Origin of the sequence: Streptomyces sp. NPDC050433 (assembly GCF_044458565.1) — a bacterium.
In the GTDB taxonomy this organism is placed as follows: Bacteria; Actinomycetota; Actinomycetes; order Streptomycetales; family Streptomycetaceae; genus Streptomyces.
Window position 1 is genome coordinate 1 of record NZ_JBITIB010000017.1, and the last position, 56,140, is coordinate 56,140.

The window sequence follows — 56,140 nt, forward strand, 5'->3', positions numbered from 1 at the left end:
TCCACCACCCGACGCAGATGCTCCGGAGTCGTACCGCAACACCCCCCCACCAACGACAACCCGTACTCACGGACAAACTGCTCCTGCGCGTCCGCCAGTCCCTCGGCATCGAGCGGGAAGTGCGCCCCGTCCCTGGTGAGCACCGGCAACCCGGCGTTCGGCATGCACAGCAGCGGAATACGGGAGTGCTGGGCCAGATAGCGCAGATGCTCGCTCATCTCCGCCGGGCCGGTCGAGCAGTTCAGACCGATCATGTCGATGCCCAGCGGCTCCAGCGCCGTCAGCGCCGCACCGATCTCCGACCCCAGCAGCATCGTCCCCGTCGTCTCGAACGCCAGCGAGCACACCAGGGGAAGGTCTGCCCCCAGAGCATCCATCGCGCGTCGCGCCCCGAGGATCGCGGCCTTGGTCTGGAGCAGGTCCTGCGTCGTCTCCACCATCAGCGCGTCCGCACCGCCGGCGATCAGCCCCTCGGCATTGCGCTGGAAGCCGTCGCGCAGCTGGACATACGGGGCGTGGCCGAGGGTCGGCAGTTTCGTGCCCGGTCCCATCGAGCCCAGCACCCAGCGCTCCTGCCCGGTGGAGGCGGTGAATCTGTCGGCGACCTCACGGGCGATACGCGCTCCCGCCTCCGACAGCTCGTAGGCACGCTCGGAGATGTCGTACTCCCCGAGCGCGGCGTGATTCGCACCGAAGGTGTTGGTCTCCACGCAGTCGACCCCGACCGCGAAGTACTCCTCATGCACCGAACGCACAATGTCCGGACGCGTCACATTCAGGATCTCGTTGCAGCCCTCCAGGTCCTGGAAGTCCGCCATCGTCGGATCCTGCGCCTGGAGCATCGTGCCCATCGCCCCGTCCGCCACCACCACACGGGTGGCCAGCGCCTCACGCAGCCCTCTCATGCCGTCAGCTCCCTTATATGCGGCAGCAGTTGGGCGACGCACTCGATGCCGTACGCCGTCCGGATCCGGTCGATCAGCGGCTCCCGGTACAGCCGGTACTCCTGGGTGCCCACGTAGTCGAGCACCGTCGCCGCTATCGCGCAGCCGAGCTGCGCCGCGCGTTCCTCCGGCAGGCCCCAGGCGGTGCCCGCCAGAAAGCCGGCACGGAATCCGTCACCCACGCCGGTGGGATCCACGACGCCGGGAACCCCGACCGCCGGCACGTGCACCGGCTCCCGTCCGTGGCGCATGATCCGGGTCCCGTCGGCGCCGTGTGTGGTGACCCAGCAGCCGACGCGCCCCAGCACCTCGGCCTCCGTGAGCCCGGACCGCTCACGGAGCAGGGCCGCCTCGTACTCGTTGGTGAACAGCCATCGGGCGCCGTTCACCAGCTCAAGGACTTCCCCCTTCCCCAGCCGTGCCAGCTGTTGCGAGGGGTCGGCGGCGAACGGGATGCGGAGCCGCGCGCAGATCCGGGTGTGCCGGATCATCGCCTCGGGATCGTCCGGGGAGATGAGGACCAGCCCCAGCCGCCCGACCCGTTTGATCACCGCGCCGAGGTCGATCTCGCGTGCCTCGGCCATGGCACCGGCGTAGAAGGTGGCGATCTGGTTCTGTGCCCGGTCGGTGGTGCAGACGAATCTCGCCGTGTGCAGCTCGTCGCTGATCCGTACGGAGTCGGTGTCGACTCCGTGCTGCTTCAGCCACACGCGGTACGGCTCGAAGTCGCCGCCCGCCGCGCCGACGAGGACCGGCCGCAGTCCGAGCAGCCCGAGCCCGAATGAGATGTTCGCCGCCACTCCCCCGCGGCGGATCTCCAGCCGGTCCGCGAGGAACGACAGGGAAACCCGGTCCAGCCGGTCGGCCAGCAGTTGGTCGGTGAACCTTCCGGGGAAGGTCATCAGATGGTCGGTGGCGATGGAGCCCGTGACGGCGATCCGCATCTCAGTCCTCCACGGCCTGGCGCAACACGGCCTGGCGCAGCGCGTCGGCGCGGTCGGTGCACTCCCAGGTGAAGTCCGGGAGTTCGCGGCCGAAGTGGCCGTACGCGGAGGTCTGGGCGTAGACCGGGCGCAGCAGGTCGAGATCGTGGATGAGCGCGGCGGGCCGCAGGTCGAAGACCTCGCCGATCGCGGTCTGGATCCGGTCGACCGGTACGGTCTCGGTGCCGTACGTCTCCACGAAGAGGCCCACCGGCTCGGCCTTGCCGATCGCGTAGGCGACCTGCACCTCGCAGCGCCGGGCGAGCCCGGCCGCGAGGACGTTCTTGGCGACCCAGCGCATGGCGTACGCGGCCGAGCGGTCCACCTTCGAGGGGTCCTTGCCGGAGAAGGCGCCGCCACCGTGCCGGGCCATTCCGCCGTACGTGTCGATGATGATCTTGCGGCCGGTCAGGCCGGCGTCGCCCATCGGGCCGCCGATCTCGAACCGGCCGGTGGGGTTGACGAGCAGCCGGTAGCCGTCGCTCTCCAGAGAGACGCCCTGTTCGGCCAGCGCCTTGAGCACCGGCTCGACGACGTCAGCACGGATGTCGGGGGCCAGCAGTCCGTCCAGGCTGATGTCGGCGGCGTGCTGGGTGGAGACCACGACGGTGTCGAGCCGCACCGGCCGGTCCCCGTCGTACTCGATGGTGACCTGTGTCTTGCCGTCCGGACGGAGGTACGGCAGGGTGCCGTCCTTGCGTACGTCGGTCAGCCGGCGCGCGAGCAGGTGGGCCAGGTGGATGGGCAGCGGCATCAGCTCGGGCGTGTCGTCGCAGGCGTAGCCGAACATCAAGCCCTGGTCGCCCGCGCCCTGCCGGTCGAGTTCGTCGCCCTCCTTGCCGGAGGTGTCGACCCCCTGGGCGATGTCGGGCGACTGGGCGCCGATGGAGAGGGACACACCGCAGGACGCGCCGTCGAAGCCCTTGGCCGAGGAGTCGTAGCCGATGTCGAGTACCGCCTCACGTACGAGCGCGGCGATGGGTACGTAGGCTTCCGTCGTCACCTCCCCCGCTATATGCACCTGTCCGGTGGTGATCAGCGTCTCGACCGCCACCCTGGCCGTGGGGTCCTGGTCGAGCAGGGCGTCGAGGATCGTGTCGCTGATCCGGTCCGCGATCTTGTCGGGGTGTCCCTCGGTGACGGATTCGGAGGTGAAAAGCCGTCGGCCGCCCATCTCAACTCACCTCCGTCGTACAGAAGAAGTTGCTCTCTATGGCGGCGAGGGTCCGGACGGCGTCGACCTCCAGCGTCTCCATCTCGATCGAGCGTCCGCTCTGCTCCTCCAGGAGGAAGACGAACTCGACGAACGAGAGGGAGTCGATGAGGCGGTTCTCGATCAGGTCGAGGGTGGGGGCGATGTCCTCGCGGTCCGGGTGGCGCTTGAGGATCCAGTCCTTGACCTGCTGAAGTCCTTCGTTCATGGCGGTTCTCCTTGTCGTACGTGCGGTGAGTGCGGTGAGTGACTGGGGCCGTGAATCGGGCGGTGAATCCGGTTCGGGCTCGGGGCCGAAGGGGTCGCCCAGGATCGGGGCGGCGACGGCGACGGCGTAGTCGACGTCGTGACTGATGCTCACGGTGATCTGGGTGATGCCGGACTCGGCGGCCATGTCGGCCGCAGCGCGGTTGAGTTGAACGACGGGCCAGCCGCCGTCCGCACGCCGCATGACGATGTCCAGCCAGGGCAGGACGCGGTTGCGGACCCGGAGGGTCTTGAAGGCCGCCTCCTTGGCCGCGATGCGTCCGCAGAGGCTCAGGACGTCGAGTCCGGTGGACGTGGTGCAGTCGGCCAGTTCGCCGGGGGTCAGCATCCGGGCGAAGAATCGCTCACCGTGGGCGTCCAGCAGCCGCCGTACCCGGATGACGGACACGATGTCCATGCCGAGATTCGCCCAGCCCAGGCCGCCCGTGGCGGCGGTGGGGCGGGCCGGCACGTCAGGTCACCGGCCCGACCCGCGCGAGTCGTGCCGCGGCGGAGCGTACGGCTTCGGTGGCTGTCGCCCAGTCGCCGTGCCGCAGGGTGAGGGCGGAGAGCCAGCGCTCAAGACCGAACGCCACACAGCTGGTGAAGGCGGGTCCGCCGGTCTCCGCGAGGCTGATGGAGCAACGGTCGCCGAAGAAGTTCCGATGGGTGTTGACGGAGGCGATCGCCAAGTCCTCGTAGAGGAACTCGTATTTGACCGGTGACAGGCGCTGCAGCAGTGCCTTCGATCCGTCCTTGTCGAAGAAGGGGTCGGTGGCGGCCTCCTTGCGCAGCGGCAGGTCGACGGCCTCGGCGAAGGCGGTGATGCGGTCGGTGAACGTACAGAGGTGGTCATCGGCGTGTCGCTGGCTGCCGATGGCGACGATCTCCCGCATACGGAAGGCGAGTTGGCGTCGCAGACTCTCGTACCGCTCCTCCTTGCGGAAACACCAGCCCACCACGGTCACCAGGGTGTCATCGGTGAGTTGCCGGCCCTCGTGGTCGAGGTACACCCCGTAACAGGAGGCGGACGGCAGGCCGAGGGCGGCGGGCTGGAGCGCGCCGCAGGGGAAGCAGCCGGACTCGGCGCAGAAGGACTCCTGGTCGCGGCGTCCGAGATCGAGCGGGGCAGCGAGTACCGCCTGGTGGGGGAAGTTGTCGTAGTAGTCGAGGCGGGCGAGGTCGGCGGCGGGAAGCAACGGCGGCATGGTCTTCGCGTGGGCGCCGGCGGCGAGGCCCCATCCCTCGAAGGTGTCGTCGAGGAGGCGCAGCAGGGCCGTTCCCTCGGGGCCGAGTGAGGGCAGGCCGTGCGGTTCGCCGGGCGATCCGGATGAATTCGGCGAGCTGATCGAGCCGCTTGAGCCGCGCTCCGCGGTCAGGGAGGTACGGGTCATGGTGGTGTCACCTCTCGGTTCAGACGACCGGCAGGGTGTCGTCGGCGAAGATCCCGGTCTTCAGGAAGAAGGCGAGCGGCTTGCGGATGGCCTTGCGCTCGTGGGCGCGCCGACGTTCGTCGGCGATGAGGGCGGACCGGAAGGCGAGCGGGTCGGTGATGCCTGCGTCGCGGTAGACGTGCGGGTTGTAGAGGGAGTTGACGCTGAAGACGACGTAGCGCTTGAGGTACGCCTCCACCTCGGCGAGCCGCTCGGGGCTGACGACTTCGCGCATGCGGGTGTGCAGCAGCGTGACGAGTTCGCGGCCGAAGGCGATGTGCCGGGACTCGTCCTGGTGGTGGATGCGGTTGACGCCGCGGATGGTGTCGCAGAGTGTGGCGTCCCGCGCCATGCGGCTGTTGTAGTGGTCGACCAGTTCCTCGAAGAACAGCACCCGGGCGAAGACCAGGAAGTTCTCGACCTCGGGCTCCCAGACGGAGTCGGCGGACCGGGGGGCGGCGGATCCGTAGATCTTGCCGCCGTAGCGGCGGCAGAACTCGGCGAAGAACCACATGTGTTCGTTCTCCTCGCCGATGAAGTGGTGGAAGAAGTCCGAAGGGATCTCGAAGCCCGGTGTGTGGATGCGGCCCACCACCTCGATCAGCAGCTCGCGGATGCCGTGCACATTGAGGCTGTAGAAGTTGATCGACTCCCACTTGGAGAGCTTGTGCAGTGTGGGTTCGTCGAGCTGATCGAAGAGGGGGGTGCCGTACGGGGTGAGCAGTTCGGGGGTCATCCAGAGGCGGTCCTGGTCGAGCCGGTCCGGCCACCGGAACTGCTGGTAGGGGTTGTAGTAGTCCTCGATGGACTTCTCACTCAGCCGCTCAAGGACTTCCATGAAGCGGTCGGTGACGGGCAGGGCTGTGGCGGCCATGGTCTGTCGCTCCTGATTCGTCGGTCGTATGCGTCCGAGCGGGCGGCGGGTTCCGGCGGCCCCTGTCGGTGGTGACGCATCGTCAGGGCCGTACCTCGTACACGGCGTTGACCGCCGTCTCGGTGGCCCTGCGCCAGCGGGTGAACCCGGCCTCACGCGCGATGGCGCGGAAGGCGGACTCGCCGGAGTGGTTGCCGAGGGCGTGCGGTCCGCGCTGGGCGACGGCGACCGGCAGGCACATGACGGCGGAGAGCGCCATGAACATCCGCGCGGCGGGGGTGCCGGTGTCGATGTCGGCGGGTGACACATTCGACTCGACGAGCATCCAGGTGCCGTCCGGATCGAGGGACTTGTGCACGTGCTCCGCTGCGGCCACCGGGTCGCCCATGTCGTGCAGGCAGTTGAAGAAGGTGACCAGGTCGTAGCCGGCGCCGGGGTAGCCGTCGGCGGGCGCCGTCTCGAAGACGACGCGGTCGGACAGCCCGGCGTCGTCGGCGAGTTGGCGGGCGATGGCGATGGCCTCTTCGGAGTAGTCGAAGCCGTACACCGTGGTGCGGGGGTACGCCTGGGCGAGCAGAAGTGTGGTGTGGCCGACTCCGCAGCCGACGTCCGCGACCCGCCCGCCGGTGGCGAGCTTCTCCGTTACGCCGTGCAGCGCCGGCAGCCAGTCCGGCAACAGCCGGTGCTGATAGGTGGGTTCGAAGAAACTGCCCATGCCGGTGTCGAGCGCGGCGTCGTGCTCGGCCCAGCCGACGCCGTCGCCTGTTCGGTAGGCGTCGACGAGCAGGTCCTCGGTGGCGTACAGGGCCTTGAGGGCGGTGAAGAATCCGGCGGCGTACGTGACCGCGTGGGGGTCGGCGAGCACCGGCGCGTGCTCCGGGGGCAGGGTGTACGTCCCGGCGGACGGATGCCGCTCGACGTACTCCACGCTGAGCTGGGCGTGCAGCCACTCCTCGGCGTACCGCTCGGTGATCCCGGTCAGTTCGGCGAGCCGGGCAGGGGTGAGCGGGCCGTGCTCGGCGAGGGCCCGGTAGAGGCCGAGGCGCTCACCGAGGGCCACGGTCAGGCCCCGGACGGCCGCGGCGGCGTCACCGATGACGCGCTGGTGGAAGTCGGCGGTGGTGGCGGTGGTGCCGGGCACGCTCATGCGGCGTTCTCCTCGCCGGTCGGCAGGTGGCAGGTGAAGAGGAAGGAGCGGGGTACGCCGGGCACCTCGCGGGCCGGTACGGGATACGGCCAGCGGCCGAAGTCCGCACCGTCCTCGCCCGGTTGCCTGACCTCGTCCACGGCCCAGCCGCACTCGGTGAGGAGCCGTTCAGGCGTCTCGGTGCCGAAGAGCCAGGGGTTGCCGTCCTCCGCGAGTGCTTTCATGAACGGGCGGGACAGCGGATTGCGCAGGGCCGCCCGGCTGATGACATCACCGAGCAGGACGGAGCCGGCGGCGCTGTGCGCGGACAGGGTGGCCAGCAGGGCACGTACGGCCCCTTCGGGGAGGAAGAACAGCAGCCCTTCGACGACCCACAGGGTGGGTTCCTCGGCGCGCCAGCCGGCCGCCTTGAGCCGCCCGGTCCACTCCCGCGTCAGGTCGACGGCGACGGTGCGCCGTTCGCGTCCCTCCGGCGCCGGCTCGTCGGCGAGCATGGCCGCCTTGGCCTCCAGCAGTGCGGGGCGGTCGAGTTCGTACACCGTGACGCCGTCCGGCCAGGGCAGCCGGTAGAAGCGGGTGTCCATGCCGGCCGCGAGGAAGACGACCTGCCGGATTCCGCCGTCGCCGACCGCGCGTGCGACGGCGCGGTCCAGGTAGGTGGTGCGGATCGCGAGGAAAGGCACGGTGCCGGCGCCCGCGTAGCGTTCGAGCAGGTCGAAGCCGACGGTGTCGGCGACGGTGCGCGCGTACGGATCGGCGAACAGCCCGTCGTCGCGCTCGGTCTCCAGGGCTCGCGCTGCGGCGGTCCACTGGGCGGTGCGGGATACGGCCTCCACGGAAGGCCCCCTTCACTTGGTCGGGATGGAGCGGACGGCCGTGTTCAGCTCTTCCTGCCGCAAGCGACCGGGTCCTCAGCCGCGGATATCGACGCGGACGCCGACACGGGGGTTCGGGCGGAGGGATCGGCGGGGCGCCGCCGGAAGATGCTGTGCAGGATCATGCTGAACACGACCGTCCCGTCGGGTGCCACCAGCTCGCAGCGCGGCTGGACGATGCCGGTGGCGGGGCTCATGAGCGAGGGGCGCGAGCCGAGGATCTCGATCCGGGCGGTGAGTACGTCACCGGGGCGAACGGGTCGGTGGTAGCGGATTTCGTCGATACCGGGCGAGCCGGCGCAGGCGCTGTAGGTGAGCAGTCCGTCGACGTAGCGCCGCATGAAGAGCGAGGCGGTGTGGAAGCCGCTGGCGATCAGACCGCCGAAGGCGGAGCGCTCGGCCAGCGCCGGGTCGATGTGGAACGGCTGCGGGTCGTAGCGCCTGGCGAACTCCAGCACCTCCTCCTCGGTGACGGTGACTGAGCCCAGTTCATGGATGTCACCCGTGCGGAAGTCCTCGAAGTAGCGCATGCCACGCCCCCCTTGAGCCGAAGAGTCAGCTTTCCTATCACTCCCCAATCTACGAATGGCTCGTTTATTTTGTCAATCCAAATCTAGCGCGGAGTCAGATTGCTCGCAGCGCCTGCTCGATGTCCTCCCACAGGTCGTCGGCGTGCTCGATGCCGACGGACATCCGCACCGTGCCCGCGCCGATCCCGGCCGCGGCCAGGGCGCTCTCGCCCAACTCACGGTGCGAGGTGGAGGCCGGGTGGGCGACCAGGGTCTCCACGCCGCCCAGGGAGAGTGCCAGCCGGGCCAGCCGCACCTTCTCGATGAAGGCCCGCCCCGCCGCCCGGCCGCCGTCGAGCTCGAAGGAGAGCAGCCCGCCACCGCCGGTCAGCAGCTTCCGGGCCACATCGTGAGCGGGATGCGAGGTGAGCCACGGCCAGCGCACGGCGGCGACGGCGGGATGACCGGCGAGCCGGTTCGCGAGAACTTCGGCGTTGGCACAGTGCTGCCGCATGCGTAACGGCAGGGTCGGCAGTCCGCGCAGCGTCAGCCACGCGGCGAACGGGTCGGCGCTGGCGCCGAGTTCGACGGTGCGCGGCCAGACCCGGTCCCGCAGACCGGAGTCCGCGAAGACGGCGGCGCCCCCGAGCACGTCCGAATGCCCGGCCAGATACTTGGTGGTGGAGTGCACGACGACGTCCGCGCCGTGCTCGACGGGCCGGCAGAGCACGGGCGAGGCCAGCGAGTTGTCCACGACGCTCAGCACATCGCGCTGCCGCGCCGCCACGAGGAGGGCCGGGAGGTCGGGCACCTGCCCGGTGGGGTTGGCGATGGTCTCCAGATGCAGGAGACGGGTCGTCGGCCGCACAAGAGTCTCGAACTCCCGCACGTCGTCGCCTTGCAGATAGTCGACCTCGATGCCGAACCGCTCAGCCAGGTCGGCGAGTACGGCGAACGTCCCGCCGTACAGGCAGCGTTGGGCCAGCACATGGTCGCCGGGCTTCAGCAGGGCGAGCAGCACCCCGCTGATGGCCCCCATCCCGGAGGCGAAGGCGATCGCGGAAGCGGCGCCCTCCAGCCCGGCGAGGGTGTGCTCCAGGGCGCGAACGGTGGGGTTGCCGCGCCTGGTGTAGACGTAGCGCCCGTCAGGCCCGGCCATGGCGTCGGCGAGCGCGTCGGCGGACTCGAAGGCGAAGGCCGAGGACTGCACTATGGGCACGCTCAGTGGCCAACTGCCCGTTTCCATGGGGTCGTTCACAACGTGTACGGCGCGCGTCCGGATGTCCATCGGCGAGTCTCCTGGGGGTGGGCGGGGCATCACGGCCATCGGTGGCCGAATGGACGCCCAAAGTACCCCCATGGGGTATAGCACGGAAGGAGTGCGGCTCAGATCTGTTCGCCGGGCCGTCACGGACTGTCGCCCTGCCAGTCCCACCGCCGCGCGTCACCGGCACGCGGCCCGTACCCGGCGCGCCCGCCCGGCCCGTACGCCCCGATCTCCGTGACGAGCATCGCGCCGGTGCCCAGCTCCTCATCCGTCCAGCCGGTCACGTCCAGCAGCAGCCCGTCCAACGGCCCCGCGCACAGCTCCCGGTACGCGCGCCCCTGCCGGGGCCCCGGATCCGGGTCGTCGTGGTCGGCGCCGTACACCCGCCGCCGCATCAGTTCGTCCATCAGGGCAGCATCCCAGCCACCACTGACAGTGGATGTCGCCTCAGGGGTTCATGGTGGCTTCCATGAACGTGACCGAGCGGGGGTCGCGCGGGTCCGCGGTAAGGTCTTCGCCGCCGAAGACCGGGAACCGTCCGCCCCGCGTACCGGCGCGCGGCGCCGACGTCGGATTCGAGGAACGCCCCGGCGAGAGCGGGCACTCCGGGATACAGCGCGGGATCACATACGTCGGCATCCGCCGGCAGCGCGATCGAGAAAAACGCTCTACGCTCATGGAGCGTGACAGGATGTGATCACGGCTGTCATGGCCGGTTTTGGCCAGGATCATGGAGTCGCCAGCAATGGCCCGAACCGCTCGAACGCGTGGCGGAGCGAAAGGAAGAGGTGTGCGGTGAGTCGTGCGCTGATCGTTGTCGATGTGCAGAAGGACTTCTGCGAGGGTGGCAGCGTCCCGGTGAAGGGTGGTGCGGACCGGGCCGCCGCCATCGCCGATCTCGTACGGGCCTCGGCGGGCGGCACGTACACGCGGATCGTCGCGACGCGGGATCACCACTACGATCCCGGCGATCACTTCTCGGACCGTCCGGACTACCAGAACTCCTTCCCCGTGCACTGCGTGGCCGGCAGCGAGGGAAGCGAGTTCCACCCCGACTTCGCGTCCACCGCGGCCTCGGAGGCGGTGGACGAGGTCTTCTTCAAAGGCGCCCACTCCGCCTCGAAGAGCGGTTTCGAAGGCGCGACCGAGGACGGTACGCCGCTGGCCGACTGGCTCCGCACCAGGAACATCACCGATGTCGACGTCGTCGGTATCGCGACCGACCACTGTGTGAAGGCCACCGCCCTGGACGCCGTCGCGGCGGGCTTCGCCGCACACGTGCTGCTCGACTACACCGCGGGCGTCGCCCCCGACACCACCACCCAGGCACTCACCGAGATGCGGCAGGCAGGCGTCGCGCTCACGGGGCAACCCGTCCTCCGCGACTGAGACGGGAGCAACGGCCGGTCGTTCGCCGTCAGCGTGAACGGTTGTCGCCGGCAGTCGTGGCGGGGAATGTGACGCCATGACCCTTTCCATCGCGCACCTCAGCGATCCGCACATCACGACCGGCATGCTGGCGGGTGGGCCGGCAGCGGGGCTGAGCCGGGCACTCGGCCGCGTTCTCGCGCTCGATCGGCGGCCGGACTGCGTGGTGATCACCGGAGACCTGGTCGACCAGGGGCGGCCGGACGGATACACCGCTCTGCGGGAGCTGATCGAAGGCTTCCCACTGCCGCTGCACCTGGTGGTGGGCAATCACGACGATCCCGCCCCGCTGTTGGACGTGTTCGGCGGCACCGGCCTCCTCGGCGGTGCGCGCCAGTCGCACTATGCGGTCGACCACCCGGAATTCACCATCGTTGTCCTGGACTCGCAGGTGCCCGGCGCCCCCGGCGGCCACCTCGGGGCGGACCAACTGAACTGGCTCGACGAAGTCCTCGCACGCAGGCCCGACGTCCCGGCGCTGGTCTGCCTGCACCATCCACCGATACCGATCGGCATCCCCTTCCTGGACGGGATGCGGCTGTCGGACGGCGAGGCGCTGGCCGAGGTGATCGCCCGTCACGCCAACGTCGCCCGCGTCCTGGCGGGCCACGTGCACCGCCCTGTCACCGCCCCTTTCGCGAACAGCACGCTCACCGCCGCTCCCAGCACCTATCTCCAGAGCGGCCTGGCCCTGGTCGAAGGCGTTCCCAACTATCTCCCGGAGCCCACGTCCTTCCTGCTCCACGCTCTCGCCGACGCCACGTGGGTCACCCACACCGTCCCCGTCAGCCACGCCGCCGCGGCGATCGCCCGCTTCTAAGCCGTGTCTGACAAATCCCGCCTGGCGCGCCTGCACTACCCGACGGGCCAGTCTCCGCGCCCCGCCAGATCCAGCACCAGAGCGGCGATGTTCCACGCATCGTCGTCGCCCCGGTGGTGCCGGCCCTCCAGCGGGAGGCCGGCCACCTTCAGGGCCCCGGCCATTCCGGGGCGCCGCCGCAGGCCGTAGGAGGTGGTGAAGGAGACCTTCGCGTTGGTGTGACGGTGGCCGAAGGGGTACTCCGTGCCCGTCTCCCGGCACTGGCGGGTGAACTGGTTACGGTCGTAGTCGCCCCAACTGGCCCACGGCAGCGGGCCCGTTCGGTGCTGGGCGGCCAGTGTGCGGCACGCCTCGGCGAACGGCAGACCCCCGTCCACCTCGCCCTGCGTCAGCCCGGTCAGCTCCGTACAGAACGGGCTCACCTTCGACCGGTCGGGGCGTACCAACAGCCGGTGTTTGGCGAGGCGTTGCCCGGCGCGCAGGTCGACCACGGTGAGTCCGATCTCGATGATCTCGCTCACCTGGCCGGGCGGCGGCTGTCCCTCCCAGCATGTCGCTTCGACGTCGACCACGTTCAGCAGGTACTCGCCCTCGTCCATGAGGAGTGAGCGTAGAAACCGCCGGGCGCCAGGTCACCCGGTTTTCCCGCGACACGGCTGTGCGTCAGCCCCCGCTCTGGTCCCGGCGGCGACGGGCGACGAGGACCGCACCCGTGCCCACAGCCACCGCGGCGGCGGCACCGATCGCGATCGGCAGCGTGGAGGAGGAGCCGGTGGCCGCCAGGTCGCCGTTGGTCGTCGGCTCGTTGCCACCGGTCGACGAGGAGCCGCCGGTCGAGCCTGTCGTCGACTCGCCCGACGAGCCGGTCGACCCACCGCCGGTCACGTCCAGCGTGATGTCGGCCTTGTCGTTGGACTTGTCCGGGTCGAACGGGCGCGCGTCGGTGCTCAGCTTCACGGAGCCCTTGGCGTCCGGTACGTGCTTGTCGATCTTCAGCTTGATCGTGTAGGTCTCGCCGCCGTCCTCGTCGACCCAGCGCTGACTTGTGCCGCAGGCCAACGCCTTGCCCTTGGCCTCGCAGAACCCGTCGGGCTTGACGACCGACGTTCCGGCGGGAGGTGTGATCAGGACCTCGACGAGCGGGTCACCCTCCCTGGGCAGCACCCAGGCCGGGCCCGCGTTGGCGAACGTGGCCTTCAGCGTCACCGTGTCGCCGACCTCGCCCTTCAGGGCGGCTCCCGTCACCTGGTAGTCGGCCGTGTTGACCGAGGTGACCGGCACCTCGACGATGTCCTTCGTGTCGCCCCCGGCCGTACCCTCGACCAGCTTCACCGCCGGTGCGGTCCCGGCCACCGGCTGCGTCGCGGATTCGTCCAGCTCCGGGTCGGTCTCCCAGAGAGTGATGCGCAGGTCGTCGTTGAGCGCGCTGGGCAGCGCCTTGATCGCCAGCCGCTTCTCGGGCGCGTACGTGACGCCGGGCTCCACCGCCTGGTCGAACTCGCACACCACATTGGACTTGGCGGTCATCTCGTCGTAGGAGGGGACCTGGTGGGTCTGGCAGTTGGAGGGGATGTCCCCGTAGCCGAGCCCACGGGTGACGGAGTAGACGACCCAGACCGTGTCGACGGCCTTGGTGCCCTTGTTCATCACGGTGACCGACTGATCGAGGCTGCTGCCCGGCTTCACGCCGTCGATCGGGGCGATGTCCCCCAGAACCAGAAGGGGTTCGGTGTCATCGGCGAAGGCGGTGGGAGCCGCGCACAACGCGACCAGGCCGGCGGCGCTCAGCGCGGCGACGGCGGATGCGGCTGCGGCTGCGGCTGCGGTACGGGAGTTACGGCGGTTACGCGGGGGGTTAGGCATCGAAAGAACCTCTGCATGGCGGTGGCAAACGGACGGTGTCCTCCGGGAGAACAACGTTTCGCCCAATAAGACACCTGTCGATGCCGAACGGTTGCACGTGGCCGCTCCGGCCCGAGCCGGCCGACTGCTGGCCCCTGGCCCGTACCGACGGCTTCTGCGACGCTGAAGGATGCGCGAATGCTGGCTGTGCGGTGATCCGGTGGACGCCGGGCAGGTGTACCGCGTCGAGTTGGAGGGAGGCCGCGGTCCTCGGGCCGTGGACATCCCGAGTTGCGCGGACTGCGTGCGGCGTGGCCGGAGATCGCGGCACTGCTGGACGAGGGTTGGTGGCTGAAGGACTACCGGCCCGACCACGGGCAGGGGCCCGGCGGTCCCTGACCAACGCGTCAGGCCGGCGCCGCGTAGACGATGAGGTTGTTCACCGGGTGCCCCTGGGCGTCGAATTCGCCGTCACAGGTGATCAACCGCAGGGTGGGGTCGTCCGTGTCGCCGTAGACCCTGGCGGTGGGAAAGGAGTTCTTGCTGACGCTCTCGGTGCCTGTGACGGTGAAGCGTGCCGACTCACCCCGGCTGTTGCCGACCGTGATGTCCGCGCCCTTGGTGAGCTTCTTGAGGTCGTGGAAGACCGCCTTGCCGAACCGGGTGTCGTTGTGGCCGATGATGACGGCGGCGCCCGTCTCACCGGGGACGGCGCCGCCGGTGTACCAGCCCGCGGTCATGCCTCTCTCGGCCGGTGGCACCTCGACGGTGCCGTCCGCGTTGAGGCCGAGTTCCATCAGGGGACTCTTCACGCCGATCGAGGGGATGGAGACCTCGGCGGGAGCCGCGGGCTGTCCAACTGCCTTCGAATGACGGGGTGCAGGGGTACTCGCCCCGGTGGCGGAGGCCGGGGCGGTCATGTCCGGCGCGGACGAGCAGCCGGTGAGCGCGATGAGCACGGCCGGTACGACGAGAGTGAGGCGAGCAGGGGGCACAGCGGGGCTCCTGAACAGGGCCGAGGGGCCTGTGGTTCGACCGGGCGGGACGGGCGGGTGACGGCTGTGGCGCCGCCCGGCGAGGGGCGGCGCCACGCTCACGCCGGGTCAGATGTCGCCGCGCGCCGCGGAGCGGCGACGCAGCACGACCGTGCCGGCGCCCGCGAGCAGCAGCGCTCCGGCGGCCGACCCGACGAGGGCGGTCGTTCCGGAGCCCTCGGCCGGGGCCGGGGCCTCGCCGGCGGCGACGCCGCCCCGCGGGGCGTTCTTGACGGCTGCGGCCTTCTTCGCGGCGTCCTCCTTCGTCCTCGCGTCGGCCGCGGCGTCCTTCGCCGACTCGGCCCTCTTCTTCTCCGTGGCCTTGTCGACAGCCTTCTTCTCGGCCACCGACGGGGACGGCTTCGGCGTCCCGACGGAGGCGACGGCCGCGGAGACCGGGAGGAGTATCGCTCCCGCCGCGACGGCAGGCAGGACGACGAGGCGCAGGCGGTGGCTGTGAAGGTGGGTCATGTACGGCTCCAGTTCCAGCCCGACTTCGGAAATACCTGGATGCCGAATCGCATCAGGTTCCGGGCAGGCCTCCAGGCTCGCGGCCACTTGTGAAGAAGCTGTCAGAGCGTCATGTCGATCGCATCAGGGCCGGACGGTGCGGCCGGCAACCGCAACGTGAAGACCGCCCCCTGCCCCTCGGTGCTCGCCACGCTCGCCGTCCCGCCCTGCGCCTCGGCGAGCTTGAGCACGATCGCCAGGCCGAGGCCGCTGCCACCGGTGCTCCGGTTGCGGGACTTCTCCGCCCGCCAGAAGCGGTCGAACACATGCGGAAGGTCGTCCGCCGGTATACCCGCGCCGGTGTCGGCGACCTCCAGAGCCACCGCGTCACCGTCGCCGGTCAGGTACGAACGCAAGGTCACCCGGCCCCCGGAGGGGGTGTGACGTACCGCGTTGGAGACGAGATTGCTGACCGCCTGACGCAGCCGGACCGGATCCGCGTGCAGCGACGGTCCAGGTCCGCCGGGCTTCTCCGCGCGGACCGTGAGTGTGACGCCGGCGGTCTCGGCCGGCCCCTGGTACGCCGCGGCGACCTGGCCGAGCAGATCGTCGGCGTGCACCGGCTCCGGCCGCAGACGCAGTGCGCCCGCGTCGGCCGCCCCCAGGTCCCGCAGGTCGTCGATGATGTGCTGGAGCTGGACCGCTTCCTCAAGGAGCGAGGAGACGAACGCCGGGTCGGGATCGGCCAGGCCGTCCTGTGCCGCCTCCAGCCACCCCCGGATGTTGCTCAGCGGCGTACGCAGTTCGTGGGCGACATCGCTGACCATCACCTTGCGCTGGTCCTCAAGCCGGGCACGGTGTACGGCCATGTCGTTGAAGGCCGCGGCGAGCCGTCCGATCTCGTTGTCCGGGCCGACCGGAACCGGCGCCGTGTCCAGGCCCTCGCGCATCCGCTGTGCGGCGCCGGTGAGCGCGTGCAGGGGCCGTACGAGCCGGGCTCCGGCGATCACCGAGACGCCCACGGTGAGAGCCAGGACGAGGGCCGTGACCCCGACGATACGTGCGGTGTTCGCCGGTGAGAGATCGAGGCCGGGCACGCCGACGGCGCGGGTGCCGTCGATGAACAGCAGTGCGGGTGCGGCGACATGGTCGGTGAGCTGCTCGCGGCGGGCGCTGCCGACGCAGGACGCGATGGCCCGGTCGTACGCGCTGTCGTGGGGTCCCACCACTCGGGCCCGGGGCGCGGCGGCGGCAGCCGCGGCGGTTTTCCTCTCGGTGTCCGTCAACTCGGCCGCCGTCTTGCTGGTGCCGGCGTCGGTCGCAGGACGCTTGACCCGGTCGTACCCCCGGTCCCAGGACAGGTCCAGATTCAGTGTCACGCCCGCCCGGCCCTGGCGTTTGAGACAGGCGTCGGCCAGATCGTCGAGTTCGTCGAGGGCCTTCTTCTCCGTCGGGGTGGGGCCCGACTCGGTTGTCAGGCACTTGAGTTCCAGGTCGCGGTCGGTGTTGTTGCTCACGAAGTCGACACCCGGCCGCCCGGTCGGGCTCTCGACGACATCCGCGGCGATGCCCACGCTGTTCAGGCACTGGACGTCTCTGGCGATGACCTGCCGCAGCTCGGTACGTTCCTTCGCGGGCAGCCGGAAGGGGCCCACGGCCCGTGGATCGACCCGGTCAGCACCGGCCGGCATGGCGTCGGGCACCAGCACGGTGTCGACGGACAGCGGATCGACAACGGCCGACGCCTGAGCCGGCAGCGGCTCGGGGGACGGAGTACCGGCGGAGTGGTCGGCGGCGTCGTCGGCGGAGTCGTCGGCCGAGTCGAAGAGGGGCCGCCGGTTCTCGGTGGTCAGCACGATCCGGCGATCGGATGTCCGGGCCAGCTCGCGCACGGTGTCCTCGACGCCTTCCCAACTGGAGTGGGTGGCCGCGTACCCGAGCAGGGTGTCGTAGATCTTCGCGTCGGAGACGAGGTCCTGGCCCTGCTCCTGACGGATCGCTCCGGAGGTCGTCTGCACCGCGAGCCAGGCCGTGGCGGCGACCGCGCACGACGCCACGAGCACCGACACGGTCAGCAGCCTGCCGAGCAGACTCCTGCGCAGCGGCAGCCGCGGCGTCTCCCGCTGTCGTCCTCGCCACAGCCGCTCAGGCCGACGCACGGCGTGCCTTCTTCTCGGGGTCCGTCAGTTTGTAGCCGACGCCGAACACGGTCAGCAGCCGGGCCGGGCGCCGTGGGTCGTCCTCGATCTTCTTGCGCAGATGCATGACGTGCACATCGACCGTGCGGTTACTGATGTACTTGTCGAAGCCGTGCAGTTCCTCCAGCAGCCGCTGCCTGCTGAAGACCCGGTCGGGCTCCATGGCCATCGCGGTGAGAATCCGGAACTCGCCGGGGGTGCACACGATCGCTGTCCCGCCGACCGTCACCTCGTGCCGCGCGGGATCGACCCTGAGCGTGCCCACCTCCAGCACCTCGTCCTCGACTGCGGCGGGCGCGGAGGCCGAAGTGGCGGCGCCGGGCCGCCGGTTGCGGCGCAGCAGTGTACGGACGCGGGCCGTCAACTCCCGCGGACTGAACGGTTTCGTCATGTAGTCGTCCGCGCCCAGATCCAGCCCGAGCAGCAGATCGTCCTCCGTGCTGCGGGCGGTCAGCATGAGCACCAGCACCTCCCGGCGCTCGGCGCGCAGGATCCGCACGACGTCGAGGCCGTCGGTCCGGGGCATCATCACATCGAGGACGACCAGATCCGACTCCCCGCGCCGCACCTCCTCAAGAGCGGCCCGGCCGTCCGCCAGCACGGTCACGGCGTGCCCCTCGTGCTCCAGATAGCGGCGCACCAATTCGGCCTGTTTGGCGTCGTCTTCGGCAACTACGATGTTTGCGCACACGCGGTCGATCGTAAGCACTTCCGCCGGGCACTGGACACCTCACCCCTCGCCTACCGGCACGCCTTCACCGGTCGACGCGGGCCGTGAATCTGACCTCGACCAGCAGTTCGGGGAAGGCCAGTCGTGACGTGCCGATCATGGTGCTCGCCACCTGGGGATCCGGGCGGCCGTACGCCTCCTTGCGTACCGGGCCCGCCGCGGCGTCGCCCGCGTCGGCGTCCAGTACATAGATGACCTCTTCGACGACATCGTCCAGCGATGCGCCGAAACGGTTGAGCAACTCCCCCGCGTTGGCGTAGCACTGGCGCAACTGATCGCCCATGTTCGTGTAATCGGTGACCCGTCCGTCGTCGTCGACCGGCGCGGGGGCGACAAGTTCCGTGCCGTTGTGTGCGACCTGACCGGAGAGATAAATGGTGTCGCCGCGCTTGACCGCCTGAACGTATCCGTAGCTCTCTTCCCAGGGGACACCGAAGCTTTCGACATGATCCCGGTCCGCGTTGCTCATCGTGCTCCGATCATCAAGAAATGAGTTCCGTCACGACGGTACGGAGCGGGGTCGCGGTGAGCCAGGCCCAGCCGTGCCACTTGGCGCAAGGATCGTGCCGAACCGGGCTCCCGGCCGAGCGGTCGCGCTCGTGGGCTATCCTGGCCGGGATGCGCGGAGGGGTGGAGTGTCGTTGAAATCCGGCGAGGCAAAGCTAGTTGTCGCGATTCTCGCGCTGCCCCGGCTGTACGCGCTGGACGTCAGCATTCCGGCGTATGTGTTTGGCCGGCATCCGGGTTATCAGGTCTTTGTGTGCGGGGACCATGACTTCGACCCGGTTGACGACTCCGGTGACGGGTCGTCGCAAGTCCTGGCCGCGGATATCAGGCCGACCCACTCGCTCTCGGATCTGGAGTACGCCGATGTTGTCGTGATTCCCGGCTACGAGAATCCCCAAGACCCGATTCCGGAGAGCTATGTCGTCGCGCTGCGGAGCGCTGTCGAGCGGGGTGCTCGTACCGTCGCCGTCTGCACGGGAGTTTTCGCGCTCGCGGCGAGCGGAGTGCTGAACGGAAAGACGGCAACGACGCATTGGGAATACACCGACCGGCTTCGCATGATGCATCCGGGAGTCGATGTCGTGGAGAATCTGCTGTTTGTCGAGGACGGGGCCATTCTCACCTCTGCGGGCGCGAGCGCGGGAATGGACGTATGTCTCCATGTCATCCGGACCGATTTCGGGGTCACCGCCGCGGACGGTGTGGCGAAGGATGTCGTCAGCTCTCGGGTTCGCGGTGCGAACGAGCCGCAGTACAGGGACGGTACGACTCCGCCCCGTGCCGATCTGCGTGCGACCCGGGAGTGGGTGATCGAGAACATCGGTTCGCCGATCACCGTCCAGCAGATGGCGGACCACAGCCTGCTCTCACGGAGAACCTTCATTCGGCGTTTCTCGCGTGAGACGGGATTGCCACCCATGCACTGGGTCGCCCGGCAGAGGATCCTCGGTGCGCGCCGGCTGCTTGAGAGTTCCGACTGGTCCGTCGAGAGAATCGCCGGGGCGACGGGTTTCGGCACGGCCTCGAATTTCCGGACCCTCTTCCGGCGAGAGTTGGGAATGACGCCGACCGCCTACCGGACGTCGGTTTCTCACCCGGACGTCTGACAGGGGTCGCGGTCTCTCCCACGAGCCGGCCTCGGCCTGCGGACGGCCAACTCCGGTGGATACGCTGCCGTTCAAGGACGACGAGGATCACCGGTGCGTCCACATCGAGGATGTGCCACAGGCATCCCTCACATGTCCGGCGCAGGTCATCACCCGTCACCGACTGACAAGCGGAGGAATCCCGTCATGACCGGCACCACGGGCACCACCGGCACGAGCGACGACACCTGGATACGTGCTCCGCACCCGAATCCCGGCAGCCGGATGCGGCTGGTGTGTCTCCCGCACGCGGGCGGCGCCGCCTCCTACTACTCGCCGATGTCGGCGGCCCTCGCCCCGGACGTCGAGGTGTTGTCCGTGCAGTATCCGGGGCGGCAGGACCGGCGGCACGAGCGGCCGGTGGACGATCTGCATGTGCTCGCGGACCAGGTCGCCGAGGCGGTGGAACCGTGGACCGACCGGCCGTTCGCGCTGTTCGGCCACAGCTACGGGGCGCTGGTGGGGTACGAGGTGGCGCGCCGGCTCCGTGCGGCGGGCCACCGCCCGCTCGCGCTGTTCGCCTCGGGCCGCCGGGCGCCGTCGACCCATCGCGACGAACGTCTCCATCTGAAGCCCGACGCCTCTCTCATCGCCGAACTCAAGGCGCTGGACGGCACGGTGGGGGCGCTGCTGGACGACGAGGAGATCGTCGCGATGATCATGCCGGCGCTCCGGGCGGACTACCGGGCCGTGGAGACGTACGTCCACCGGCCGGGCCCCGAACTCGACATCCCCGTCGCGGCCCTCATCGGCGACGAGGACCCGAAGGTCACCTCGCAGGAGGCGGCCCGATGGCGTGAGCACACCACGTCGGACTTCTCGCTGGAAACCTTCTCGGGCGGCCACTTCTATCTGGCGGACCGGCTGAAGGAGCTGACGAGCAGCCTGAGGCGGCGGCTGGACGGAGTGACGCGGAACCAGACGTAGGCGCTTCCACAGACCAGCGCCGGTGCGGCCACGAGGACGAAGCAGAGGGACAACGGCAACCGGCCCACCAGCAGGCCCACCAGGGCCGTACCGCCGGAACTGCCCGCGTTCAGCGCCGTGTTGACCCAGGCGCCCGCCCGGGTCCGGGCATCCGGTGCGGCTGCTTCGTCCGCGATCAGGTAGGCGGTGGTCAGTGCCGGGGCGACGAAGAGCCCCGCCACGGCCGCCGCCGCGCCGAGCGTGTACACGTTCGGCGCGAGCCCCGCCGCTGCCAGCGCGACGCCGAGTGCCGCACAGATCACGGCGAGCCTCGGCCGGGCGGCCGACCGCCAGGAGACGGCGCCGTTCGCCAGTCCGCCGACCGCGCTGCCGGCCGAGAGCGCGGCCAGGATCCATGCCACCGCGCCGGGCCGGTGCTGTTGCTCGGTGAAGGCGATCGCCAGCAGGTCCAGCCCGCCGAGACAGAGCCCGACCGCGGCGGCGGCGAGTACCGGCTGCGCGAGACCACGCGGTCCGTTACGGCGCGAGCGCGCGCCCCGCGCCCTCGGTCTCCCCGTCCGCACCGGGAACGGCACCGGCGACAGGGCGAGCGCGACCGTCCCCACCAGCACCAGCGCGGCGCTGACCGCGACTCCGGCCGCCGGTTCCGCGTACGCCACCAGGACCCCGACAAGCAGCGGACCAACGACGAGGAGCAGTTCCTCGGCGACACCGTCGAGGCTGTACGCGCGCTGCAACATCCGCCGGCCCCGCAGGAGTTGGCCCCACAGGGTCCGCATGGTCGGTCCGAGCGGCGGCGTACAGGACCCGGCGCAGGCGGCGAGCGCGCCCAGCAGCGCGGCCGAGGCACCGGCCGTACCCGGAGTACCCGACGTGCCCGCCGTGACCGCCCCCGGCTGCTCGCGAGTGACGAGGGCGAACACCGTCAGCAGCGCGGCGTACACGACGGCCATCGGCACGAGGGCCCGGCGCGGACCGTGCCGGTCGACCAGGGCGGCCCGAGCGGGCGAGAGAACGACGCTGGTCGCACCGAACAGGGCCAGCGTGGTGCCGGCGACGGCGAAGGAGCCCGAGGCGTCCTTCACCGCCAGTGCGAGGGAGAGCGAGACCGTTCCGTAGGAGAGCCGGCCGAGCAGGGCGGCACCGAAGGTGCTCAGGGCATGCGGGGTCCGCAGCACAGCGGCGTACGAAGACATCGGTGTGGTGTTCCTCGGGGAGGGCGGCGCGCGTTCGGGCGCCGCGGCCGTACAGGGACGCCGAAAGACCGCGACGCAACAGCCGTCGCGGTCTTTACGAGGTCCTACGCACGGAAGAGGAACACGGGGTCACGGTAACAGCGAGCGGGCCGGGGCGGGCGGCGGCGGAACCGCCTCGCGCCGCCTCCGGCCCGCCGCGTCACGCGTTGGGGTCGAAGGGGATACCGGCCGGCTTGGCCTTCTGCAGATGGCCGTTGAAGTTGCCGTCCTTGAGGCCGAAGACGGCACTGCCGAAGTCGGCCTGGCTCAGGTTGTCGCGCAGCCCCGCCGGATATCCGTTCCAGCCGACCAGCCGGGGGAACTGCCAGGTGCCGTGGTGGTTCTCCGGCGGGTCGTCGTTGCCGTTGGCGGCGCGGAAGGCATGCGTCCCGATGCCGTCCTTGTGGTAGACGACCTTGGCGTGCGTGCCGTCGAACCGGATCTGGTCACGGGTGTGGATGTCGAAATCGCCGTGCGCGGAGGTGGCGACGTACTGCACCTGGTCGTTCTGCACCCACACCACGACATGCTCCCAGTCGTGGCGGTGTCCGCCGAGCCCGCTGCCGGCGACGGCCTGGTCCTTCTCGAAGTAGAGGCCGTACATGATCGCGCACCAGCCGTTGTTGCACTTGGACCGGGAGTATCCGTTGGTGTTGTCGAGGTCCCAGGAGTCACGGCACTGGCCGTTGAGCGCACCGCTCGGGTTGAGGCCGGGGTTGATGGTCCCGTCCTGACCGATGGCCGGGGTGGGGTAGCAGCCGTCCGTGTCGTAGTCGAACGCCGGCTGGAAGGTCTGCTCCAGTCCGTCCGCGTTGGCGGGCAGGGCGCTGGGAGGATCGGCCAGAGCGCTGCCGGGAAATGCGATGACCAGCGCGAGGGCACTGCCAAGGGTGAATGAGACCTTGCGGATGCGCGAGCTTTTCTTCACTGCGTCCTCCTGATCGACCGCGGCGTGGGGGCGTCGGTCATTTTGACATGCTCGGTTCAGCTTCTCCGTCTCTTGTTGACATACCGAGCGTGTGGAGGTGTCGGCGCGGTGAAAGACCAACCAATAGAGGGCGCAGACGAGTTGTGAAGCGAGGCCCGGCCCCCGGTCGGGGGCCGTGACCCCGGCCGTCAGGCCTTCAGTGCCTCGGCGATCGACCGGTCCAGCGGCGTCGTCGGCCGGCCCGCCAGACGGGACAGGTCACCCGTCGTACCGACGAGGAGTCCGCGTTCGATGGCCTTGTCCACGTCCACCAGGATCCCGGCCATCGGTTCGGGCACGCCCGCGCCCGTGAGGATGCCCAGCAGGGTCTCACCGGGGACGTTGTTGTAGACGATGGTCCGGCCGGTCTGCCGCGACAGCTCCGCCGCGTACTCGGCGAAGGACCACGCCGTGTCGCCGCACAGCTCGTACGCCCTGTTCAGGTGCCCCTCGCCGGTGAGTACGGCGGCGGCAGCCGCCGCGTAGTCCGCGCGGGCGGCGGCGGCGACGCGGCCTTCGCCCGCCGCGGCGACGACAGCGCCGTGCTCCAGCACGGGGGCCAGGTTCTCGGTGTAGTTCTCGGTGTACCAGCCGTTGCGCAGGAAGGTGTACGGCAGCCCCGACTCCAGGATCAGCCGTTCGGTGACCTTGTGTTCGGCGGCCAGTTCGAAGTCGGCGTCGGGGCCGCCCAGTACACCGGTGTACGCGAGTTGCGCCACCCCCGCCGCCCGCGCGGCGTCGATGACGGCGGTGTGCTGCGCCACTCGGCGGCCGACCTCGCTGCCGGAGACGAACAGGACGCGGTCACCGGCCCGGAATACGTCCGCAAGCGTCTCGGGCCTCTCGTAGTCGGCGATCCGTACCTCGACACCGAGCGCCGCCAGGGGCGCGGCCTTCTCCCTGTCCCGCGCGACGGCGGCGATCTCACCGGCCGGCACGTCGGCGGCCAGCAGGGATTCGATGACGAGACGGCCGAGGTGTCCGGTCGCTCCGGTGACGACGATGCTCATGGGTGCCCTATCCATTTCATGTGGTTTGCCATGGTTGGCATTACTTCGTGATCCGCTTGATCAACGATATGTTCCACACTTACCGAGAGGAAGTACCCACCTTGAAGTAAGGTACCGGAATGGACGAAAGCGCGCGCCCCCCTGACGTCAACCGGCGGATGTGCCCCTCTCGGCTCGTACTGGAACATGTCACCAGCCGTTGGGGCGTACTGGTGCTGGCCGCCCTGCTGGAGCGCTCGTACCGCTTCAGCGAACTGCGCCGCGAGGTCGAGGGAGTCAGCGAGAAGATGCTCGCGCAGACCCTGCAGACCCTGGAACGCGACGGTTTCGTCCACCGCGACGCCAAGCCGGTCATCCCGCCGCGCGTGGACTACTCGCTCACCGAACTCGGCCGCGAGGCGGCCGAGCAGGTGTGGGGACTGGCGCGCTGGACGGAACGGCGGCTGGACGCGGTGTTCACGGCCCGCGCGGCGTACGACGAGGCACGCGCGCCCGCGAGGCCCTGAGGCACCCCAACCTCCCCGCCCTTACGCGCCGTTGAGACGGATCCACCCGTCCCAGCGGCGCGTTTCCTCGGGCGCTCGGGGCATCCCTCGCGCTTTCCGTCGAGGTCACCCATCTTTTGATGAATCATTAGAAAGTTCAGGAGATTCGTACCGAACCTCTGGACAGTCCCCACGCGGCGCTCTAATGTCTCGGCCCACCGAGACATGTGTTTCGTCGCCGTAACACCGCAGCCGATCGGCGCTCACTCGAACGCCCTTCACCTCACGAGTCTTTCCACGTCTCTCCCCCCATGGCCGGGCCACCGCCCGTCACGAGGCGCTGCGCGACCGCCCCCACAGCGGCCGTCGCAGACGCACCGTGCAGCACCCCCGTCGCAGAACGGGGAACCGGCCGGGTCTCCGACCCTGCCGTGACCGCAGCTGAAGGGAAGCGACATGAAGATCCGTACGTTCGTCGCCACGGCCTCCCTGGTGCCATCCGGGAGCCTGGTGGCGTTCTCGGGCTCCGCCCAGGCCGCTCTCCACACCACGTGTGTCGGTGACGGCGCTGCCGTGACCGTCAGCAACGACCTGGCCGTCCCGGCCGGGAAGTCCTGCACGCTCACCGGTACGAGAGTCAAAGGCTCGGTGACCGTCGAGTCCGGCGCCACCGAGGGATTCGTCTACGCGGGCGCCTCGTACTTCGGCGGCAATCCGGCCGTCACCGACAACACCGCGAACGCCGTGCTCGACAACGCGATCGTGCGCGGCTCACTCACCGCGACCGGCAACAACCCCGTCCTGGTCGTGGGCGAGTTGGCGCGTGTCCGTGGCGCCGTGACCGGGGAGACCGCAGGACCGTCGTCCGCCGGCTCGGCCAAGAAGGCCGCACCCCAGGACCGTGGCGCCGCCCTCGCCGAGAAGGCGGCCGAACGCGCCGCCGCGGCACGGGCCGACGCCCACGAGGCGGGCAGATCCAGCCTCTGACCCATGGCGGACAGGCCATGTCCGCCCCCTACTCCTCCCCGCAGACGAGTACCGGCAACCGCCCCGTCGCCGTACCTCGTCACTCCGGACCGCTCGGCGCTTCCCCTCCCGCCGGCACAGCCGTCACCCCCCGCCGCGGCGCACCGCCGGTAGCAGCACCTCCGGCAGCGCGCCACGGTTCAACCCTCATCGCCCCATCCCCAGGAGTGACCGTGAGCCATATTCGCAAGTCGTTCGATCGCAGGGACTTCCTGCGCGCCACCGCCGGCACCACCGTGGCCATCGCCGCCGCATCCGTCACCGGGGCCGCCGCGACCTCGGCCGCCGCGGCGCCGGGCAAGCCGAAGAAGAATCTGTCCATCCCCAAGGACCGCATCGGCATCCAGCTCTACAGCATCCGCGACAAGGTCAGCGCCCTCGGATTCGGTGTCGTCCTGCCCGAGTTGGCCCGGATCGGCTACAAGGAGATCGAGTTCGCCGGATACACCCAGTCCACCTCCATCCTGGGCAGGCAGATCACCCTCCAGGAGATCCGCACGCTGCTCGACGACAACGGGCTGAGCGCGGTCGGCAGCCATGTCGGCATCGGCAACTTCCGGTCCAACCTCCAGGGCGAGCTGGACGCCGCACAGATCCTCGGCACGCCGCACGTGGGTACCGCCAACGCGCCCACGAACGACAACACCGTCGCGGGCTACCGTGCCGCCGCCGACGAGTTCAACGTCTGGGGCGCCGCGGCGACGGCGCGCGGTCTCAAGCTCTACCAGCACAACCACGCGGGCGAGTTCGCGTTCGCCACCGACCAGCCGTCGGTGCGGCTGTACGACGTGTTCCTGAAGAACACCGACCCGCGCCATGTCTATCTGGAGCTGGACGTCTACTGGGCGTACGTGGGCCAGTACCGCTGGCCCGGATTCGACCCGGCCGAGTACGTGCGCAAGCAGCCGTACCGCTACCCGCTGTTCCACATGAAGGACGGCGACGCCAACGCGGCGAACGCCAACGGCTTCGACATCGTCGAGTTCGGTGCCGGAGACCTGCCGTACGAGAAGTTCGTCCGCGACATCGGGCCGCGCGCCTCGCACGTGGGCATCTGGGAGCAGGACACCGCGCCCAACACCCTGCCGAATCCGCCGGGTTCGCTCGGCGCGGCGGAGCGCAGCTTCACGGCGCTCAAGGGACTCCTCGGCTGAGAGGGCTTCCCCCGAAGACAGCCGGGCACCTCCGCGCCCGGAGGCGCCCGGCTGTCCCCTCCCCTCCTTACCGCCAGCGATCGAGGAGACGCATCACCGTGCACCGCACCCTGAGACACCTGATCACAGGGGTCCTGCTCGTGGCACTGCCCGCACTGGGCGGTGTGGCGCTCGCGCCCGCCGCCCAGGCGCATCCGGGCCATGAACACGCCCTGGACTGGTCGAACTACGAGAAGGTCACCCTGACCAAGGACACCGGCGAGCCGATCGACCTCGCCGTGCTGCCCGACAACCGCGTTCTGCACACGGCCCGCAACGGAGACGTACGGCTCACCGACCCCGGCACGGGTGTCACGAAGGTCGTCAACCACGTCGACGTGTACCAGAACTCCGAGAACGGGTTGCAGACAGTCACCCTGGACCCGGACTTCGCCACCAACAAGTGGGTCTACCTCTACTACTCGCCGCCGCTGAACACCCCGGCCGGCTCGGCGCCGCAGACGCTGCCCGCCGGGCAGACGGACGCGTACTGGAAGCAGTGGGAGGGGTACGACACTCTGACCCGCTTCAAGTGGACCGGCGACAAGCTCGACCTCTCCACCGCCCAGGAGATCATCCGGGTCGACGCCAACCGCGGCCAGTGCTGCCATGTCGCCGGTGACGTGGACTTCGACAGCAAGGGCAACCTCTACCTCTCGACGGGCGGCAACACCCCGGCGTCGGGCCCGAACGTCAGCGGTTACACCCCGATCAACGACGCGGCCGGCTACAACCCCGGTCTCGACGAGCGCCGTGGCGCGGGCAACACCAACGACCTGCGGGGCAAGATCCTGCGGATCAACGTCCAGGAGGACGGCAGTTACACCATCCCGGAGGGGAACCTCTTCGAGCCGGGCACGGCCAAGACGCGTCCCGAGATCTTCGTGATGGGACTGCGCAACCCCTTCCGGCTGGCGGTGGACAAGAAGACCGACGCCGTGATGTGGGGTGACTACGGCCCCGACGCGGGCACCGCCGACCCGAACCGCGGGCCGATGGGATACGTCGAGTGGCAGACCACGACCAAGCCGCTGAACAGCGGGTGGCCGTTCTGCACGGGTGACAACACCAAGCCCTACCGGGACTTCGACTTCGCCACCCTCACACCGGGACCCGCGTTCGACTGCGCGAAGCCGGTCAACGACTCCCGCTGGAACACCGGTCTGACCGAGCTGCCCGCGTCCGCGCCGGCCACGCTCTGGTACGGCGACAAGGACAGCGACCAGCCGTGGCCCGAGCTGACCGCCTTCCGCGGCCCCGGCGGTCCGGGTGGCCAGGCCCCGATGGGCGGTCCGGTCTACCGCTACGACGCGGAGAACCCCTCGCCGGGCAAGTTCCCCGAGTACTGGGACGGCAAGGCGTTCTTCGGGGAGTTCTCCCAGGACTATGTCGCCGCGCTCGCGCTCGACGGTCCTGACGGCCCGGTGAGCAAGCTGGAGAACGTGCTGCCGAACAGCGAGCGTTCGCAGAACGGCATCCCGCAGTGGGACAACCCGATGGACCTGGAGTTCGGCCCGGACGGCTCGCTCTACGTCCTGGACTACGGCGACGGCTTCTTCCGGCAGAACCCCGACGCGGGTCTCTACCGGATCGACTACGCCGAGGGCAACAAGGCGCCCACCGCCGTGATCAAGGCCGACAAGACGTCCGGCCAGGCACCGTTGGAGGTCTCGTTCAGCGCGACCGGCTCCAGCGACCCGGAGAACGGTGACCTCACCTACCAGTGGGACTTCGACGGCGACGGCACGTTCGACGCCACCGGGCCCACGGCCGACCGCACCTATACGGACAACGGGCAGTTCCAGGCCCGGCTCAAGGTCACCGACCCGCAGGGCAAGTCGGGTCTCTCCAGCCGACAGATCACCGTGGGCAACACGGCGCCGACGGTGAAGATCACCTCACCGCCCGACGGCGGGTTCTTCAACTGGGGCGACGCCGTGCCGTACGGCATAGCCGTCGACGACCCGGAGGACGGCACCACTCCGGACTGTCCCAAGGTCGCCTGGACCTTCGGTCTCGGGCACAACCAGCACGGGCACCCGGTCAACAGCGGCACCGGCTGCACGGGCGGCGTCGCGACCCCGGCCGACGCGGGGCACGGTGACACCGAGAACGTCTTCGGCGTCCTCGGCATCACCTACACCGACAAGGGCGCGGGCGGCGTGCCGCCGGCCACCGGTGACGCCCAGGTGGTGCTCAACCCGGCGCTGATGCAGGCCGAGCACTACGACTCCGCCGAGGGCGTCACGGTCACGGACGACACCACGGCGTCCGGCCAGCGCAAGCTGACGTCCTTCGACGCGGGTGACTGGATCGCGTACGACCCGGTGTCGTTCGCCGGGATCAACGGGGTCAAGACCCGCGCGAGCGGCGCCGGAACGCTGGCGCTGCGCTGGGGCTCGGCGGACGCGGAGCCGTTCGCCACGGTGCCGGTGCCGGCAGGTGAGGGTTGGCAGACCGTCACCACCGCACTGGACAAGGCCCCTTCAGGGACCGGCGAGGTCTTCGTCACCACCTCCGGTGGTGTCGAGCTGGACTCGCTGACCTTCCAGGGCGTGGGCGTCGCGGACAAGACCGCGCCCAAGGTCACCGCCACGCTCGACCCGCCGAAGCCCAACGGTGATGACGGCTGGTACACCGGCAATGTGTCGCTCGCGGTCGCGGCGACCGACAACGGGACGGTCGCCAGCCGTCAGTACTCGGTCGACGACGGAGCGACCTGGCAGTCGGCCAACGCGGCCGTCACCCTCTCCAAGGAGGGCGCCACGACGGTCCGTTACCGGGCGACCGACAACGGCGGCAACGTCTCCGAGGTGGGCTCGCTCACCGTACGGATCGACCGCACCGGTCCCACGGTGACGGCCACCGGACTGGAAGCCGACGGCGTCTACGGGGACTCCAAGCGCCCGACGCCGGTCTTCTCGGCCGAGGACGCGGTCTCGGGCGGGGCGAGTGTGACGGCCACGGTGGACGGCAAGGCCGTCGACTCCGGCCAGGCGCTGGAGCTCTGGCGGCTGCCGCTGGGGAACCACGACCTCACGGTCAAGGCCCGCGACAAGGCCGGCAACACCACCACGAAGACGGTGGCCTTCACCACCCGTACCTCCTACGCGGACATTCGCGCGCTGATCACCCAGCTGCGGGCCGACGGCCTGATCACGGCGCTGGGGCAGCAGCGGCTGACCGTACGGATCGGGCAGGCCGAGGCGCACGCCAAGGCGGGCCGCACCAGTCAGGCCGCGGCCGTACTGGAGTCGTTCGCCGGTTACACGGCCGACACCGCCCTGGTGCCGGACAGCGCGGCGGGCGCGGCCCTGGCACGGGACGCGCGGGCGCTGAAGGGAGGCGCCACGGGCTGACACCGGGACCGACAGGGCTGCCCCGCCGCCACGCCCCGCTCTCACCGGCGGGGCAGTTCTGTGCCCCGGACCCGGCTCCATGGCGGGACCGGGTCGTGTCCGAGTTCGAGTTCGAGTTCCGCCAACGAGGCGGCAACTTTCGACGTTCTGTGTAAAAGTTGCCGAACGCCACCCCCTGTAGACCGCGTGCTCCCCCGTAACGCCCGCGCTCCGCCCCGCGCCACCTCCCGAAAGCTGTCCGAAGGCGCCCAGAGGAAGTGAGTCCGTGAACATCGAGTACCGCGTGTTGAGTCTGCTGCGCGACAACGGCCCGCTGTCCCGCGCCCAGCTCGCGGACCGGCTGGAGGTTCCCCGCCCACGGCTGCTCGGCGAACTCGACCGGATGGTCGCCGCCGGCCGCGTCAGCGAGGCGGGCCCCGCCGCGTCGCGCGGCGGCCGGCGCTCCACCCTCGTCCAGCTCGATCCCGGTCTGCGGTTCGCCGCCGTCGATCTGGGCGCCAGCTCCGTCGACATCGAGATCACCGACGGCGCGCTCACACCGGTGGCCTCCTGCTCCGAGCCCGCGGACATCCGCTCCGGGCCGGTGGCCGTGCTGGGCCGGGTCAGCGAACTCCTGCACGCGATGGCCGAGGAGGGGCACTACACGCGGCTCGACGCCATCGGCATCGGTCTGCCGGGGCCGGTCAGTTTCCGGGAGGGCGTGCCGGTCTCGCCGCCCATCATGGTGGGCTGGAACCGCTTTCCGGTACGGGACACCCTCGCCCGCGCACACGGCTGCCCCGTCGTGGTCGACAACGACGTCAATGTGATGTCCCTCGGTGAGCAGCACAGCGGAGTCGCGAAGACGGTCGACCATCTGCTCTTCGTGAAGATCGGCAGCGGTATCGGCTCCGGCATGCAGCACCACGGCCGTATCTACCGGGGCGCGGAGGGCTGCGCCGGCGACATCGGGCACGTCCAGGTCGAGGCGGAGGCGGACGGGCCCGTCTGCTCCTGCGGGAACACCGGCTGTCTGGAGGCGTACTTCGGCGGGGTGGCGCTGGCCAGGGATGCCACGGAGGCCGCGAAGTCGGGCCAGTCGCCCGCCCTCGCGGAACGGCTCGCCGAGCGGGGGGTGTTGACCGCCCTGGATGTCGCGGAGTGCGCGGACGGCGGCGACAACACGTGCGTCAATCTCATCAGGGCCGGCGGCCACCGGGTGGGGCAGGTGCTCGCCACCCTGGTCAGCTTCATGAACCCGTCGATGATCGTGATCGGCGGCGGTCTGACGGGGCTCGGCTATCCGCTGCTCTCCGAGATCCGCAGTGTCGTGTACAAACGCTCGCTGCCCCTCGCGACGGGCAATCTGCCGATCGTCATGTCCGAACTGGGCCCGCGCGCCGGAGTCGTGGGCGCCGCGCTCCTGGCGAGCGAACTCAGTTACGGCGGTTGAGGGCAGGCGTGGCCGCACCGGTGAGGTAAGCCACGATCATGTCGCCGAGCATGCGGCGATGCCGTGTGCGGTGCTTCGCCGCGGTGAGATCCCGGCCGAACAGCGCCTCGAACGTGTACTGGTTGGCGATCCGGAAGAAGCAGAACGAGCTGATCATCATGTGGACGTCGATGGCGTCGGCCGAGGCGGTGAAGTCGCCGCTCTCCCGGCCCGCCTCCAGAATGCGGGTGATCAGGTCGAGGGCGGGCGTCCCGAGACTGGCCAGCACCGGTGACTTCCGGATGTGTTCGGCCTGGTGGATGTTCTCGATGCTCACCAGCCGGATGAACTCCGGGTGGGCCTCGTGGTGGTCGAAGGTCAGCTCGGCGAGCGTACGGATCGCCTCCACCGGCTGGAGATGGTCGACGTCCAGGGCCCGTTCGGCGGCCCGTACCTCGGAGTAGGCGTTCTCCAGGACGGCCGTGTACAGCTGTTCCTTGCTGCCGAAGTAGTAATAGATCATGCGCTTGGTGGTGCGCATCAGCGCGGCGATGTCGTCCACCCGCGCCCCGGTGTAGCCACGGCGCGCCAGCTCCCGTGTGGCGACGTCCAGGATCTCCGCCTTCGTCCGGTCGGCGTCCCGCTGGCGTTCCTGGCCGGCCCGAGATGCGGAATGCGAGGTCATGGGGCTCCAGCGGTCGACGCGTTGAGGCTCCATGGTATGCGGTGCGGGGGTTCGGCGAGGCACTACCCGGACGGCTGGAGCGGGATGTGCTGGGCGGCCAGGCGTACGCCGGCGTTGGGCGTGCCGAAGCCGCGGTAGCCGCCGGTCCGCTCGACGACCTCGAAGAAGACCCGCCCGATCGTGGTCGTGTAGAGGTGGACGAATTCCCCGGTCTCGTCCGCGTCGTACATCAGCCCCAGCTCGCGCAGCTGCCGGTGGCGTTCCTCGCCGAGGTCGTACCGCGCCTCCAGGTCGTCGTAGTAGTTGCCGGGGATCGGGAGCAGCGCGTCGGGCACGGTGCGCAGCCGCTCCGCGACCGCCACGATGTCGTCGGTCGCCAGCGCCACATGCTGGAGGGACAGCTCCCGGTCGCCGAGCCGCGCGATGTTGAGGACCATCCGGACCGTTCCGGTGTCGTTGGTCATGGCGCGGCTGCGGAGCAGGCCGTACGGGTCCGCGACGTCGAAGCTGTCGTGCGGTCGCAGTCCGAGGACGGAGCGGTGGAAGAGGACGGCCGCGTCGAAATGGCGCCAGGGGTGGCTGAGCGCGAGGTGGTCGATGCCGGTGACGGGGCCCGCCGGGGGCGCCGCCGGGCTGAAGTCGGCGCGCCACAGGGGCTGTTGGCTGTCGCCCGTGCGGCAGAAGAAGAGCTGGGTGCCGTCGGGGCCGGCCACGGCTTCGAGGGGTGCTTCGCGCGGCTCGCGCTCGCGGGGCAGTACCGGGGACAGGAGCGATCGGGCCCTCAGGGACGACGCCCGCGGGTCGGACGACTCCAGACCGATCGCGGTCAGGGTCGTACCGGCGTCGCCGCCCGGGACGCTGTCCGTGGTCGGCGAGTTGAGCAGGATCCGGGCCTGGTTCTGTTCCCACAGCTCGACCGGTTTCGTCGCGTGCCCTCCGGTACGGGCGAAGCCCAGCCCTCCGAGCAGGGTCGCGAGGCGCTGCCGGTCGTCCGTCGCCAGTTCGGCGAACGCGAACCCGTCGGGCGGGGAGGCGTACGGGAGCGGGGAGGCGGCGCCGCGTACAGGGGCGACGCTCTCCTCCAGCGTGATCAGGGAGCGCATGGCGTCGACGGCGGTGCGTCCGGTGTCGGTCTGCCGGAAGACGTCGTTGAAGACCTCCAGGGACAGCGGCCCCGTATATCCGGCGCGCAGCACATGGGTCAGCAGGCCCGCGAGATCGAAGCCGCCCTGACCGGGGAAACAGCGGTGGTGGCGGCTCCACTGGAGTACGTCCATGGCGAGCAGAGGCGCGTCGGCGAGCTGGAGGAAGAAGATCTTGTCGCCGGCGATCGCCTCGATTCCGCCGGGGTCGGAGCCTCGGGACAGGATGTGGAAGCTGTCGAGGCAGGTGCCGAGTGCCGGGTGGTCGGCCATCCGTACGATCCGCCAGGCGTGCAGATACTCGTTGACGTTCCGGCCCCACGCCAGGGCCTCGTAGGCGATACGGATGCCGTGCCCGGCCGCCAGATCGGCGAGCCGGTGCAGTTGCTCGGCGGCGAGCGTGTCGTCGTCGACGGTCTCGGGTGAGACGTTCGAGCAGACCAGCATCAGGTCGGCGCCGAGCCGCTCCATGATCCTGAACTTGCGTTCCGCACGGCGCAGATTGGCCGCGAGCCGGTCCGGGCCGACCGCCTCGAAGTCGCGGAAGGGCTGGTAGAGGTCGATGCTCAGGCCGAGGTCGGCGGCGCGCTCGCGGATCCGTTCCGGAGGGAGCGGACAGCCGAGGAGGTCGTTCTCGAAGATCTCCACCCCGTCGAACCCGGCCTGTGCGACAGCCGTCAGCTTCTCGGTGAGTGAGCCGCTGACGGACACGGTCGCGATGGACTTGCGCATGGGTACTCCTTCGTCGCTCGGGCCCTCAGGCGGTGACGAGAGTGGTCATGTGGGCGAGCATCCGTTCCGTGTCGGGCTCGCGGCCGGTGAACAGCCGGAAGGCGTCGGCCGCCTGGAAGACGGCCATACCGGCTCCGTCGAGCGTGCGGCAGCCCAACGCCCTTGCCCGGCCGATCAGTTCGGTGACCAGAGGGCGGTAGACCAGGTCGGCGACCCACAGGTGCGGGCGGAGCAGTTCCACGGAGAGCGGCAGGCCGGGGTGGCGGGCCATACCGGTGGGGGTGGCGTGCACCAGTCCGTCGGCGCCGGTGAGGAGTTCGGCGAGCCGCCCGGAATCCGCGGCGCCGGCCCGCGCGGGACCGAAGCGGCCGGCCAGGGCGCCGGCCAGCGCGGCGGCCCGCTCCGGGTCGGTGTCGACGAGCGTCACCCGGTCGACGCCGAGGGTCAGCAGGGCGTGGGCCACCGCCGCGCCGGCGCCACCGGCGCCGAGTTGCACGACTCGCCGAGCCGGAGCGTCCTTCAGACCACGGGCGAAGGACTGGGCGAATCCGCTCCAGTCCGTGTTGTGCCCGATGGCCCGGTCCCCGTCGAAGACCACCGTGTTGACCGCGCCGAGGGCGGCGGCGTCCGCCGACAGCCCGTCCAGGTGCGGGATCACCGTCTGCTTGCAGGGGTGCGTGATGTTCAGACCCTCATAACCGAACCGGCGGGCGCCACGCACCAGTTCACCTGCCTCGGCGGCGCCGAGGCCCAGGCCGTCGATGTCGATGCGCCGGTACAGATAGCGCAGACCGTGATGGTCCGCCTCCCGCTGGTGCAGGTCCGGGGTCAGGGAGGGGCCGATCCCGGATCCGACGAGACCGATGAGGTACGAGGTCATACCGCCGCGCCCTTCGATAACTATGTACGAACTGGTGAGTTACTTATAGCCGACCCGACTCACCTTGTGAAGTCGCCCGAAGCCGCCGAAGTCGCCTCGTTCGCTGGGATTTTCGTCCACGAGGGACCTGTGAAAGACCCCTTGACAGGCCTACATGACGAACTCACTATGTCGACATCAACGACGGACTAACCAGTCCGTGACATAGCCGAAACGCATTCCCGCCATGGCACGGCGCGCAGCCGCGGTGCCCCGAGGGACTGCCCGGTACCGGCCGAGACCCCCAGGACGAATCCGCCCCGTCCGCACGCCCAGGGACACCCGACGAGGAGAAGAACTCCCGTGACCAACCTCGAACCGCCCCCCGCGGGCAGCCCCGAAGAGCACGGCACTCCCCGAAAGGCGGCCTTCGCCGCATGGGTCGGCAGCGCCCTGGAGTACTACGACTTCTTCATCTACGGCAGCGCGGCGGCGCTGATCTTCCCGCATGTCTTCTTCGACGAGTCCGACCCGGCCACCGCGACGCTCCAGTCCCTGGCCACCTTCGGAGTGGCCTACGCGGCCCGCCCGCTGGGAGCGGTGGTCCTCGGACACGTCGGGGACAGGTCGGGACGCAAGAAGATCATGCTGTTCACGCTGATCCTCATGGGCGTCGCGACGTTCCTCATCGGCTGTCTGCCGGGCCGGGACCAGATCGGCGGCCTGGCCCCCGTACTCCTGGTGTTCCTGCGGGTGTTGCAGGGACTCTCGGCGGCCGGCGAACAGGCGAGCGCCGGCTCCATGAGTCTGGAGCACGCCCCGGACGACCGGCGCGGGTACTTCTCCAGCTTCACGCTCAGCGGCACGCAGTTCGGGCAGATCGTCGCCACCCTGGTCTTCCTGCCGGTCGCCGCCCTGCCCGACGAGCAGTTGTACAGCTGGGGTTGGCGCGTCCCGTTCTGGCTGAGCGCCGTCGTCACCGTTCTCGGTTACTACATCCGCCGCTCCGTGCAGGAGACACCGGTCTTCACCGAGGCGGTGGCGGGCGGCACGGTCGAGAAGGCCCCGGTCACGGTGCTCCTGCGGGAACACTGGGCCGATGTGCTGCGGGTGATGTGCGCGGCCGTCATCGCCACGGTCAGCACGGTCTTCACCGTCTGGGCCCTCAACTACGCGACCAGCGACGAGATGGGCCTCGACAAGACGGTGATGCTGTGGGTCAGCATCACCGCCAACACGGTGGCACTCGCGGCCCTGCCGCTCTGGGCGACGCTCTCCGACCGGATCGGCCGCCGTCCCGTCTTCCTGATCGGTGCGGTCGGCAGCCCGGTGATGATGTTCGTGTACCTGGACGCGATCTCGTCAGGCAGCTACACCCTGATCTTCCTCACCGGCATCCTCACGTTCGGGGTCGTCTACTCCGCGGCCAACGGGATCTGGCCCGCTCTCTACGGCGAGATGTTCAGCGCCCGCGTCCGGATGTCCGGCATGGCCATCGGCACGCAGATCGGCTTCGCCGTGGCCGGTCTCGCCGTCGCCTCGGCGGCCGGGATCGCCTCGCCCGACGGCTGGCTGGGGCTTCAGGGGCCGACGGGCGTGGGCATCTTCACGGCGGTCCTGTGCGCCGTCAGCGCGCTCGCCGTCCTCACGGCGCGCGAGACGCACCGCGTCCCGACACGGGAACTCGGGACGAGGCGCGGCGCGGGGACGAGGGAGCCGGTCCGTTAGAACGGGAGAGGGAGGGGGCGGGCCGCGCGCGCCGTCCCCCTCCTTCGGCGCTGCCCGAGTGGCGACCCGGCACTCCGTCGGTGATCATGGCCGGAGCCGGGCGGGCCACATGTGACGAGGAGAGCCGACATGATCGATTCCGCGGACATCCGGGAATGGCGTACGCACAGCGTCGTCGACGCCGACGGGCGCAAGATCGGCTCGCTGGAGTCGGTCTACGTCGACACCCGTACCGACGAGCCCGCCATGGCGACCGTGCTGGTCGGCATGCCGGCCCGGCACCGCCTGGTCTTCGTCCCGCTGTCGGGAGCCGTGGTGGGGCCGGACTACGTCAAGGTCAACTACCTCAAGACCCTCGTGAAGGGCGCACCGTCGATCGGTACGGACGACGTGCTGCCCGCCGAGAGCGAGAAGGACGTCTTCTCGCACTACGACCTGCCGTACGCGCCGGGCCCCAGCGGCGAACGCCAGCTCGCCCGCCGCTGACCGGCCAGGTCCACTCCGGGCAGGCGACCGTGACCGTCTGGAGGATCGGGAAGACCAGCTCACGGCCGGTGGCCCGGGCGCGGGCACGGACCTGGGTGAGCACCACGGCGGGACCCCCGTTCTCGCCGGTGGCGAGGAATTCCTGCTCCACCATGCCGAAGGACTCCCACACGCCGCTCATCGCAAGGAAGAACCGCTCCATACCGTCGTGGCCGCGCCAGGTTCCGCCGTACGGCAGGGCGTCGGCCTGAAGCAGTTCGACCTGTCTACTCCGCCTTGACGAACGCCTTCACGGCCGTCGCCGCGGCCCGCTCCACCAGGTCGACGCCCTTGCTGTACGTGGGCTGTCCGTCGGACAGAACCGCGACGAGCAGCGTGTGGCCGCCGTACTCGACGCGCCCGATGCTGTTGACGTCCCACAGCCCCGTGTCGCTGCGCGGCAGCCAGCCGTTCTTCAGCGCCGGCGTGGCGGCGGAACCCTTGCCGTCGGCGGCGGATATCCCCCACCGCTGGTCCGTCTCGACCGTGCTCATCAGTGACCGCATGTACGCGCGGGAGTGCGCCATCAGCGGGGAGTGCGCGTCACCGAGAACGGCCTCCAGGAGCACCATCTGGTCGGCCGCGGTGGTGCGGGTCAGGCCCCAGTGGCCGTCCTTGTCGGTCTGGGTCGAGGTGAGGCCGAGGCGCTTGTTGGCGGCGTCGAGGCCGTCCGCCCCGCCTGTCGCCTTCCAGAGCGCGTTCGTCGCGGCGTTGTCGCTGGAGCGGATCATCGCGGCGGCCAGCTTCTCCTGCTTCGCGGTGAGGGGAGCCCCGCGGTCCTGGGCGTCGAGCAGGAGGGCGGCGAGTATGTCGACCTTGACGATGCTTGCCGTGTCGTAGGCGCCGGTTCCCCCGCCGTAAACGGTGGCGGCCGGGCCGTTCAGATCCTCGACGGCGACGGTGTAACGGCCGTCACTCGCGGGCAGCGCGTCCAGCGCCGCGCGCATCGCGCTGTCGACACCGCCCGGTGCGGCTTTGACAGCGGCCGGCGCGGCGGCGGCACGGGCCGGTGCGCCGGGTGTGTGGGCCGTGGCGAACGCCGCGCCCGAGGCCGTCACGGCGACGACGAGGGCGGCTGCGGCCAATTGCGGCAGTCTGCGGATTCGGGGCACAAACCGGACATTAGGCAATGCGGGTCCCGGCGGGCAACGTGCGTATCGTCACAGGGGAGACCGGGGGACCGCGCCGCGCAGCGAACCGGGACACCTCGGTGACCAGACGCGACGGGCAACGAACCCAGCGTCACCCCGTGCCCGATGGGCGATCGTCCGGGGGCCCGGCCGGGATTCAGGCCCTAAGCTCGGCCAATGGCCAAGTATTTCGACGTACATCCCGAGAATCCCCAGCGGCGCTCGATCACCGGCGTGGCCGAGAGCATCCGGTCCGGCGCGCTCATCGCCTACCCGACGGACTCCTGTTACGCGTTGGGCTGCCAGCTGGGCAGTCGGGACGGCATCAGCCGGATCCGGTCCATCCGGAATCTCGACGACCGTCACCACTTCACGCTGGTCTGCCAGAACTTCGCGCAGCTCGGTCAGTTCGTGCAGATCGACAACGACGTGTTCCGTGCCATCAAGGCGGCGACGCCCGGCAGTTACACGTTCATCCTGCCGGCCACCAAGGAGGTGCCGCGGCAGCTGCTGCACCCGAAGAAGAAGACGGTCGGGGTCCGGATCCCGGACCATGTGGTCGCCCAGGCGCTGCTCGCGGAGCTGGGTGAGCCGCTGCTCTCCAGCACGCTGCTCCTGCCCGACGACGGCGAGCCGATGACCCAGGGCTGGGAGATCAAGGAACGGCTCGACCATGTGCTGGACATCGTGGTCGACTCGGGCGACTGCGGCACCGAGCCGACCACCGTCATCGACTTCTCCGGCGGCGAGCCGGAGATCGTACGGCGGGGTGCGGGCGACCCGGCGCGGTTCGAGTAGCGGGGCCTGGCCGGTCAGGGCGGGACCGGGGGCCGACCGGCTCGGACCGGCTCTCGCGTCGCCGCCCCGGGCGCGCGCGCTTACGCTGGTCTGACCCGGTCCGACCATGCTCCGGGCCGCCCGCCCGACCCGCCTTCGACCGCGCCGTTCAACCGTCCGCGCGGAGGAAGGAAGTCCTCGCCATGGCGATCGTCTCTCGCGGATTCCACGGCCGAAGGCCCGCTCCCGGCCGGGACCTGCCGCCCGGACAGTACGAGGTCCACGACTTTCCCGTCCTGTCCGCCGGGCCCACACCACACGTGACGCACGAGGAGTGGGAGTTCACCCTCACCACCGAGACCGGCGCCCGGTACACCTGGGACTGGGCGGGGCTGATGGCGATGCCCGGCGAGAAGCCGACGGTGGATCTGCACTGCGTGACGAAGTGGTCGAAGTTCGGCACGCGCTGGGAGGGGGTCTCGCTGGACCTCCTCATGGCGGACGTCGAGACGGCCGCCGAGTTCGCCCTCGTCCACTCCTACGGCGGCTACACGACCAACCTGCCGCTGGAGGACCTGCTCGACGGCAAGGCGTGGATCGCCCACCGGTACGACGGCGAGGAGCTGGCCCCGGAGCACGGCGGCCCGGCCCGGCTGCTCGTCCCGCATCTGTACCTGTGGAAGTCGGCGAAGTGGGTCCGCGGGATCCAGCTGCTGCTCGACGACGAGCCGGGGTTCTGGGAGGGCCTGGGCTATCACTCGTACGGGGACCCGTGGCGCGAGCAGCGCTACCAGGGCGACTAGGTACCGCCGTGCGCCTGCGCTGGCTGGTGGCTGAGCTGGTCGACCGGCGTGCCGAGTCGCCGACGGCCCGGACGCTGGTGTTCGACGTGCCCGGCTGGCCGGGGCATCTGGCGGGCCAGCACGTCGACGTACGGCTGACGGCCGAGGACGGGTACAGCACCCAGCGCAGCTATTCGCTGGCGTCCGCGCCGGACGGGGAGCGGGTCGAGCTGACGGTCCAGCGGGTGCCGGACGGGGAGGTGTCGCCGTATCTGATGGACGACATGGTGCCCGGCGACCTGGTGGAGTTGCGCGGGCCGGTCGGCGGCTGGTTCGTCTGGCGGCCCGAGCAGAGCGAGCCGGTGCTGCTGGTGGCGGGCGGTTCGGGGCTGGTGCCGCTGATGTCGATGGTGCGGGTGCGTGGCACCTTGGGCGGGCGCGCACCGTTCCGGCTGCTCTACTCCGTACGCGAGCCGGGCGATCAGCTGTATGTGCCCGAACTGCGTCACGGGTCGCCCGGACTCGACACGGCGTATCTCTACACACGCACCGCGCCGCCCGAACACCCCAGGCCGGTGGGCCGGTTGAGGGCGGAGGACCTGGTGCACGCGGGCTGGTCCGCGGAGCTGCGGCCGACGTGTTACGTGTGCGGACCGACCGGCTTCGTCGAGTCCGCCGCGTCGCTGCTGACGGGCCTCGGCCACGCCCCCGAACGGATCAGGACCGAACGCTTCGGCCCGAGTGGAGGATGACATGGACACCGATCAGAGCCGCGACGAGGCGTACCAGGACGGCAATGTGCTGGGCGGCCCGCTCTCCGAGATCTTCGCCGTCGACCTGACCGCGGCCGTCGGCCGGTGCGCCGGGTGCGGGGCCACGGGTCCGATGGCCCGGCTGCGTGTCTACGACCGGGCACCGGGTCTGGTGGCCCGGTGCCCGGACTGCTCGCGGGTGGTGCTCCGGCTGGTCCGGGGGCCGGACACCGCGTGGCTCGATCTCCGGGGCGCCTCCTCGCTCGCGATTCCGCTCGGCGAAGAACGCTGACGGCCCGTCAGGCGCCGACCCTGCGTTTGTTCCAGACGTCGAACCCGACGGCGGCCAGCAGCACCAGGCCCTTGATGACCTGCTGGTAGTCCGTGCCGATACCGACCAGCGACATACCGTTGTTGAGGACACCGAGGACGAGGCCGCCGATGATCGCGCCGAGCACCGTGCCGACTCCGCCGCTCATCGACGCGCCGCCGATGAACGCCGCCGCGATGGCCTCCAGTTCGAAGTTGACGCCGGCCTGCGGGACTCCCGCGTTGAGGCGCGCCGCGTAGACGATCCCGGCCAGCGCGGCCAGCACGCCCATGTTGACGAAGACCAGGAAGGTGACGCGGCGGTCCTTCACACCGGAGAGTTTCGCCGCCGCGCGGTTGCCGCCCAGGGCGTACACATGACGGCCGACGACCGCGTTGCGCATGACGTAGCCGAAGCCGATGAGCAGCGCGGCGAGCAGCAGCAGGACGACCGGGACACCTCGGTAGCTCGCGAGCGTCATGGTGAAGGCGAGGACGGCCGCGGCGAGCGCCACGCACTTGGTGACGAACAGGCCTCGGGGCAGGACCTCCAGGTCGTACTCCTTCTGGCGGCGGCGGTCCCGGACCTCCTGGAGCAGGGCGAAGGCGAGCAGGGCGAGGCCCAACAGGAGTGTCAGGTTGTGGTAGTTGGTGGCCGGTCCGATCTCCGGGAGATAGCCGGTGGAGATCTTCTGGAAGCCGTCGGGGAACGGGCCGAGCGAGCGTGAGCCGAGGAAGATCTGTGTGCCGCCGCGGAAAAGCAGCATCCCGGCGAGGGTGACGATGAACGACGGGATGCCGACGTACGCGATCCAGAAGCCCTGCCAGGCGCCGGCGACCGCGCCGATGGCGAGGCCGAGCACGAGCGCGAGGACCCACGGGATGTCGTGCTCGACCATCATCACGGCGCACGCGGCCGAGACGAAGGCGGCCAGCGATCCGACGGAGAGGTCGATGTGGCCGGCGATGATGACGATCATCATGCCGATGCCCAGGACCAGGATGTAGCTGTTCTGGAGGACCAGGTTGGTGACGTTGTTGGGCTTGAGGAGTACGCCGTCGGTCCATATCTGGAACAGCACGACGATCAGCGCGAGCGCGATGAGCATGCCGTACTGCCGCATGTTGCGCCGCGCCGCGTCCAGCAGCAGATCGCGGGTGGTGGTGGCCGGAGCCATGTGGTCTACCTCGTGTTCTTGGTCATGTGGCGCATGAGGACTTCCTGGGTCGCGTCCGCGCGCGGGATCTCACCGGTGAGCCGGCCGGCGGCCATCGTGTAGATGCGGTCGCACATCCCGAGCAGCTCCGGGAGTTCGGAGGAGATGAAGACAACGGCCTTGCCCTGTGCGGCGAGCCGGTCGATGACGGTGTAGATCTCGTACTTGGCGCCGACGTCGATCCCGCGCGTGGGTTCGTCGAGCAGGAGCACATCGGGCCCGGCGAAGATCCACTTGCTGAGGACGACCTTCTGCTGGTTGCCGCCCGAGAGCCGGCCGGTCTGTTCGAAGACGGTCGGGGCCTTGATGTTCATGCTTGTGCGGTAGGACTCGGCGACGCGGGTCTCCTCGTGCCCGTCCACGATGCCGCGCCGGGCGACCTTCGGCAGCGCGCTGAGGGTGATGTTGCGGCCGATGGTGTCGATGAGGTTGAGCCCGTACTGCTTGCGGTCCTCGGTGACGTACGCGATGCCGTGTCCGACGGCGTCGGGCACGGACTTCGTGACGATCTCCCGGCCGTCCTTGAGGACGGTCCCGCTGATGTTGCGGCCGTAGGAGCGGCCGAAGACGCTCATCGCGAGTTCGGTGCGGCCGGCGCCCATGAGACCGGCGATGCCGACGATCTCGCCGCGCCGGACATGGATCGAGACGTTGTCGACCACCTTGCGCTGCTGGTCGATCGGGTGGTGCACGGTCCAGTCGCGGATCTCCAGCGCGGGCCGCGCCTCGGGGTCCCCCTCGTGCGGGGTGCGTTCGGGGAAACGGTGGTCGAGATCGCGGCCGACCATCCCCCGGATGATGCGGTCCTCGGTGGTCGAATCGGCCTTGACGTCGAGGGTTTCGATGGTGCGGCCGTCGCGGAGGATGGTGACGGAGTCGGCGACCTCGGCGATCTCGTTGAGCTTGTGCGAGATGATGATGGAGGTGATGCCCTGCGCCTGCAATTCCTTTATCAGGAGCAGGAGTTGGGCGCTGTCCCCGTCGTTGAGGGCGGCGGTCGGCTCGTCGAGGATGAGCAGCTTCACCTCCTTGGCGAGGGCTTTCGCGATCTCCACCAGCTGCTGCTTGCCGACACCGATGTCGGCGACGCGGGTCCCCGGATGCTCGGCCAGTCCGACGCGTTTGAGCAGCGCGGCGGCGTGCTTCAGCGTCTCGTTCCAGCTGATGATCCCGTGCCTGGCGTGCTCGTTGCCGAGGAAGATGTTCTCGGCGATCGACAAGTACGGGACGAGGGCCAGCTCCTGATGGATGATCACGATGCCGCGCGCCTCGCTGGCGCCGATGTCCTTGAAGGCGCAGGGCGAGCCCTGGAAAAAAATCTCGCCGTCGTAACTGCCGTGCGGATGAACGCCGCTGAGGACTTTCATCAGGGTGGACTTGCCCGCCCCGTTCTCCCCGCAGATGGCGTGCACCTCCCCCGGTGCGACGTTGAGCGTGACGTCGGAGAGCGCCTTGACTCCGGGGAAGGTCTTGACGATGGAGCGCATCTCCAGGACGGGTGCGCTCACAGGTCACTCGCCTTGATGTAGCCGGAGTCGACCAGGACGGACCGGTAGTTGGCCTTGTCGACGCTGACCGGGTCCAGCAGATAGGACGGGACGACCTTCTTCTCGTTGTCGTACGTCTTCTCGTCGTTGACCTCGGGCTTCTTGTCGTTCAGCACGGCGTCGGCCATCTGCACGGCCTGTTTGGCCAGCGCCCGTGTGTCCTTGTAGACGGTCTGTGTCTGCTGTCCGGCGACGATCGACTTGACCGAGGCGACCTCCGCGTCCTGGCCGGTGACGACCGGGTACGGCTTGGCGGCCGTGCCGTAGCCGTCCGACTTCAGGGCGGAGAGGATGCCGATGGAGATGCCGTCGTAGGGCGAGAGCACGGCGTCGACGTCCTCGGAGCCGTACGACTTGGTGAGCAGGTCGTCCATCCTCTTCTGCGCGGTGCCGCCGTCCCAGCGGAGGGTGGTGATCTGGTCGAGCTGTGTCTGGCCGCTCCTGACGACGAGTTGCTTCTTGTCGATGTACGGCTTGAGGGTCTTCCAGGCGCCTTGGAAGAAGTAACGCGTGTTGTTGTCGTCCGGCGAGCCGGCGAACAGCTCGATGTTGAACGGGCCTTCGCCGCCGCCGGCCCCGCCGTCCTTCAGACCGAGCTTGTCGATGATGTACGTCGCCTGGAGGACGCCGACCTTCTCGTTGTCGAACGACGCGTAGTAGTCGACGTTCGGCGTGCCGAGGATGAGCCGGTCGTAGGAGATGACCTTGATGCCCTGGTCGGCGGCCTGGCCGAGCACGTCGCCGAGCGCCCGGCCGTCGATGGAGGCGACGACGAGGACGTCGACGCCCTTCGTGATCATGTTCTCGATCTGTGAGACCTGCTGGTCGACGTCGTCCTCGCCGTACTGGAGGTCGGTCTTGTAGCCGAGCTTCTTGAACTCGGCGACCATGTTGCGTCCGTCGGCGATCCAGCGCTCGGAGGATTTGGTCGGCATCGCAATGCCGACGGTGGAGCCCTTGCCGCCCTTCTTCTCCTCCTTGCTCCCGCCCTCGCTGCTCTGGCCGCAGGCCGTCAGCGAGAGGGCGAGCGATGCGACGACGACGGTGAGTGCGGCGCGGCTGGTGCGCATGGTCATGAGTCCTTGTCCTTAAGGAAGCGGGTATCGGTTGAGAGGTCCGGGGAGGCGCGAGCCGGGCGGCGACATTCCGCCGTCGGCGCCGTGCCGGGCGAGCAGGTCGAGGACGAGCCGGCCGCGCCGTACGCGTTCGCGGGCGGTGGCGAGGGTGAGGTCGCGCAGATGGGCGCCGTACGGGTAGATGCCGGGCGCCTTGGAGAGGCCGAACTTGAGGTACAGGGGCGCGCCTCGCCGGATGAGTTCGGCGGTCTCGTACATCCGGACGTAGCCGCCGAGGTCGTCCGGCGCCTCGATGTAGAGGTCCATCGGGGCGTGGCTGGCGCGGCGGATCTCGGTGAGGTGGGCGAGCGCGAGATCGGAGGGGATGTTGAGGGAGTCGGCGCCCAGGCGCTCGTAGACCGCGTACGAGGCGGGGTTGACCGGTCCGATGAGTGCCGACACCTTCAGGGTGGTGTCGGCGGGCAGGACGCCTCGGGCACGTAGCCGGTGCAGCGACCAGAGGACCCCCTCGTCGGCGACGAGCAGGCATTTGACGCCCAACTCGGCGGCGCGCAGGGCGTCTTCGACGCAGCCGGCGAGGGCGTCGTGGCCACGGGCACGCAGACCGGCGCCGCCGGAGTCGGTGCGGGTGGCCGCGCCGATGTCCCAGGTGCCGCGCGGGCCGGTGAACAGGCACAGTTCGATGTCGCGCGCGGCGCAGGCGCCGGCCATCTCGGTGATCTCGTCGTCGGTGAGCATCCAGACGCCGCTGCCCTGGCTGATGCGGTGGATCGGCAGGTCGAGGCGGGCGGACTCCTTGAGGACTTCGGTGAGGGCTTCGGGGCCCTCGACGGAGGGGATCTCGGTGCGCCAGGTGCCGCCGTCGGGGAAGGTGTGCGGGGACGCGTCGGCCGGTTCGTCCTGGGGTGCGGCCAGGCCGAGCGTGGCGAGCGCCTGCTCACCGGGGCGGCGGCGGGGGCCGGGGGCTGGTGCGTCGGTCAACGGACATGTCCTTCGGTCGGTGCCTGTCGGTGCCTGTCGGTGCTTGTCGGTGCTTGGATGCGTTGGACGCAAGGTCGTCCGATATTTCGAACATGGTTCGGCTTTTACGGCATGGGCCTGGTGTGGCGCTCCCGAGCGGGCGCGGTCAGGGCCGGAGCAGCACCTTCCCCGTACCGGGATCGCCGCCGCCGACGAGCGCGACGGCCTCCGCGTACCGCTCCAGCGGGAACTCGTGGGTGATCAGCGGGCCGGGGTCGAGCAGGCCCGCCGTGAAGGCGCGTACGGCGAAGGACCAGGCGGCCGACGGGGCGCCGAACACGCTGCGTACGGTCAGCTGGCTCACCGACAGATGGACGGGGTCGATGCCCCTGGCGCCGGTCGTGAACATCCCGGTGAGTACGACCCGCCCGCCGCGCCGTGCCAGCAGGCAGGACGAGGCGGCGGTGGTGGGCGCGCCGGCTGTCTCGACCACGAGGTCGTAGTGGCCTCGGCGGTGTTCGGCCGCCGCGGGGCCGACGACCTCGTGCGCGCCGAACGCGGGCCCCAACGCGGCGCGCGCGGACCGCGGTTCGACGACCGTCAGCTCGCCTGGCGCGTAGGCGGCGAGGATCTGGACGGCGAGCAGTCCGAGGGTGCCGCCGCCCACGACGGCGATCCGCTCGCCGGGCTCCGGACACCCAGCCCGTACGGCTCCGGCGACCACGGCGGCGGGCTCCAGGAGAGCGGCGGCCCGTAGATCGGCGTCGTCCGCCAGGGGGTGCAACAGCCGTGCGGGGACGGTGACATGGTCGGCGAACGCGCCGGGCCGGGTGAAGCCCGTCTCCTCGTAGCCACTCGTACAGAGCGAGGTGTCGCCGGCGCGGCACCGTTCGCAGATGCCGCAGGCGCGGAAGCCCTCGGCGACGGTACGTCTGCCGACGAGCGCCGGGTCCACTCCTGCGCCCACGGCCTCGACGGTCCCGGACCATTCATGGCCGGGGGTGACGGGGTAGCGGACGTATGCCGGGTCGCGGCGGCCTTCGTAGACCTCGCGGTCGCTCATGCAGATCCCGGCGGCGGCGACCTTCACCAGCACCTCGCCGGGTCCGGGGACGGGGCGTTCGGCCTCGACCAGCCGGTGGGCGCCCGGCCGGTCCACGACGACGGCCCGGCTCACCGGCGCGCCTTGGGGTCGCGCTTCTCCCAGCCCTCGGCCCAGAGGTCGAACCGGGCCTGCTGCTGCGGGAATTCGGCCGCCGCGTCCGCGTCGAACTCGACGCCGAGTCCGGGCGCGTGCGAGATCTCGAAGCAGCCCGTCTCCGGGTCCACCTCGGGCGCGCCCGTGACGATCTTCTTGATCTCCGCGTCGGCAAAGTCGTTGAAGTGCTCAAGGATCTTGAAGTTCGGTGTGCAGGCGCCCAGTTGGAGACTGGCGGCCGTCAGCACGGACCCGCCGACGTTGTGCGGGGCCACCAGCACGTAATGGGTCTCGGCGGTGGCGGCGAGCTTCCGCGTCTCCAGGATGCCGCCGATATGACCGACGTCCGGCTGGATGATGTCGGCGGCCTGCGAGGCGAACAGCTCACGGAACTCGATGCGGTCGTGGATGCGTTCGCCGGTCGCGACCGGGATGTCCACCTTCCCGGCGACCTTGTCCAGCGCCTGAAGATTCTCCGGCGGTACGGGCTCCTCCAGCCATGCCGGGTCGTACGGGGCCAGTTCGCGCGCCAGCCGTACCGCCGTCGCCGGGCTGAACCGACCGTGCATCTCCAGCATCAGCTCGGTGTCGGGGCCGATCGCGTCCCGTACGGCCTCGATCAGCGACACCGCGTAGCGGGTCCCGGCCCGGTCCAGCTCGAAGTGGCCGGTGCCGAACGGGTCGATCTTCAGGGCGCGGTAGCCACGCGCCACGACCGCCTCGGCGGCCTGGTGATACGCCTCGGGGGTGCGCTCCGTGGTGTACCAGCCGTTCGCGTACGCCTTGACGCGGTCGGTGACCTTCCCGCCGAGCAGCTGCCACACCGGGACTCCGAGAGCCTTGCCCTTGATGTCCCAACAGGCCATCTCCACCACGGCGATGCCCGACATCACGATCTCGCCGGCCCGCCCGTAGTCGCCGTACTTCATCCGGCGGACCAGGTCCTCGGCCGCGAACGGATCGGAGCCGGCGATGTGGTTGGCCTCGGCCTCGCGCAGATAACCCACCAGGGCGTCGGTCCGGCCGAGCATCCGCGTCTCGCCGACGCCGGTCAGCCCCTCGTCGGTGTGGACCAGGACGTAGGTGAGGTTACGCCAGGGTGTGCCGACGACATGGGTGCTGATTCCCGTGATGCGCACTGCGGTGCCCCTCAAGATCGATCGCCAGAGCCAGACTGTTCGATATCTCGTCATGCGTTCGAAATGCTGGCGTGACCGTAAACAGGCAGCCGAGGGGTGTCAATGGGGCGTGCAGGGGCTAGCCTTTGTTCGTCACTCCGACCATTGACCGGAGTACCGAACAAGACGAGAGGTGGGGGACGGAGATGGGGCGGCTGGTCCCCGCGGTGACGCGGGCGTTCGACATTCTCGAACTGTTCCTGGAGGGCGACGGGAAACTCTCCGCGCCCGATGTCATCCGCCGGCTGGGGCTGCCGCGCACCACCGTGCACGAACTGCTCACCACCCTCGCCGCCCGCTCGTATCTGGAGGCGATCCCCGAGCAGCCCGGCCGCTACCGCCTGGGCGTGCGGGCCTATCAGCTCGGCAGCCGTTACGCGGAACAGCTCGACCTCGCCGCCGAGGGCAGGCTGATCGCCCGCGACATCGCGGAGACCTGCGACGAGACCGTGCATGTCGCGATTCTCGAAGACCTCGATGTCATCTACATCGCGAAGGTGGACTCGACCCATACGGTCCGCATGGTGTCGGCGGCCGGCCGCCGGCTGCCCGCGCACTGCACCTCGGTCGGCAAGATGCTGCTGGCGTCACTCCCGGAGCCCGAACTCGACGCCCGGCTCACGGGCAGGGAGCTGGCCGCCATGACCGCCAACAGCATCACCGACCCGGCGGTGCTGCGGACCGCGCTCGCCGGCATCCGGCGGCGCGGCGTCGCGGTGGAGAACCGGGAGTCCAACTCGGACGTGAGCTGCGTGGCCGCCCCGGTCCGCGACCGACGGGGCCAGGTCGTCGCCGCGCTCTCCATCTCCGTCCCGATGATCCGCTGGACCGAGTCCCGCGAGGAGGAGCTGGCCGGGCTGGCGACGAAGGGCGCGGAGGCCCTGTCGGTACGGCTCGGCCACCGGGCCGGGGACCCGACAGCCTGACGGCCTGGTCCCGGCGCCCAAACCCGGCCCCGGACCGTCCGGCGGTTTGCCTACCGGGGATTTCTGTCGTGAGCGGTCGCCGGTACGGGCGTGACCAGGCTCCCCTCCGTCATGAACCGGTGCAGGTTCCGAAAGGCCAACTCCCCCATCGCCGCACGGGTTTCATGTGTGCCGCTCGCGATGTGCGGAAGGAGCACCACAGTGTCCAGTTCGACCAGGGCGGGCGGGACATGCGGTTCATCGGCGAAGACATCGAGCGCGGCGCCGGCGATCCGGCCCTTCACGAGGGCGTCGACCAGCGCCGGTTCGTCGATCACACTGCCCCTGGCGACATTGACCAGATAGCCCCGCGGCCCGAGCGCTTCGAGCACATCCGCGGAGACGAGCCCGCGCGTACCGTCACCGCCGGCAGCCGCGACCACGAGCACATCGGCCCCGGCGGCGAGTGCGCGCGGCGACTCGGCGTAGTGGTACGGCACGTCGTCCACCACGGCTCGCGAGTGATAGGCCAACTCGACACCGAATCCTTCGAGTCGGCGGCCGATCGCGCGGCCGATCCTGCCGAGGCCGAGAATGCCGACCCGCTTTCCGCTCACCTTGGTAGTGAGGGGGAAGCCGCCCGGAACCCAGTCGCCCCGGCGGACATAACGGTCGGCGGCGGAGAGCCGGCGCATCACGTCGATCAGAGCGCCCACGGCGAGATCGGCCACACAGTCGGTGAGTACGTCAGGGGTGTTGCTCACCTGGATCCCGCGGGCGCGGGCACGCGGCACGTCCGTCGTCTCGTAGCCGACGCCGAAGTGGACGATGGCGCCGAGACGGGGCAGCGCGTCCATCAGCTCGTGGGAGACCCCGGTGCGCGCACGGGTCACGACCGCCACCACCTCGTCGCCGTGCTCCCGCAGATACTCGTCGGGGTCGGACAGTGCCGCCAGGTTCACCGTCCGGTGGTGCGCCGCGAGCGCGGACTCCAGCGAGGCCGGCAGCGGGCAGACCTGGAGGACGGTTCCGTCGTGCGGCGGGAGGGTCGAGGACGTCATGCCGGAAGCACCTTCTCCACCAGGGCCTTCAGCTCGTCCCGTTCGACCGGTGTGAGGTCGGTCAGCGGCGGGCGTACGGGGCCGGGGTCGCGGCCGACGGCACTCAGCCCGGCCTTCACGATCGAGACCGCGTAGCCGGGCTGCCGGTCGCGGATGTCGAGATAGGGAAGGACGAACTCGTCGAGCTTGCGATAGACCGTCGCGGCGTCGCGTGCGCGCACCGCGGCGTAGAAGTCCAGCGCGAACTGCGGCACGAAGTTGAGCAGAGCCGAGGAGTAGGTCGTGACGCCCATCTCCAGGTACGGCAGCGCGTACGTCTCGGCGGTGGGCAGGCCGCCGATGGACAGCAGCCGCCCGTGGAGGCGCGCGTGGATGCGGGTCATCAGGTCGACGTCGCCGATCCCGTCCTTGAACCCGATGAGGTTGGGGCAGCGGTCGGTCAGCTCCTGCACGGCGTCGAAGCCGAACGCGGCGTTGGCACGGTGGTAGACGATCACGCCGAGGCCCGTCGCCTCACACACCGCCCGGACATGGGCGACCAGCCCCGCCTGGGACATCTCGGTCAGATAGGGGGGCAGCAGGAAGACGCCCGACGCACCTGCCGCCTCGGCGTCCCGTGCCATGGCGACGGCCTGCGCCGTACCGTAACCGGCCGGCGCCACCACGGGTTTGGCGTCGGCGGTCGCCGCGACGGCCGCCCGTACGACCTGCCCCACCTCGGTGGGGGTCAGGGCGAAGAACTCGCCGGTGCCGCCCGCCGCGAACACACCGGACGTGGGCAACGAGGACTGCCAGGCAAGATGGTCGCGATACGCGTCCTCGTCGAAGCTCAGATCCGCACGCGCGTGGGTCACGGGAAAGGACAGCACTCCCGTACCGAGGACGGACCGCAGAGCCTCCGGGGCGAACAGCGTCATGGTGGTGCTCCATTGTCGAGGGACTGAACGGGAGCGTATGAGGGCGATGCATACCTGTCTAACACCAAGAAGGCATCAACTGATACCCGTTGAGCATGGATGGGCGCGTCCCCTTGGCTGGACGGTCGGGGAAAGGGCTCGCACGCGCCGCGTGACCCGAGGACGGGTCGCCCGGCCGGCCCTCGCACAGAACTCCGCTTCCAGGATCTTGACGGCCCCAGAGGGCGAGCTTACGGTTCCGTCTACAAATGCAGACTGGGTCCGCATTCATAGACAGCTCGCGCTGGCTCTGCGATTCCGGTAGCACCAACTCAGCCCATCGGAGAGACGATGCCGTCTTCCGTACATCCGTCAATCCAGCCTGCGGGCCGGGACACACGGCCTTCCTCCCGCTTTCGAGCGGCATGTTCCGACCGCGGTCGGGGGGTTACGCCCCTGACCGCCGTCCTCGCCGCCACGGCACTGCTGTTCACCAGTGCGTGCACAGTGGCGAACAGCGACGCCGGGGGCACCGTCGGCACAGCCGGCGGCAGCACCTTGCGCGTCGTGCTCGACCAGGAGCCACCCACCCTCGAACCCTGCGAGTCGTCACTCGCCTCGACCGGCGTGGTGGTCCGCTCCAATGTCACCGAACCGCTCGTCGAGCGGGACCCCGATTCCGGCGCGCTGCGACCGCTGCTCGCGACGGACTGGCGCCAGACGACGCCCACCACCTGGAGTTTCGACACCCGGTCCGGTGTCACCTTCCAGAACGGGCAGCCGTTCACGGCGAAGGACGCCGCGTTCTCCATCGACCGTGCGGTCAACTCCGACCTGGCGTGCAATGTGGACGGCTATGTCTTCGACGACTCCGGCGTCGAGGTACGGGCCACGAGCGCCACCCGGCTGACGGTCACCACGGCGAATCCCGACCCGATCCTTCCCCTGCGGCTGAGCTTCATCGAGATCGTGCCACGCACGACCAGCACCGAGGCCAAGGTCCGAGAACCGATCGGCACCGGTCCGTACGCCGTCGGAGGCTGGCAGACCGGGGTGTCCATCACGCTCGACCGGAACGACACGTACTGGGGGAAGGCGCCCGCCTTCGCCCACGCCAGCTACGTATGGCGATCCGAACCGAGCGTCCGCGCCGCGATGATCACCAAGGGTGAGGCCGACCTCGCGACCGCCCTCGATCCGATGGACGCGACCGAGGAGAACTCGGTCGCGTATCCGAACAACGAGACGACGGCGTTGCGGCTCGACGGACGGGAGGCGCCGCTCGACGACATCCGGGTCCGCAAGGCCATCGACCTGGCCGTCGACCGACAGGCCATCTCCCGCACCCTCTTCGGCGAACTGGGGGAACCCGCCGCGCAACTCGTCCCGAAGGGCGTGGTCGGGTTCAACGACGGCCTGAACCCGACAGAGCCCGACCCCGAGGACGCCCGTGCACTCGTGAAGGCCGCGGCGGCCGACGGTGTCCCCGTGGACCGGCAGATCACTCTGGTCGCACGCAACGGACAGTTCCCCCGGGTCGCCGAGACGGCCGAGGCGCTTCAGTACCAGATGGCGCGGATCGGACTGAACGTCAAGATCCTCATGACCGACACCGCCGAGCATCTGCAGTACCAACTGCGGCCCCTGCCCGAGAATGTCGGACCGATCGCACTGCTGATCATGCACGGCAACCAGGCGGGCGACGCGGCGTTCACCGCCAGTCAGTACCTGCTCAGCGGCAGCCCCCAGTCGACCTTCGGAACACCGGAGTTGGACCGGCGGGTCGCGGCGGCGACCGCGCTGCCCGGCGAACGCCGGCAGGACGCCTTCGCCAAGGTCTTCGCCTACCAGAACGAGGCCGTCGCACAGTACGTGCACCTGGCGCACATGCGCGGTCTGCTCGGGCTGTCCTCGTCGGTGCGCTACAAGCCCAACTCGGCCACCGGTGACGAACTTCGACTGGCCGAGGTAGGCCCCGCCGACGGAAAGGGCCGCTGACATGACGACCTTCCTGCGCAAACGGATCATATCGAGCGCGATCCCGCTGGTCTTCGTGGTCTTCGGCGTCTTCTGTCTGGCGCGCCTGACCGGCAATCCGGTCAACCTCTACCTGCCGCTCAGCGCGACCGCCGACCAACGCGCCGCGTTCTCCGCCGAACACGGCTTCGACCAGTCGATCGGTGCCCAACTGTGGGACTACCTCGGCCAAGTGGTGCGGCTGGACTTCGGGACGTCTCTGCGCACCGGGCAGTCGGCCGCCGACATGGCACTGACCGCGTTCCCCGCGACGCTGCAACTGGCGGCCGTGACAATGATCATCGCCGCGCTGGGCGCGGTCCTGATCGGAAGCCTCGCCGCGTACCGCCCCAACTCCGTCGCCGACCGGATCGCCAGCTTTCTGGCGATGGCCGCCGCCAGCATCCCGGACTTCTGGTTCGCCATCACCGGAGTGCTGATCTTCGGCGTGAACCTGGCGGTCCTGCCCACGTCCGGGGTGACCGGCGGCCCGGAGGTATGGGTGCTTCCCATCGCCACCCTGCTGATCCGCCCGTTCGGGGTTCTCGTACAGGTGGTCCGGGGAGCCATGGTGGCCGCGCTGTCCGCGCCCTACGTCAAGGTGGCCCGCAGCAAGGGCGCCGGCGAGAAGCGGGTGGTGTTCGGCCACGCGCTGCGCAACGCGATCACGCCCGCCCTGACCGTCGCGGGCGATCTGACGATCGGCCTCGTCAACGGCGCGGTCGTCGTGGAGACGATCTTCGGCTGGCCGGGGATCGGCAAGCTCATGATCGACTCCATCCTCCAGCGGGACTTCGCCGTTCTCCAGGCGGCCGTCCTGCTGACGGCCCTGACGATCTTCGCCCTGAACATCCTCATCGATGTCTGCTACGCGCTGCTCGACCCGCGCGTACGGCAGGCCGTACCGGCGTGACCGAAGGAGCCACGATGACCGCGTCCGTCACCGTCACCGCTGACCCACCGACAGGTTCCGCCGCCCCCCGTACCCGTCCGCCGCGTTGGTGGACCCTCCTCGGGAGGGACCGGTTCGCGGCCGTCGCCGCCGTACTGCTCGGGCTGGTGTTCCTCGTCGCACTGGCCGGCCCGCTGCTGATCGGCGACCGCGCCGGTCGCCAGGACCTGGACGCCTCGCTGCGTCCGCCCTCCTTCGACCACGGCGTCTACGGTCTGCTCGGTACGGAGGTACTGGGCCGCAGTGTGCTGGCCCGGCTCGTCGAGGCCGCGGCGACAACACTTTCCGTGGCGCTGCCGGCGGTGGTCTGCTCGCTGGTGATCGGCTCCGCGATCGGTATGTGGGCGAGCTTCCGCGGCGGTTGGCGGGAGAGCGCGGCCATGCGGGTCGCCGATGTGATCCTGAGCTTTCCGTCCCTGCTGCTCGCCGTCGTCGTGCTCTACGTCTTCGCGCCCAGCGCCACCAACATCGTGCTGATCCTCGCCGTCGCCCGGATCCCCGTCTATCTGCGGACCGCACGCGCCGAGGGCGCCGAACTCAGGAGCCGCCTCTTCGTCGACGCGGCACGGACGTTCGGCACGGGAACCTGGCCGACGATCTACCGGCACATCCTGCCGATCGCCATGCCGACGCTGCTCACGGTCGCCACGCTCGACTTCTGCTTCGTCATGCTCACCGAGTCCTCGCTGAGTTTCCTGGGTATCGGCATCCAACCGCCCGACATCAGCTGGGGGTTGATGGTCGCGCAGGGACGTCAGTATCTGCAGTCGGCCTGGTGGATCGCGGTTCTGCCCGGAGTCGCCATCGTGCTCACCACCGTGTCGGCCACGGTGCTGGCCGCGTGGGTACGGTTGGCGACCGATCCCGCGCAGCGCTGGCGCCTGACGCTGCCGAGGAGCAAGCGCCAGGAGCCGGCCGAGGCCACTGAGACCACGGCGGCTGCCGAGGCCGCCGGAGCGGTCGCGCCCGTGGACGAGGTGTCCGTGGACGAGGTGTCCGCGCCCGCGGCCACCCCCGCTGGGGACGAGAGCCGTCGCGCGCTGGAGGTCGATCGGCTCAGCGTCGACCTCCGTACGCCCGCCGGCACCGTTCGCGCCCTGGACAAGGTCAGCTTCACCCTGGACAAGGGGCGCACCCTCGCGCTGCTGGGAGAGTCCGGCTGCGGCAAGTCGATGACCGCGCAGTCCATCGCGGGGCTGCTCGACCCCGTCGCCGACGTGACGGGCGGAGCCGTCCGGGTCGGCGGCACCGACGTACTGCGGCTGAGCGCGACCGCGCGCAAGCGGCTCGCGGGACCGGTGCTGTCGATCGTCTTCCAGGACGCGCTCACCGCGATGAATCCCGTACAGACCGTGGGAAAGCAGCTCGCCGAACCCTTCCGTATCCATCGTGGGCTGTCCCGGCGCCAGGCGAGGGAGAAGGCCGTCGAACTCATGGAGATCGTGGGCATCCCCGAACCCCGCGCACGCGCGCGCTCGTATCCGCACCAGTTCTCCGGTGGCATGCGCCAGCGGCTCCTCATCGCGATGGCCGTCGCGCTCCATCCGGACGTACTGATCGCCGACGAACCGACGACCGCCCTCGATGTCACCGTGCAGGCGCAGATCATGCGGTTGCTGCGGGATCTGCAGACCGAGCGCGACATGGCGGTGCTGCTCATCACCCATGACCTCGCCGTGGTCGCCGAACGCGCCGACGACGTCGCGATCATGTACGCGGGCAATGTGGTGGAGACCGGTCCGGTGCGTGAGGTGTTCGCGGCTCCCCGCCACCCCTACACCAAGGGCCTGCTCGACTCCGTACCCGAACACGCCGAGAAGGGCGGGCCGTTGCCGGCCGTGCCCGGCAGCCCGCCCGAACTGAGCGCGGTGCCGCCGGGGTGTGTCTTCCAGGCGCGCTGCCCGCTCGCCAGAGAACGCTGCGCCGAGGTACGTCCCCGCCTCGCGGCCGAAGGGGCGAACCGCGCGGTCGCCTGCCACTTCTCCGAGGAGCTGACCCATGTCTGAGCAGAGGACCAACAGTTCCGGGGCGACGGCTGCCGGAACGTCCGCCCGGCTGCTGGAGGTCTCCGGGGTGACGAAGTCGTTCCGGGTCCCGCGCGATGCCGCCGGACACAACAGACTCAGGGCTCTGGACGGCGTCGACCTGCACCTCGGCCGGGGCGAGACGCTGGGCGTGGTGGGCGAGTCCGGCTGCGGCAAGTCCACCCTCGCGAGGGTGCTGCTCCTGCTGGAGCGGCCGGACTCCGGCACCGTACGTTTCGACGGGACCGACCCGTTCGCCCTCAAGAAGCAGGACCTGCTGGCCTGGCGCCGACGGGTGCAGATGGTCTTCCAGGACCCCTTCGCCTCGCTCAACGCCCGGATGTCGGCCGCCGACATCATCGGTGAACCATGGCGCACCCACCGGGACATGGCACCCACCGCGCGGGCACGGGACACCCGCGTCCGTGAAC

At 69.8% G+C, this 56,140-nt stretch carries 54 protein-coding genes and 1 pseudogene (1 of these 55 cut by a window edge); 20 read left to right on the top strand and 35 right to left on the bottom strand.

The window, feature by feature from the left end:
• From ACIBLA_RS21290 to ACIBLA_RS21345, 12 genes are all read right to left on the bottom strand, one after another.
• The coding region (locus ACIBLA_RS21290; RefSeq protein ID WP_399199457.1) for a homocysteine S-methyltransferase family protein at window positions 1-905 on the bottom strand (905 nt) is incomplete at its 3' end.
• Window positions 902-1,888, bottom strand: coding sequence for a carbohydrate kinase family protein (locus ACIBLA_RS21295; protein ID WP_399199458.1), 987 nt, complete (start codon window positions 1,886-1,888; stop codon window positions 902-904). The genes ACIBLA_RS21290 and ACIBLA_RS21295, both read right to left, overlap by 4 nt.
• A 1-nt stretch (window position 1,889) precedes the next feature.
• A complete protein-coding gene (gene metK, locus ACIBLA_RS21300; RefSeq protein WP_399199459.1) occupies window positions 1,890-3,101 on the bottom strand; it encodes a methionine adenosyltransferase in 1,212 nt (403 codons plus the stop codon).
• 1 nt (window position 3,102) lies between these two features.
• Window positions 3,103-3,858, bottom strand: coding sequence for a 4'-phosphopantetheinyl transferase superfamily protein (locus ACIBLA_RS21305; protein WP_363243812.1), 756 nt, complete (start codon window positions 3,856-3,858; stop codon window positions 3,103-3,105).
• Window position 3,859: 1 nt separating this feature from the next.
• A complete protein-coding gene (locus ACIBLA_RS21310; RefSeq protein WP_363243813.1) occupies window positions 3,860-4,780 on the bottom strand; it encodes a hypothetical protein in 921 nt (306 codons plus the stop codon).
• 19 nt (window positions 4,781-4,799) lie between these two features.
• Complete coding sequence (locus ACIBLA_RS21315) at window positions 4,800-5,693, bottom strand: diiron oxygenase (RefSeq protein WP_363243814.1); 894 nt, start codon at window positions 5,691-5,693, stop codon at window positions 4,800-4,802.
• 82 nt (window positions 5,694-5,775) lie between these two features.
• Window positions 5,776-6,840 (bottom strand): class I SAM-dependent methyltransferase, encoded by a 1,065-nt coding sequence (locus tag ACIBLA_RS21320; RefSeq protein WP_399199460.1) that lies wholly within the window; start codon window positions 6,838-6,840, stop codon window positions 5,776-5,778.
• Window positions 6,837-7,676, bottom strand: coding sequence for an SAM-dependent methyltransferase (locus ACIBLA_RS21325; RefSeq protein WP_363243816.1), 840 nt, complete (start codon window positions 7,674-7,676; stop codon window positions 6,837-6,839). Before ACIBLA_RS21325 ends, ACIBLA_RS21320 begins: the two co-directional genes overlap by 4 nt.
• A 44-nt stretch (window positions 7,677-7,720) precedes the next feature.
• The gene (locus ACIBLA_RS21330; RefSeq protein ID WP_363243817.1) at window positions 7,721-8,245 is read right to left on the bottom strand and encodes a MaoC family dehydratase; all 525 of its coding nucleotides are present in this window, start codon (window positions 8,243-8,245) and stop codon (window positions 7,721-7,723) included.
• 94 nt (window positions 8,246-8,339) lie between these two features.
• Window positions 8,340-9,512, bottom strand: a complete 1,173-nt coding sequence (locus ACIBLA_RS21335; RefSeq protein WP_399199462.1) for a trans-sulfuration enzyme family protein — start codon at window positions 9,510-9,512, stop codon at window positions 8,340-8,342.
• Between the two features lie 119 nt (window positions 9,513-9,631).
• Entirely contained in the window at window positions 9,632-9,898 is a 267-nt protein-coding gene (locus ACIBLA_RS21340; RefSeq protein WP_363243819.1) for a hypothetical protein, read from the bottom strand.
• A 40-nt stretch (window positions 9,899-9,938) separates the two neighbouring features.
• Window positions 9,939-10,223: a hypothetical protein gene (locus ACIBLA_RS21345; RefSeq protein ID WP_399199463.1), complete on the bottom strand. Its 285-nt coding sequence runs from the start codon at window positions 10,221-10,223 to the stop codon at window positions 9,939-9,941.
• Between the two features lie 63 nt (window positions 10,224-10,286).
• Here ACIBLA_RS21345 and ACIBLA_RS21350 point away from each other — a divergent pair, with 63 nt between their 5' ends.
• Entirely contained in the window at window positions 10,287-10,880 is a 594-nt protein-coding gene (locus ACIBLA_RS21350; protein ID WP_363243821.1) for an isochorismatase family protein, read from the top strand.
• Between the two features lie 76 nt (window positions 10,881-10,956).
• Entirely contained in the window at window positions 10,957-11,739 is a 783-nt protein-coding gene (locus tag ACIBLA_RS21355) for a phosphodiesterase (protein ID WP_399199464.1), read from the top strand.
• A gap of 35 nt (window positions 11,740-11,774) precedes the next feature.
• Here ACIBLA_RS21355 and ACIBLA_RS21360 read toward each other — a convergent pair whose 3' ends face one another.
• The 7 genes from ACIBLA_RS21360 to ACIBLA_RS21390 form a co-directional block, all read right to left on the bottom strand.
• A complete protein-coding gene (locus ACIBLA_RS21360; protein WP_399199465.1) occupies window positions 11,775-12,338 on the bottom strand; it encodes an exonuclease domain-containing protein in 564 nt (187 codons plus the stop codon).
• A gap of 64 nt (window positions 12,339-12,402) precedes the next feature.
• Entirely contained in the window at window positions 12,403-13,602 is a 1,200-nt protein-coding gene (locus tag ACIBLA_RS21365; protein ID WP_399199466.1) for an LPXTG cell wall anchor domain-containing protein, read from the bottom strand.
• 386 nt (window positions 13,603-13,988) lie between these two features.
• The gene (locus tag ACIBLA_RS21370; protein WP_399199467.1) at window positions 13,989-14,576 is read right to left on the bottom strand and encodes a class F sortase; all 588 of its coding nucleotides are present in this window, start codon (window positions 14,574-14,576) and stop codon (window positions 13,989-13,991) included.
• Between the two features lie 108 nt (window positions 14,577-14,684).
• Complete coding sequence (locus ACIBLA_RS21375; protein ID WP_399199468.1) at window positions 14,685-15,086, bottom strand: sortase-dependent protein; 402 nt, start codon at window positions 15,084-15,086, stop codon at window positions 14,685-14,687.
• A 101-nt stretch (window positions 15,087-15,187) separates the two neighbouring features.
• Window positions 15,188-17,224 carry a sensor histidine kinase gene (locus ACIBLA_RS21380; protein ID WP_399199469.1) on the bottom strand — a complete coding sequence of 679 codons (2,037 nt, stop codon included), beginning with the start codon at window positions 17,222-17,224 and terminating at the stop codon, window positions 15,188-15,190.
• A complete protein-coding gene (locus tag ACIBLA_RS21385) occupies window positions 17,211-17,954 on the bottom strand; it encodes a response regulator transcription factor (RefSeq protein WP_399199470.1) in 744 nt (247 codons plus the stop codon). Before ACIBLA_RS21385 ends, ACIBLA_RS21380 begins: the two co-directional genes overlap by 14 nt.
• A 64-nt stretch (window positions 17,955-18,018) precedes the next feature.
• Window positions 18,019-18,462, bottom strand: a complete 444-nt coding sequence (locus ACIBLA_RS21390; RefSeq protein ID WP_363243829.1) for a Rid family hydrolase — start codon at window positions 18,460-18,462, stop codon at window positions 18,019-18,021.
• Between the two features lie 166 nt (window positions 18,463-18,628).
• Here ACIBLA_RS21390 and ACIBLA_RS21395 point away from each other — a divergent pair, with 166 nt between their 5' ends.
• Entirely contained in the window at window positions 18,629-19,606 is a 978-nt protein-coding gene (locus ACIBLA_RS21395; protein ID WP_399199471.1) for a GlxA family transcriptional regulator, read from the top strand.
• Between the two features lie 186 nt (window positions 19,607-19,792).
• Window positions 19,793-20,572 carry an alpha/beta fold hydrolase gene (locus tag ACIBLA_RS21400; RefSeq protein WP_363243831.1) on the top strand — a complete coding sequence of 260 codons (780 nt, stop codon included), beginning with the start codon at window positions 19,793-19,795 and terminating at the stop codon, window positions 20,570-20,572.
• Here ACIBLA_RS21400 and ACIBLA_RS21405 read toward each other — a convergent pair.
• The 3 genes from ACIBLA_RS21405 to ACIBLA_RS21415 all read right to left on the bottom strand — a co-directional run bounded on the left by ACIBLA_RS21405 (window position 20,494) and on the right by ACIBLA_RS21415 (window position 23,784).
• Window positions 20,494-21,768 carry an MFS transporter gene (locus ACIBLA_RS21405; protein WP_399199473.1) on the bottom strand — a complete coding sequence of 425 codons (1,275 nt, stop codon included), beginning with the start codon at window positions 21,766-21,768 and terminating at the stop codon, window positions 20,494-20,496. The two genes, ACIBLA_RS21400 and ACIBLA_RS21405, sit on opposite strands and share 79 nt — an antisense overlap.
• Window positions 21,769-21,967: 199 nt before the next feature.
• Window positions 21,968-22,735 (bottom strand): NPP1 family protein, encoded by a 768-nt coding sequence (locus ACIBLA_RS21410; protein WP_399199474.1) that lies wholly within the window; start codon window positions 22,733-22,735, stop codon window positions 21,968-21,970.
• 188 nt (window positions 22,736-22,923) lie between these two features.
• Window positions 22,924-23,784, bottom strand: coding sequence for an SDR family oxidoreductase (locus ACIBLA_RS21415; RefSeq protein WP_363243834.1), 861 nt, complete (start codon window positions 23,782-23,784; stop codon window positions 22,924-22,926).
• A 119-nt stretch (window positions 23,785-23,903) separates the two neighbouring features.
• Here ACIBLA_RS21415 and ACIBLA_RS21420 point away from each other — a divergent pair, with 119 nt between their 5' ends.
• The 5 genes from ACIBLA_RS21420 to ACIBLA_RS21440 all read left to right on the top strand — a co-directional run bounded on the left by ACIBLA_RS21420 (window position 23,904) and on the right by ACIBLA_RS21440 (window position 31,279).
• Window positions 23,904-24,290: a helix-turn-helix domain-containing protein gene (locus ACIBLA_RS21420; RefSeq protein ID WP_363243835.1), complete on the top strand. Its 387-nt coding sequence runs from the start codon at window positions 23,904-23,906 to the stop codon at window positions 24,288-24,290.
• Window positions 24,291-24,725: 435 nt separating this feature from the next.
• A complete protein-coding gene (locus ACIBLA_RS21425; RefSeq protein WP_399199476.1) occupies window positions 24,726-25,256 on the top strand; it encodes a hypothetical protein in 531 nt (176 codons plus the stop codon).
• Between the two features lie 212 nt (window positions 25,257-25,468).
• Window positions 25,469-26,449, top strand: coding sequence for a sugar phosphate isomerase/epimerase (locus ACIBLA_RS21430; protein ID WP_363243837.1), 981 nt, complete (start codon window positions 25,469-25,471; stop codon window positions 26,447-26,449).
• A 98-nt stretch (window positions 26,450-26,547) separates the two neighbouring features.
• A complete protein-coding gene (locus tag ACIBLA_RS21435) occupies window positions 26,548-29,847 on the top strand; it encodes a PQQ-dependent sugar dehydrogenase (RefSeq protein WP_399199477.1) in 3,300 nt (1,099 codons plus the stop codon).
• A gap of 265 nt (window positions 29,848-30,112) precedes the next feature.
• A complete protein-coding gene (locus ACIBLA_RS21440; protein ID WP_399199478.1) occupies window positions 30,113-31,279 on the top strand; it encodes an ROK family protein in 1,167 nt (388 codons plus the stop codon).
• Here the strand turns inward: ACIBLA_RS21440 and ACIBLA_RS21445 are convergent.
• From ACIBLA_RS21445 to ACIBLA_RS21455, 3 genes are all read right to left on the bottom strand, one after another.
• Window positions 31,263-31,943 (bottom strand): TetR family transcriptional regulator, encoded by a 681-nt coding sequence (locus tag ACIBLA_RS21445; protein WP_363243840.1) that lies wholly within the window; start codon window positions 31,941-31,943, stop codon window positions 31,263-31,265. The two genes, ACIBLA_RS21440 and ACIBLA_RS21445, sit on opposite strands and share 17 nt — an antisense overlap.
• A gap of 62 nt (window positions 31,944-32,005) precedes the next feature.
• Window positions 32,006-33,817 (bottom strand): bifunctional sugar phosphate isomerase/epimerase/4-hydroxyphenylpyruvate dioxygenase family protein, encoded by a 1,812-nt coding sequence (locus ACIBLA_RS21450; RefSeq protein WP_399199479.1) that lies wholly within the window; start codon window positions 33,815-33,817, stop codon window positions 32,006-32,008.
• A gap of 25 nt (window positions 33,818-33,842) precedes the next feature.
• Entirely contained in the window at window positions 33,843-34,697 is an 855-nt protein-coding gene (locus tag ACIBLA_RS21455) for a shikimate dehydrogenase (RefSeq protein ID WP_399199480.1), read from the bottom strand.
• A gap of 342 nt (window positions 34,698-35,039) precedes the next feature.
• On the opposite strand from ACIBLA_RS21455, the gene ACIBLA_RS21460 reads away from it, so the two are divergent.
• Together ACIBLA_RS21460 and ACIBLA_RS21465 are read left to right on the top strand one after the other, a co-directional pair.
• Window positions 35,040-36,404: an MFS transporter gene (locus ACIBLA_RS21460; RefSeq protein ID WP_399199481.1), complete on the top strand. Its 1,365-nt coding sequence runs from the start codon at window positions 35,040-35,042 to the stop codon at window positions 36,402-36,404.
• 129 nt (window positions 36,405-36,533) lie between these two features.
• Complete coding sequence (locus ACIBLA_RS21465; RefSeq protein ID WP_363243844.1) at window positions 36,534-36,890, top strand: PRC-barrel domain-containing protein; 357 nt, start codon at window positions 36,534-36,536, stop codon at window positions 36,888-36,890.
• A gap of 25 nt (window positions 36,891-36,915) precedes the next feature.
• Here ACIBLA_RS21465 and ACIBLA_RS21470 read toward each other — a convergent pair.
• Together ACIBLA_RS21470 and ACIBLA_RS21475 are read right to left on the bottom strand one after the other, a co-directional pair.
• Window positions 36,916-37,152, bottom strand: a pseudogene (locus ACIBLA_RS21470) (nuclear transport factor 2 family protein); the annotation flags it as partial.
• Between the two features lie 4 nt (window positions 37,153-37,156).
• Window positions 37,157-38,014 (bottom strand): serine hydrolase, encoded by an 858-nt coding sequence (locus ACIBLA_RS21475; protein ID WP_399199482.1) that lies wholly within the window; start codon window positions 38,012-38,014, stop codon window positions 37,157-37,159.
• Between the two features lie 222 nt (window positions 38,015-38,236).
• Here ACIBLA_RS21475 and ACIBLA_RS21480 point away from each other — a divergent pair, with 222 nt between their 5' ends.
• The 4 genes from ACIBLA_RS21480 to ACIBLA_RS21495 all read left to right on the top strand — a co-directional run bounded on the left by ACIBLA_RS21480 (window position 38,237) and on the right by ACIBLA_RS21495 (window position 40,662).
• A complete protein-coding gene (locus ACIBLA_RS21480) occupies window positions 38,237-38,857 on the top strand; it encodes an L-threonylcarbamoyladenylate synthase (RefSeq protein WP_363243846.1) in 621 nt (206 codons plus the stop codon).
• A 182-nt stretch (window positions 38,858-39,039) separates the two neighbouring features.
• Entirely contained in the window at window positions 39,040-39,639 is a 600-nt protein-coding gene (locus ACIBLA_RS21485; RefSeq protein ID WP_399199483.1) for a sulfite oxidase-like oxidoreductase, read from the top strand.
• Window positions 39,640-39,647: 8 nt separating this feature from the next.
• Window positions 39,648-40,370: a ferredoxin reductase gene (locus tag ACIBLA_RS21490; protein ID WP_363243848.1), complete on the top strand. Its 723-nt coding sequence runs from the start codon at window positions 39,648-39,650 to the stop codon at window positions 40,368-40,370.
• 1 nt (window position 40,371) lies between these two features.
• Window positions 40,372-40,662 carry a DUF6510 family protein gene (locus tag ACIBLA_RS21495; protein ID WP_363243849.1) on the top strand — a complete coding sequence of 97 codons (291 nt, stop codon included), beginning with the start codon at window positions 40,372-40,374 and terminating at the stop codon, window positions 40,660-40,662.
• A gap of 7 nt (window positions 40,663-40,669) precedes the next feature.
• Here the strand turns inward: ACIBLA_RS21495 and mmsB are convergent, their stop codons facing one another.
• The 6 genes from mmsB to ACIBLA_RS21525 all read right to left on the bottom strand — a co-directional run bounded on the left by mmsB (window position 40,670) and on the right by ACIBLA_RS21525 (window position 47,816).
• Window positions 40,670-41,857, bottom strand: coding sequence for a multiple monosaccharide ABC transporter permease (gene mmsB, locus ACIBLA_RS21500; protein ID WP_363243850.1), 1,188 nt, complete (start codon window positions 41,855-41,857; stop codon window positions 40,670-40,672).
• 5 nt (window positions 41,858-41,862) lie between these two features.
• On the bottom strand, window positions 41,863-43,404 hold the full coding sequence (gene mmsA / locus ACIBLA_RS21505; protein WP_399199484.1) for a multiple monosaccharide ABC transporter ATP-binding protein: 1,542 nt from the start codon (window positions 43,402-43,404) through the stop codon (window positions 41,863-41,865).
• On the bottom strand, window positions 43,401-44,513 hold the full coding sequence (gene chvE, locus ACIBLA_RS21510; protein ID WP_363243895.1) for a multiple monosaccharide ABC transporter substrate-binding protein: 1,113 nt from the start codon (window positions 44,511-44,513) through the stop codon (window positions 43,401-43,403). The genes mmsA and chvE overlap by 4 nt, the downstream gene beginning before the upstream one ends.
• A gap of 18 nt (window positions 44,514-44,531) precedes the next feature.
• Window positions 44,532-45,500: a hypothetical protein gene (locus ACIBLA_RS21515; protein WP_363243852.1), complete on the bottom strand. Its 969-nt coding sequence runs from the start codon at window positions 45,498-45,500 to the stop codon at window positions 44,532-44,534.
• A gap of 145 nt (window positions 45,501-45,645) precedes the next feature.
• Window positions 45,646-46,656, bottom strand: a complete 1,011-nt coding sequence (locus tag ACIBLA_RS21520) for a zinc-binding dehydrogenase (protein WP_399199485.1) — start codon at window positions 46,654-46,656, stop codon at window positions 45,646-45,648.
• Entirely contained in the window at window positions 46,653-47,816 is a 1,164-nt protein-coding gene (locus ACIBLA_RS21525) for a mandelate racemase/muconate lactonizing enzyme family protein (RefSeq protein WP_399199486.1), read from the bottom strand. The genes ACIBLA_RS21520 and ACIBLA_RS21525 overlap by 4 nt, the downstream gene beginning before the upstream one ends.
• Window positions 47,817-48,001: 185 nt before the next feature.
• On the opposite strand from ACIBLA_RS21525, the gene ACIBLA_RS21530 reads away from it, so the two are divergent.
• Entirely contained in the window at window positions 48,002-48,781 is a 780-nt protein-coding gene (locus tag ACIBLA_RS21530) for an IclR family transcriptional regulator (protein WP_363243855.1), read from the top strand.
• Window positions 48,782-48,831: 50 nt separating this feature from the next.
• On the opposite strand, the gene ACIBLA_RS21535 is transcribed toward ACIBLA_RS21530, so the two are convergent.
• Window positions 48,832-49,821 carry a 2-hydroxyacid dehydrogenase gene (locus ACIBLA_RS21535; RefSeq protein ID WP_363243856.1) on the bottom strand — a complete coding sequence of 330 codons (990 nt, stop codon included), beginning with the start codon at window positions 49,819-49,821 and terminating at the stop codon, window positions 48,832-48,834.
• Window positions 49,818-50,738, bottom strand: a complete 921-nt coding sequence (gene kdgD, locus ACIBLA_RS21540; RefSeq protein WP_363243857.1) for a 5-dehydro-4-deoxyglucarate dehydratase — start codon at window positions 50,736-50,738, stop codon at window positions 49,818-49,820. Before kdgD ends, ACIBLA_RS21535 begins: the two co-directional genes overlap by 4 nt.
• A 486-nt stretch (window positions 50,739-51,224) precedes the next feature.
• Between kdgD and ACIBLA_RS21545 the strand changes: the two genes are divergently transcribed.
• The 4 genes in view from ACIBLA_RS21545 to ACIBLA_RS21560 are tightly spaced (at most 14 nt apart) and all read left to right on the top strand, a layout consistent with a single transcriptional unit that may run on beyond the window.
• Window positions 51,225-52,715, top strand: a complete 1,491-nt coding sequence (locus ACIBLA_RS21545; protein ID WP_399199487.1) for an ABC transporter substrate-binding protein — start codon at window positions 51,225-51,227, stop codon at window positions 52,713-52,715.
• 1 nt (window position 52,716) lies between these two features.
• Window positions 52,717-53,646 carry an ABC transporter permease gene (locus ACIBLA_RS21550; protein WP_363243859.1) on the top strand — a complete coding sequence of 310 codons (930 nt, stop codon included), beginning with the start codon at window positions 52,717-52,719 and terminating at the stop codon, window positions 53,644-53,646.
• Between the two features lie 14 nt (window positions 53,647-53,660).
• Window positions 53,661-55,691: a dipeptide/oligopeptide/nickel ABC transporter permease/ATP-binding protein gene (locus tag ACIBLA_RS21555; protein ID WP_399199488.1), complete on the top strand. Its 2,031-nt coding sequence runs from the start codon at window positions 53,661-53,663 to the stop codon at window positions 55,689-55,691.
• Window positions 55,684-56,140: the 5' end (the start) of an ABC transporter ATP-binding protein gene (locus tag ACIBLA_RS21560; RefSeq protein WP_399199489.1), read on the top strand. 677 nt of this gene lie beyond the right edge of the window; 457 of the gene's 1,134 nt are visible here — the first part of the coding sequence; its start codon is at window positions 55,684-55,686; its stop codon lies beyond the right edge, outside the window. The genes ACIBLA_RS21555 and ACIBLA_RS21560 overlap by 8 nt, the downstream gene beginning before the upstream one ends.

Excerpts from the sequence above, each read along its gene's own strand:
- ACIBLA_RS21295 (WP_399199458.1), bottom strand. The coding sequence starts at position 1,888 with ATGCGGATCGCCGTCACGGGCTCCATCGCCACCGACCATCTGATGACC.
- metK (WP_399199459.1), bottom strand. The coding sequence starts at position 3,101 with ATGGGCGGCCGACGGCTTTTCACCTCCGAATCCGTCACCGAGGGACAC.
- ACIBLA_RS21310 (WP_363243813.1), bottom strand. The coding sequence starts at position 4,780 with ATGACCCGTACCTCCCTGACCGCGGAGCGCGGCTCAAGCGGCTCGATC.
- ACIBLA_RS21315 (WP_363243814.1), bottom strand. The coding sequence starts at position 5,693 with ATGGCCGCCACAGCCCTGCCCGTCACCGACCGCTTCATGGAAGTCCTT.
- ACIBLA_RS21320 (WP_399199460.1), bottom strand. The coding sequence starts at position 6,840 with ATGAGCGTGCCCGGCACCACCGCCACCACCGCCGACTTCCACCAGCGC.
- ACIBLA_RS21330 (WP_363243817.1), bottom strand. The coding sequence starts at position 8,245 with ATGCGCTACTTCGAGGACTTCCGCACGGGTGACATCCATGAACTGGGC.
- ACIBLA_RS21335 (WP_399199462.1), bottom strand. The coding sequence starts at position 9,512 with ATGGACATCCGGACGCGCGCCGTACACGTTGTGAACGACCCCATGGAA.
- ACIBLA_RS21340 (WP_363243819.1), bottom strand. The coding sequence starts at position 9,898 with ATGGACGAACTGATGCGGCGGCGGGTGTACGGCGCCGACCACGACGAC.
- ACIBLA_RS21345 (WP_399199463.1), bottom strand. The coding sequence starts at position 10,223 with ATGATCCTGGCCAAAACCGGCCATGACAGCCGTGATCACATCCTGTCA.
- ACIBLA_RS21355 (WP_399199464.1), top strand. The coding sequence starts at position 10,957 with ATGACCCTTTCCATCGCGCACCTCAGCGATCCGCACATCACGACCGGC.
- ACIBLA_RS21360 (WP_399199465.1), bottom strand. The coding sequence starts at position 12,338 with ATGGACGAGGGCGAGTACCTGCTGAACGTGGTCGACGTCGAAGCGACA.
- ACIBLA_RS21365 (WP_399199466.1), bottom strand. The coding sequence starts at position 13,602 with ATGCCTAACCCCCCGCGTAACCGCCGTAACTCCCGTACCGCAGCCGCA.
- ACIBLA_RS21375 (WP_399199468.1), bottom strand. The coding sequence starts at position 15,086 with ATGACCCACCTTCACAGCCACCGCCTGCGCCTCGTCGTCCTGCCTGCC.
- ACIBLA_RS21390 (WP_363243829.1), bottom strand. The coding sequence starts at position 18,462 with ATGAGCAACGCGGACCGGGATCATGTCGAAAGCTTCGGTGTCCCCTGG.
- ACIBLA_RS21400 (WP_363243831.1), top strand. The coding sequence starts at position 19,793 with ATGACCGGCACCACGGGCACCACCGGCACGAGCGACGACACCTGGATA.
- ACIBLA_RS21405 (WP_399199473.1), bottom strand. The coding sequence starts at position 21,768 with ATGTCTTCGTACGCCGCTGTGCTGCGGACCCCGCATGCCCTGAGCACC.
- ACIBLA_RS21415 (WP_363243834.1), bottom strand. The coding sequence starts at position 23,784 with ATGAGCATCGTCGTCACCGGAGCGACCGGACACCTCGGCCGTCTCGTC.
- ACIBLA_RS21420 (WP_363243835.1), top strand. The coding sequence starts at position 23,904 with ATGGACGAAAGCGCGCGCCCCCCTGACGTCAACCGGCGGATGTGCCCC.
- ACIBLA_RS21425 (WP_399199476.1), top strand. The coding sequence starts at position 24,726 with ATGAAGATCCGTACGTTCGTCGCCACGGCCTCCCTGGTGCCATCCGGG.
- ACIBLA_RS21445 (WP_363243840.1), bottom strand. The coding sequence starts at position 31,943 with ATGACCTCGCATTCCGCATCTCGGGCCGGCCAGGAACGCCAGCGGGAC.
- ACIBLA_RS21450 (WP_399199479.1), bottom strand. The coding sequence starts at position 33,817 with ATGCGCAAGTCCATCGCGACCGTGTCCGTCAGCGGCTCACTCACCGAG.
- ACIBLA_RS21455 (WP_399199480.1), bottom strand. The coding sequence starts at position 34,697 with ATGACCTCGTACCTCATCGGTCTCGTCGGATCCGGGATCGGCCCCTCC.
- ACIBLA_RS21465 (WP_363243844.1), top strand. The coding sequence starts at position 36,534 with ATGATCGATTCCGCGGACATCCGGGAATGGCGTACGCACAGCGTCGTC.
- ACIBLA_RS21480 (WP_363243846.1), top strand. The coding sequence starts at position 38,237 with ATGGCCAAGTATTTCGACGTACATCCCGAGAATCCCCAGCGGCGCTCG.
- ACIBLA_RS21485 (WP_399199483.1), top strand. The coding sequence starts at position 39,040 with ATGGCGATCGTCTCTCGCGGATTCCACGGCCGAAGGCCCGCTCCCGGC.
- ACIBLA_RS21495 (WP_363243849.1), top strand. The coding sequence starts at position 40,372 with ATGGACACCGATCAGAGCCGCGACGAGGCGTACCAGGACGGCAATGTG.
- mmsB (WP_363243850.1), bottom strand. The coding sequence starts at position 41,857 with ATGGCTCCGGCCACCACCACCCGCGATCTGCTGCTGGACGCGGCGCGG.
- chvE (WP_363243895.1), bottom strand. The coding sequence starts at position 44,513 with ATGCGCACCAGCCGCGCCGCACTCACCGTCGTCGTCGCATCGCTCGCC.
- ACIBLA_RS21530 (WP_363243855.1), top strand. The coding sequence starts at position 48,002 with ATGGGGCGGCTGGTCCCCGCGGTGACGCGGGCGTTCGACATTCTCGAA.
- ACIBLA_RS21535 (WP_363243856.1), bottom strand. The coding sequence starts at position 49,821 with ATGACGTCCTCGACCCTCCCGCCGCACGACGGAACCGTCCTCCAGGTC.
- kdgD (WP_363243857.1), bottom strand. The coding sequence starts at position 50,738 with ATGACGCTGTTCGCCCCGGAGGCTCTGCGGTCCGTCCTCGGTACGGGA.
- ACIBLA_RS21550 (WP_363243859.1), top strand. The coding sequence starts at position 52,717 with ATGACGACCTTCCTGCGCAAACGGATCATATCGAGCGCGATCCCGCTG.
- ACIBLA_RS21555 (WP_399199488.1), top strand. The coding sequence starts at position 53,661 with ATGACCGCGTCCGTCACCGTCACCGCTGACCCACCGACAGGTTCCGCC.